The organism is Nocardia brasiliensis NBRC 14402, assembly GCF_000308475.2.
Taxonomy (GTDB): domain Bacteria; phylum Actinomycetota; class Actinomycetes; order Mycobacteriales; family Mycobacteriaceae; genus Nocardia; species Nocardia brasiliensis.
This window is the reverse complement of record NZ_BAFT02000021.1, coordinates 1-41,209: the sequence shown is the minus strand read 5'-3', so window position 1 is coordinate 41,209 and position 41,209 is coordinate 1. Positions and strand designations below refer to the sequence as shown.

The following is a 41,209-nucleotide window of genomic DNA, read 5'->3' as shown; positions in this document are numbered from 1 at the left end:
ACATGCCGTGGCCTTTGGCGCCGCCACCCAGGGGCAAGCCCGCGGGGGCGCCGCGGTTGCTCGCATCCGCGGTGGCGGGGACGCTCACACCGATGGTGGGCATGAAGGTATTGGTCTGGCTTGCCTCGGACTCGAAACTCTCCGCCGTGACCTCCATGCCGTCGAGCGTGATTGTCCCGCTGGTTCGGTCGATCTCTGGCGAGTAGAGCGTCACCTCGGCGGTGATGTCGGTGACCCGCCGACCACGCGGGTGTGCCGTCGGGATCGGCAGAATTCGGTCCGATGCGTCGACATTGTCCAGGAATGCGGCGATGGACCCGGGGCCGAGCACGGTCGGCAGACCGGTCCAGGCGAGCGTGTTCAAGACCTGGAGCGCGCTCTCGACGGACCGGGTCCGGTGGTTGGCCTCGACCGAGGGGGCAACGGCACGCAGCGCTCGGTCGAGCTGATCGATCGCGTCGAACCAGTAGACCTGAATCGGTCTGCTCGGCACCCACGGCTGCGCGAGCAACGGGCCGAGCCCGGCCGGCCTCTCCATCTCGATCGCCATACTTCCCGCGGCGGGGGAGGGCGGGGGACCGACGGATCGGTTTTATAGATGTCGGGCCTGACGCGGCGCAGGACGGTGTCGCTGTCGCCGGCGGTTCTCGCGTCGTCGACATGGAACTGGATGTGGTTGACGGAATTGACGGACTTCGAGACGGAGCTGTTCGGTCGGCCCCATTGCGAGGTATCCAGTCCCAGCAGGATTCCCGCCGTCGATGCGGCGAGGCGCGTCAGGTAGGTCGCATGCGCACCTTCGAGGAGCCACCATCTGACCGTGACCGTGTACACGTAGGGCACCGGGAATCGCGCGGTGTGGTCGCCGCGCAGCCACGTACTCAGCACTCGGCTGGAATCCCTGGTGCCACTCGCGCTTCCGGTGCCTTTGACGGCGAAGCTGAAGGTGGGGCGTACGCCGCCTTCCACTTGGAAGCTGGGGTTGAGGCTCCACTGATCGTCACCGCTTCGGCCGGCGCCGACCGCCGTATCCTTGCCGCCCAGCGCGTTGCCGTTGGCGGTCGTGTGCAGGAAATTGGTCTCCAGCGCAACACCATTGGGCAGGCGCCGACCGCGGATCCGGTCGAGATCGGCTTTGGGATGTGGCCGCGCTTCGAAGGCCACCTCGACCAGACGCGGCACGAACGGGTAGCTGCGGTCGACGAACGCGAACGACTTGGTGCCCGGTCCGTTGGCGAGGGTGCGGGTGCCGAAAATCGAGGTGTGCTTGTTGATTTGCGCCACCACGCCGCGGAAGTGATTGGCCGAGCTGGGATCGAGCACACCTGGCGCCACCGACTCCACCAATTTCTTGGTAGCCACTTTGAAGTCGTCGTGTCCGCCTTCGATGTTCGCTTTGACGACGTTGCCGTAGGTGAGGGCGCCGTTGCTCAGGACGTAGCCGATCGGCAGGAACAGATCGGCCCGCTGCTGCTTGACGATCTTGTGCACGCCGCTCTCCCGGACCAGGCGGGCGAGGTGCGGATGCAGGTGTAAATCCTTGTCGTACAACAGGAATTCGGTCCCGCCGGGGTCGTCGACGACGAGGGTGTTGTCGCCGTAGGCAGTAGGCTCCGCTGCTCCAACGAGGATTCGCGCCATGTCGGTCAGATATCTCGCCACTCTGGAGCGGCGGTGCACCATGGCGGCGAGATCTTTCCCAGTACCTGTGATGAGGTTGCGGGTACCGGTCTCGACGGTGACCACGTGCACGACCCGCGCGGTGAACCGATAGGCCTCGCCGCGCGGCCCCGCCGGGCTCGTTCCGGCTGCGTTGGCGGCGATCGTCGTAATCCGATTGGTGCCGATGGTTTCGGCGGCCGTGGCATGCCGCGGGCGGGAGAACGCGTGCTGGTAGGTTCCGCCGGGAATGGTGCTGTGGTCGGCTTCGGCGCCGAAGCGCTGTGCTGCGCTGAGGCCGAACTGGTCGCTGTGCACAGTTTCCGACTTCTCGTCCGCATGGTCTTGGGATGGCGACCAGTTCTCGGTGTTGATCTTCGCCGACTTCGGCAGCACCACAATGTCGGTGAGGTACGACTCGAGTCGAACGATGTAGTCGGTGCCCGCGACGACGCCCGCGGTGCCGATGCCCTCGATCTCGTCGGACCCATGGGAGGTCTGCACCAGCGACGCCAGCTGAGCTTGCGGAGAGAAGGCGGTGTGAATGATTTGGTACGGCGCTGACTCCGGGTTGGCGGTGCGTCCGCCGAAAGTTTGTTCCCAGACCCAGTTACCGCCGACGGCGATCTTGTTGATCCCCCATTCGACCCAGCCTGGGCGTATGTCGGGTTCCGATTCGGGGTCGCTGAGCGCCCGCGACGCATCGTGCAGCGCGCCCGCGGGATCGGTGACGATGATCGCCGGCACGTCGGATGGCAGCGTGTCGGTCCGGCGAGGCGTGGTCTGCTCGGGTGACTCGACGGGGAATGCACCGGGTATCTGTGTGGGTGGAGGCGCGGTCTCGGTACCGGGTACCGGGAGAACGGTGTGCAGCGCGCCGGATGGATCGGTGACGACAACCGTGGGAATTTCCGAGGACGGGAGGTCGGAGGTCGGCGGGCTGGTCTGCTCTGGTTCGGCTGCCGGTTGCGGATTCCAACGCGGAAGGACCGCATCCTCTTCGGCATCGACTGGGAATGCTCCCGATACGGTCTGCTCGACCTGCTCGACCTGCTCGACCTGCTCGGTATCGAGGCTCGTTCCGTTGATGAGAGCGAAAACGGCCTGGCGGATTTTCGTGCTGGAGCCGGCGTCTAGGACGACCGCCTGCTCGGGAAGGCTTCGAGTCGGTGCAGCGAGGTGGTCGATGTCCTCGTCCGTGATCTTGCGAATGGTCGCGGTCGGAGGCGGGGACGGGTCGGCCGGCTCTTGGTCCTCCGTGCGATAGGTGGGCACATTGAGGTGGACCACGCCCGCGCTGCGCATCAAGTCCGGGTCCTCGCCATCGCTGTAGGAGATCTCCATCCAATGCATGACGGGTACGGTGAAGTTCTGTGTGCCGTCGTCGGCGGGGCTGATGATCATATTCGTGGCGCCGGTGTCGAAGCCATATGTCGCACCCGCCGAGGAGTGGTACGCGTGGACATAGCTCGGCGTCACGCTGGCAAGGATTTGATTGCTCGGCACATCGAACGGGTTGGTGATCGCCACATTTCCGCCGCCGTTCCAATTCGCCTGCAGCGAGGTGGCGTCGGACTGCGTGCTGCCGGGCAGGTTGATCCCTGCCCGGTTCTGTGTTTGGAATTTGGGCAACGCCAGGTCATGGCTGACGCCGTCGTTCGGACGGTCCGGGGAAGCGTAGTAGCGCTTCGTGACAATCCTGATCGAAATGCTCTCTGTGCCGAATCGGCCGGGCTTTTTGAACCACTGGATGGCACCGCCGTCGAGCGTGAGATTCGTTTCGTCTACTTCGCCGTCGATCATCTCCGGGAAAGCGGCGACCAGGTCGGACTGTGCCTTCATCCGCTCGAATGCGGCGATATTGTTTTCGCGGGCGGTCGCGAGTGCCTTCTGTTCGACCAGGTCCAGCACACCCGGGTCATCGTGTTCGCTTGAGAAAAAGCCGGTCTCGGACAGGAACTTTTCGGCACCGGCGAACAAGGGAGCGGTGCCGGTGACCCTGAACGGGGTGGTATCGAGGCTCAGTTGACGCAAATGCAACAGCTTCGGTGACAGGTACCGAATGGGCGGCGGCTTTTTATCCGGGGTTTCCTTTGGTTCCGGAGAGCGGGTTCCGGTCGGTTGCTCGGCCGGAGGTTCCTTCGAGGGCGGAGGCGGCGTCGCGGTCGGCTTCGTGCCCAGCGCTCCCTTCGACGGCACCAGCATGTTGGTCGGGTACGTTTTCCCGTTGGCCAGTGGTGTTCCCGCAGTGGGCCCGAAACGCTTGCCGTCCCGGACCAGAACGAGATGGACGCGCATGCGGGGCGTCGTGTGCAGCATATCGTCGTGCAGACGCAACGAACGAGAGGTGTGCGCCTTCCTGCCGTAGCTGAGGGAATGACTGGAGTGGTCGGCTACGCCACCTCGGGGGAAAGTGATCTGGCCGCCGCGCCTGGGGTATTTGGTCTCAGGGAAGGGAGGGCCCTCACCGAGGGTCGTGGTGAATGCCGGGTGCGTACCGGACTCGTTGCTGATCGTCGACTTGCCCGTAACGCCCAGCTCGCGGAGAGTATAGACTTCCAGGCCGAATTTCTCATGGGTAGGTCCGGTGAGTTCGGTGCCGCCTTCGAAATCGACCTGCATCAAGAAGAAGCCAAGCGATTTGTTCTCCGAGTCCAGCCAGGAGGGGAAGGCAGCCACCCGTCCAGCATCAATGGAATATTGCCCAGAATGTTCTCTTCCTTGAAGAAATCCATCAGGTCGCCGAGGGAATTGTCGGAGATGCCTACGAGTCGTTCGCGGAAACCCCGGAATACGTCGATAAGCAGTTCGTCGTGGTTCGGCATGCTGTGTGCCGAGTAGAAAGGGAACTTCGACAACGACGGCGCGGTTTCCTGGGTTTGCTCGGGATGGAAGACCGCCGGAGCCGTTTCCAAATTATTGGGATCGACGCGTGGCAGTTCGGTATTGTCGACCAGGAATTTCGGAATCCAGATCAACAGTAGGTCGGGCGCCGCCCCGGCGATATCATGCCACACTTTCGCTGTGCTATCGGTCGGCAGGATATCGTCGATACCCTGGTTCAGGCTGAACTGCCATTCCTGTTCGTAGGTGTGCGGAATGGTCGGGCCCTTGCTCAACTTCTTGACCGTCGACTCGACCGTCGCGCCGGCCTCGATGCGCGTGGCGTACTGGTTCAGGATGACCGAAGCTTGCGGTGTGACATCGAGACTGCGCAAGCCCCGTTCGTGCATCGGCCATTTCGCACCGTAGGAACCCGAGAGCGATCGCAGATCGTGCTCACTGGCGCTGTTGCTGATCGAGCTCCACCCACGCGCGTAATGCCACAGCACGACCGGCGGACCATTGCCCGGGGCGTCGCGGTCGCCGACCGGCGGGAGCTGCTCCGCGGCCGGCCGCGCGTTGCGCAGACGCAGGCGGATCGAAACGGGAAAGAGGCGGCCACGGTAGGTCACGCGCAGCGGCAAGCCCGACTTGGTGAGCAGCCGCGACCATTCGCTGCTGATCAGACGGGGGGTGAGTACCCGGCCCAGCTCGGCCCGGAACTTCTTGTCCTCGCCGTTGATTCCGACCACCTGCCGGTACAGCTGCTCGCGCAGCCACTGGGCGGTCGTATCCGGCACCGGGACGATCTCGACGATTTCCTTCAGGCCGTCGCGCTGCGAACCCAGATCCCGGACAATGTGATTCACCTGCCCGGTGCTCGCCGAAGTGGTCTGGATCAGCGCCGTGGATGTCGAACTCTGCGTCGCAGGGGCAGATTCGGTGTTCGCGTCGGCCTCCGGCGGCGCGAGCGCGGCGACGGGCGGTGCGGCGGATTCGGGCTGCTCGTCTCCAGGGCGCGGCACGGGTGCGGTTTCGTCGGCGGACGACGTCGCCTGGTGGCCGGGCGGACTGTCCGCGAGCTGAGCAGCGGGCTGGTCAGGTGTCGTAGGTGCGGCGGGTGGGCTGGTCTCGGGCGCGGGCGCGTTGCTCGGCGGTAGTTCGGTGGTGTTTCCGAATGCGAAGCGTGTGCCGGTACCGCGGCTGGACAGGCGCGAGAATTTGGTCAGATGTGTGGCATCCAGGATGACGGTGCGGTCCGGGCCGTAGGTCAATCCATCGATCGTCTGCGGCACCGCCGGGTTGTCGGCCCACGGGTTTCGCAGCACGATCTCGATGCGGCCGGTCGCGCTGGAACGCACATCCACCACGTCATAGGTGTGGGTGCCCACCAGCCCTGGATATTTGGTTATGTTCTCCGCGCCCGCGCCGAAGCCGAGAGTGTTCAGCAGAACCTGATCGCCGCGACCGCGCAGGAATCGGACTAGGTCGGAGAAGTGTTGCTGGACAGCAGAACTGGTCATGGCTTGCGCGGGATCGTTGATCTGGCGGAGATAGTCGAGCACGGCGGTGATCTCGGGCTGCCATTGCGCCTGCTCCTCCAGTTGCAGGTGGTAGCCCAGGAAATCCCGGAAGTGTTCGATGTCGAGCTTTCTGGACACGTCAAACCGGTCCCAGATCGGCTCGAGTTGGCCGAGTCGTTGCGCGAACGAGAATGCCGTCTCCGCAACGGCATTCGCACCGAGCTGTTCCATGATCAGGTCATAGATCGTGTCCACACCGAACCGCATCGGGTGCAGGAAGGTGGCCAGGTCGAGGCCGCGGACAGGTTGATGAGCGGTTCCGGTCGCGTTCAGCTCGTACGGCGGCAGCAACTGCCCCATCACGTGCGCGGCGAATCCGCCCTTGATCATGGCGTAGTCGCCGCCGCGCCAGATCGCGTAGGCTTTTTCGATCAAGGCGGGCCACAACGGGTTACGCGCGTCGTTGGCCGCGTAGATCATCCGCCCGTTCGCGTCGGTGTAGAAGTCTCTGGTGACCCGTACCCACTGCGGCACGCCGAGCGCGGTGAAGAACCGCACGGCAACGGTGCCGTCGGGATATTCGACGATCATGTCCCTGATGGCTTGCGGGTTGTTCTCGGCGATATCCATCAGCGGCGCGAGCAGATAGCAGTCCCCGGCCTGGCCTTGGGTCGCATCGGCGGGCACGGGGCCCGCGCTACCGAAGACAGGACCGGACGCGCGCGCTATCGAGCGCCCGAGCTGTTGTAGCGCCGGCGGGGAAACCCGGGTGTTCCCGTCCAGCAGAAGATCACCCCAGCTGCCGACCCGCAGCGACACCAGCCCGCCGACCGGCGCATGGCGTGCAGCGTTGCTCGGCGACAGCCAGCGCAGTCCGGTGACTTCGACTGCCGGCGTAGTCGGCGTCGTCCAGTGGTAGATGCCGTCGCTCGCGGGGGGAAACACCGTCAGCTCACCGAGCAGGTTCCGGTGCACCGAGTGCCGCGCGGCCGTCGGTTCGTCACCGATCCACACCGTGAGCAGATCCGGGCTCGCTGGATCGACCGTGCCGTGCAGCTCGTCACCAGGCCGGACACTGAGCAGCTCACCGTCCTGATCGACGATGCTCAACCGGCCCGCCGGTGCGGTGATCGATGAGCCCGGCATCGGGGCGATCGGCGACGGATGGGCGGGCGCGCCGAACGGGCGGATCGATACCGTGGCAGTGCCATTGATATCAGGCCGCAGTAACGCGAATGCCTTCTGCGCCAACGCCGCCCACATCGGCTCACCATCGGTATGCCCGGCATACATCGGCTCTCCGGACGACTGCGACGTCTCGTGCGGCAGAGTCCGATCGACCCGTACCCACTCCGGCTGACCGTCGATGAAGAACCGCACCGCGACCGTCTGGTCGGGATACTCATGGAACATTTTCAGCAAGGCCTGCGGGTCCCGCTCGGCCTCCCTGCCCAGGTTGTTCATCAGCACCGCATAATCCGCCCGGGCCCCCGCCCGAGCATCCGAAGGCACCGGCTGCGAGTTCCGCGTCGCGAACACCGGGCCGGTATGCGGGACCATCGACGCGGCGGGGGCACCCAAACCCAACGCGTGCACAGCGCTCGACGCCAGCGTGACCCGCCAACTCAGGTTCTTGACGGATACCGCACCGTCGGCCGTCGGCTGGATCCCCAATAGCTCGCCCGCACCCATCTCGACGACTGCATTCTCGTGGTAGAACAACAGCTGCGTCCGCTGCTGGCTATCCACGCGCCGTGGCGTGCCCACCCACGTGCCCGCGGGATCCTCAGTCCAATCCCAGAAGTCGCGTCCGAGTAGTTCGGGATGCACCCGGTATGTCACCTGCGGATCAGAACTCACCCTGATCTGCGCGTTGTCCCGGCTGATTCTGTCCAGCTCGATACTGTCGCCCGGCCCGACCACCACGGCATCTCGACCATTCCGGGTGATCAGCACCGTGTTCGCGGTATCCCCGATCACTCCCACACGCTGCACACCCAGATCCGGCGGCGGCACCGAGAACAACTTGGGCTGTTCGCCAGAATCGACCTTGCCGTTGTCATCCGGGTGCGCCGGGCCGGGAAGTGGTTCCGCCGCTCCGGTTTCGGCCTCGGGCACGGCTTCGGTGGCACCGGCACCGAGGCGCTGGTAGCCTTCGGGCGCCGGCGATTCGGACGGTGCAAGCCGTGACCCGTTCGCAGATCCCCGCAGGTGCTGTCCCGGCTGGGAAGCGGGCAGGTTCAGGTGTACCCGGTAGGGATCGAGTCCACGGCGGAAGTACTGATTGCGGACCTCGCGCTGGAAGTCGTCGAATGTTGCGTGGCGGTGCATTTCCAATGCGGTGTAGATCGCGCCGGCGCGGGTCCTGCCGAAACTGTCGGATCGCGGTTCGGCGGCGAAGCCGACACCGGCCAGCACCTGTTCGGTCCCGGTCGGCGCATCCCAGTGGAACATGCCGATGTGGCGGTTCTGGAACTCGCGTAGCCAATCGCGTACTCGCCCCGCTGCGGCGCGATCCTGAGCGTAGATGACGATGCCGTCCACGCGGAGCTCCTGTGGGCCGAATACTTTCAGCTGGTGGATTCCGGGGAAACGAGCGGGATTGTCGAGGACTTCGTGCACCAGGTGCGCGGTCACCCTCGACCGGGCATTGCCGGTGGCGTTCACATAGAGCTTGTAGTCGTCGTGACCGGTGGGGATTTCGCCGGATGCACTGGTTCGGGTGAAGTGGACAACCGGAATGTCTTCGGGTGCAACGTTTTCGGCGTTGTATGGGGTGAGCGTCCCCCTCTCCTCCATGTCGCCCTCCCGGGCCGGGCCGGGCGGACGTCGCGACAGGATCCGCACCATGTCATCTTTGAAGGCACCGGCGTCCGCCGGCGGGTCTCCGGCCCCCCGCGTCAAATACGCTTCATAGATGTGATTCTCGCTCTCGGCGTAAAGGCGATCGTCCCAGATCAACTGCAGGAACGCGGTCAAGCTCTCCAGCGACACCGTAGGGAGTTCCACTCCGTTGCTTCGGTAGGTGGATGTCCGCAACTCCCGCAGGTCGTCGAACGACAGATCCGGCCACGCCGGTTGCAGCGCGGTATACAACTCGTCCAGCGTGTACGGCTGACGGAAGATGTCCTCGATCTGTGCGGCAGCGTGGTCCAGCACCGAGCCCTGCCGCTGTGTGGCAGGGGGCACGGCCGACCGGCCGGTCGAGACCTCTGTGGTCACTTCTTCGAGGGTTCGATGTGGTTCGGGCAGGTTCAGGTGTGGTTGGTCGGGATCGACGCCGTGGTCACGGAATTGGTTGCGCACCTCGTTTCGGAAGTCGTCGAATGTGCCACGGCGATGCATGTCGAGTGCGGTGAATATCGCGATGGCCCGGGTATCGCCGAAAGTGTGCTGCCGCCCTTCGGCGCCGAAACCGACACCGGCCAGCACCTGCTGGGTGCCGACCGGGGCGTCCCAGTAGAACATGTGGCTGTTCGCGTTCTGGAACTCGCGCAGCCATTCGATGACCCGATTCGTCGCCGCTGTGCCGAAGGTGTAGACGACGACGCCGTCCACGCGGTGTTCCTCCGGGCCGAATGCTTTGACCTCATGGACTCCTGGGAACCGAGCCGGGTTGTCGAGGACTTCGTGCACGAGATGCGCGGTTACCGTGGACCGGGCGTTGCCGGTGGCGTTCACATAGATCTTGAATTTGGCGCCGTCGGTAATGCCGGCCGCGGCTGCGGGTTGCCGCGTGAAGTGCACGACCTGAATATCCTCTGACGCAACATCATCGGCATTGCCCGGCGTGAGCACACCCAGTTCTTCCATCGTGCCGACCTGGGCGGGGCCAGGTGGGCGCCGGGCCAGGATCTGCACCATGTCGTCTTTGAAGGCGTGCACGTCCGCGGGGGGCTCGCCTGCGCCGAGGATCGAATACGCGTTGTAGATGACGTCCGCGTCTGCCGCCCGCTCGCGATCGGGCCAGAGCAACCGCAGGAAGCGATCCATGTTCTCCCACGAAACCGTGGGCAGTTGTATCCCGTTGCGCAGATAGGTGGGCGCCCGCAATCCCTCCAGGTCCGCGAACGACAGATCCGGCCAGATCGGCTGCAACGCGGTGTACAGCTCGTTCAGCGAGCGTGGCTGGTCGAAGAGGTTGTCGAATTGCGCGGCAGCGCGAGCCAGCACTGAATCCGATCGCTGCGCGATGGGCGGCACCGACGGACGCCCGCGCGGAAGCACCGGTTGCGCGGTTTCGTAGTCGATTGTGTCGGGTCCGGTGCTGAGGCCGAGGTTGGCTTCGGGGCGGGTCGGTGTGTGGGTTGCCGGGAGGTTGGTGGGCTGGATGGGCTGGTTGTCGGGGGTGTAGAAGATGGCGCGGGTGCGGGAGAGTTCGCGGGGGAGGACGGGTGGGTAAGGGTGGAAGCGGCGTCGTGCTCGGTCGGCAATGCGGATGGTGCCGTGGACGTTTCGCATGACGTAGACGTGGCCGCCGATGCCGTTGCGGTCGGGTTTGCCTTGGTAGTTGTCGACGACGAGTGCCTTGTGTCCGTGGCCGAGGCGCAGTAGCTGGTCGCGGATGTGGTCGTGGTCGCGGTAATCGTGAAGTGCTGCGGCAGCGTGTTTTTCGAGCTCGGTGCGGGTGCGACCAGCCAGGCCCGCTGCTGTGGTGGGGATGGTGGCGGGGGTGTCGGTGGTGTCGCCGTCGCTGAGGAGTTCGGTGAAGGCCAGGCGGACACAGTCGTTGCTGCGGACCGCGACGGCGGTGGGGTGGGTGAGGCCGAATCGGGTAGGTCCTGCCGGACCGGCCTGTTGCTGGTGTGCGGCGCTGCCGTCGGCGATTTGGGTGGTGGGGCCGGAGGTGTCGAACAGCAACCCCCATTCCCGGGCCACCCGGCCCAGTTCGGCGACGCCCGCACTTTCCGCCACATTCAAGGTGGCGAATACGGTGCTGATGCGTTTTTTGGCAGTCGGGGTGGATATGCCGAGCTCTCGGGCGATTGCGCGCGCATCGAGCGGGCGCGGTCGTACGAGCCGGATGAGCACACTCATGTGCTCATCCGTGAACGACACACGGGTGTTCGATACCGGATCGAAGCCGTGATACTCGAAATCCAGATCCCCTGGCATCGGGAAGGGCGCCAACACGCCCCACGCGCGGGCCGCCCGCACTGCGCCGAGAACGGTCCGGTCATCGCCCACGAGCACTAGTTTCTGGTAAACGTACTGAAGGCGACCTCTGACGGAGTTCTCGGTGACCCGGAGGTCGCCGAGCCCTTTCAGCTCAGCGGCGACGTCGGTGTGTTTCTTGCTCTCCAGGGTCGGTTTCCGCTGTGCATAGCGCTGCAGAAGGTCCACCTGTCCGGGCAAGAACAGTACTTGTTCGCCAGTTGCCGGATTCCGGCCGAATTGTTCATGATCCACGTCGCCGACTTCTGGCACCCGGGCCCGCAAACCCCACGCGCGTGCTGCTCGCGCCATTGCGGCCGGACCGAGGTCGAACGACTCGAACCTCTCGGCCAGCGCCTGAATCCGCTGTTTCACTGTCTTCTCGTCGGCATGCCGGTCGCCGGCCGCACGCAATTCTCGGGCGATATCCGCGTATTCCTTGGGTGTCAGTGCAGGACCGAGTCGCGCTATTCGGGACAGGAGATCGATATCGCTCGAAGCGAATGCCACCGGCGTACCGGTGGTCGGTACCCGACCGAAGAATGTATAGCTCGTATCCCCGGTCGAGGGGTCCTTCCGCGCCGACGCCGAGTCGGTGGGCACCACCTCCACCGCACCCACACCCCGCAGTCGTTCCCGCAGGTCGACCACCGACACGGTCGAATGATTCGGGTAGACATCGAATCCGCCGTCGGGGCGCGATATCGCCGACGCCACTTGCTCGCCGTGCTCCGACGGCTCGCGCCACGACACCCGCGTACCCTCGCCGAAGTCACCCTCGTCCAGTGCGTGCAGGAACCGGGCCGTCTCCCACACCTGATATGCGCCGGGTGCCGGTCCGGGTTGCACGACTCGGACCACACTGCCGCCACTCAATTGCGGCCATCCCGTACGCAAGCCGTCGCGGAAGACGTCGGCGCCGACCACTACCTGCCTGCCGGCGTTCGCGGCATCGCCGGCACCGAGCAGCCGCACCTGCGTGCCCTCTGCCGAATGCTCCACCGACGCCACATAACCGCCGCCGCCTGTGCCGTCGATGAATTCGAACTGTGTGCCCACCGGGAAGTCGACGGTCGCGAACTTGTCGCGGAACGTGCTCCAATCGAACACATCCACGCGGTCCTGCGGGCCCACTTCGGAAAGCTTCTCGGACACAAGGGTTTCGAGAAGTGCGTTGGGGTCGGCCCGGTATTCGCCGGAGCCGAGACCGAGCCGCGGCTCGGCGTCGAACGTCCCGGCCAGGGCGCGGTCGCCGGGGTGCCCGATTGCCAGGCCGTCCGGACCGGCTGCCGAGTAGGAGTCGGCCGCATCGAAGATCTTGCCCAGGCCTGGACCGGAATTCGTTTCGCTGACGGGCGGAGCGAACTCGGGCGCGCCGCGCCCAGACGTATCGGATCGTTTGGGCGACAAGGTATCTGCCGAGCCGTCGAATCGGGGTGGCTGCGCTGGTGGGTTCGGAGTGGTCTTCGGCGGGCTGTCGTCCTGCCGATCCGGGTCGTCGTGTGTCTCCGCATCCTGACGGACGTCGCCTGGATCCTGCGGCAGCGTGACGGCTTCCACCTCGGGCGTTTCCACCTCGGGCGGCGGGGTGGTGAAGTCCATGCCCGGCGGGACGTGCCCGGTGTCGAGCACCGGGGGAGCGTTGGCTCGGTAGCCGCCATGCCGCCCGGACGAGAGCAGTTGTTGCTCTGCCGCACGTTCGACAGCGGGAGCCGTCTGCTCGCGTAGGGTCTGTACGGCTTGCCGTACGGCTTGATCGGTTTCGTCGAGGCGGGCGCGGGTCTCGGGGGTGTCGTCGGCCCGATGATCGGCAATCGCCTGTTCGTGTTCCTCGACCGCTCGGTGGAATCGGACGACCTGTTCGCGCACACCGTGATCGGCCACCGCACCGTAGTAGTCCTCCTCGGACAAGAACCGCTGGAAGGTGCCGGGGAAGCCGCCGTTCTCGTGGTCTTCGCCGACGCCGCCGCGCTGTGCACGGCCGCGGATCTGAATATGGTTGCGTTCTCCGTAGGCCGGACCGCCGCTGGATTTGACTGCGGTGCCACCGATTTCGACCGATTCCGGGGTGGGTTTCGGGCTCGCGCCGCGTCCGTCGGCCTTGTGCCCGATGTGCAAACTGCCGGGTGCGCCCCATTGCTTGGTTTGCTCGTTCGCGAGTACTTCGGCCTTGACGCCATTGCCGTGGAGTTCGTACCACCGCGCGTCGCGCATGGTGTAGTCGAGTTTGATCTTCTCGGCCACCGGCAGTCCGGCGGCCGCAGCCTCGGCGTGGATCTCTTCTTCGGTGATCCTGTTGATCCAGTCGGCGACTCCGTATTCTTCGGGGTTCTTGTCTTTCCAAGAGTTCAGGGGAATTTCCTCGACGACGCGTCCGTCGTCACCGCGCACGATGCGCACATCATCGCCGGCGATATCGCGGTTGTCGGTCATCACCACCCAGTGCGGGCGCCCGCGTTGCTTCGCGCCGACGACCGTACCGTCCTTGACGATGAGCTCGATCTTGCCGTCGGGCCTGACCAGGTCGTCGAAGATCGACAGTCCCATAGCCTCGAGTTTTCCCTCGCGAGTCTTGAATTCCGCGTCGGGGACATCTTCGATCTTGTCTCTGTAGAAGTTCGGAATCTCGGGTACCGGACCGATGCCGTGGCGGTCGTAGAGTGCGTTCTCCACCTGCTTCAACGTCCCCGACACTCCCGATGGTGAGTGCAGGTAGCTGCTGCCGACGAGTTGGTCGAAGCTCATGTACAGCGTGCCTTCGGGGTGATTGGCTCGGACCGGCACCCCGGCCAGGACGTCGAGGTACTGCCCGACGCCTTGGAGGCGGTTCTCGCGGACGTTGGCGCTGCCTTTGGTGCGGTCGACCATCAGTTTGTCGTTGGTGTCGGAGGCGAGCAGACCGGTGCGGCCTGGATCGCTGGAATTGTCGGGGTCGAAGGATTTGATCCAGTCGGTGTTGCGTCGCTTACCCCAATGCGCAAGTGCCGCATTCTTATACGACTCGGCCTGCTGGGGTGTCACCGGTTCGCCGGGGACCCGATTGAGTTTCTCGATCGCGGTCTCGCTCAGCTCCGCACGCCACATCCCCCTGGTGAACTCCGGTCTGCCGAAGTCCTTGGCCGTCAAACCGTGCAGCTTCTCCGCCGCCAGGACCCGATACATCGCCTGCTCGATCCTGCGCGCTTGCGCCGGCAACTCGTCGTGCTGCCCACCGGGGGTGAGCACCCCCTCCTGCCCGTCGAACATCGCGGCGTCGAACTCGTCGCCGGTGTAGGGCCCCTTCGGAAACGGCTCGAACTTCTCGCCGATCTTGTATTTGTCCAGCACCGCGTCCAGCCGCTGCTTCATCTCGTCCAGCTTCGGGCGCTCGTTGTTGAGCCAATCCCGCAGCTCGTTCACCTCTTTCACCGGCGCCCCCGCCGCGCCGATCCGATCCAGCACCGCCTGGGCCTTCCGCAATGCCGCGAATACGAAGTCCTCTTTGGTCCCGATGATCACACCGCCGGAGGGCATCGGCCCCTCATCGGTCATCCGCGACACCGAGATCGGCAGGTCCCCGTACCGAGAGCTGGCGAACGCCTTGACCAGATCCACCATCGAGGACACCAGGTTGTCGCTACTCGTGGTCCCGTAGGCGGTGCCCTGCTCGACGGCGTCGGTGAACAACCGCATCGCCATCAGCATCTCTTTGCCCTGACCGGTACCCAGATTGCCGACGCGCAGCAGATACCCCAGCATCTGATTCTCCCGCGGCTCGAAGCCCTCGGGATGCGTCATCTTCACGAACGCACGCAGGTGCGCCAACCGTTCTTCGGGCGTTCCTTCGGCGATCACCTTGCGCAGTTGCTCACCCGACAGCGGCACCGTCACCGGATCGTCCGGGCGTCCCTTGGACAACAGCTGGTGGTCGTAAGCCGAAATCGCATCCAGCACATCGCGGGCCGCGGCCATCTGCTTGCGCACGATCGCCTCGAAGGCCGGACCTCGTTCGGCCAGCCCGCCATCGAACGCTGCCTTGTCCGCTAGTCCGGCGTTGCGCAGCACCACCGTCCGGTCGCCGATGGCCTGCAGACCGACCTCCGAAAGGTGATCGCGCGCAGCTTGATACGAAGCGGTGCTGTCCGCCAACTGTTGTTTCAGTTCCGACAAGGACGAATCGGCCCGCGCGGCCGAGTCCTTGCTGTCGAACTCGTCCTGCAGCGAGCGCGCCCGAGTCCTGACGTCGGCCTCGAACTGGCGCGGATCACCGATCACCTTCCCGGTCCGGACACCCTCGCCCGACCCCGACTGCAGCCAGTTCAGCAATCTCGTTGCCACGCTCGACTTTTCGTTGGGGTCCAACGCCCACCGCTCGGCTCTGGCCGTGCTCAGTTCGGCATTGTGTTTTGCGGCGGCACGCAGCAACGCTTCCCGCTCGACCAGTTCGGTCCGCAATCCTTGGGTGCGCGCTTCGATGTCAGTTCGTAGCCAGGACAGGCGTTCCGCGCGTGGTTCGGACGCGCGGGCTTCGGCGTTGTATTCCCGGCGAGCCTGCACCAAACCCTGATTCGCGTCTCGGACCCGGTTGTGCGCCTCCGTGATGCTCTTGACCAGTTCGCCGTCCGCGCGCGCCTCGTGGTTGGCCGCCGCGGCGTTGTATTCGTCGCGGCTGTTCTCCCACCGCTGCCGCGCGTCCCGGAAGCTGTCTTGCGCCTCCTGCAGCCGACGCGCGGTGTCGGTGTGTACGGTGTCGGCTTCTCGGTCCGCGGTCAGGATGGCCTGGTCGGCCTCGGCCTGCAACTGTGCGTACCGCTCGTCGACCGCCCGATCGATCGCGGCATCGTGTGCCGTGCGCGCTTGCTCCAGCTGTGTCGCGGCGTCGTCGTGCATTTCGCGCAGCGCGAGCGCGGACGCGCCTTCCTTGGGCGACTGGTCGTGCTCTACCAGGCGGCGAGTGTCCTCGAACTCCGCCTCGGCGGTCTTCAGTCGCTCCCTGGTCGCGGTCACGTCGCGGTGGTCCTGGACCTCGTCGCTGTCCCGCAAGCGGTTTCGCAACTCCGTCACCCGGGTGTCGGTCGGCTCTTCGGCCGCGCGTCGCCCGGGTTGTTCCGGAAGTGCTGGATTGTCCGGGTTTTCGGTCAGGTGCGCCCGGGGTCGCCGAATCGACTGGTCGCCGGTTTCGTCCTGGCCGTTCTTGCGCTCGGGCCCGGTGGTTTCCGGATGTGCACCGCTGTCGTCACCGGATTTCGACCGGGCGAGACCATCCGGTCCCGATTCGTTGTGCGCTGCCAGACTTTCGGGTCGCGCCGCCGGGGGAGCAGGGGTGCGCTCCGGCGAGGCCGCCCGCGACGACGAACCCGACACCGACTGATCTTCTCGCCCAGTCACTGTGCGCGGTCCTGGCGGCCCGGACTCGTTGGGCCCCGCGGAGATACGGGTCTGTGACCCGCCGCCCACCGACGAGGAAGTACTCGGCGCCGCCGACCGAGGGCGTGCCTCGGGATCGGGTGTGCCCGACCGCGACGGTGTTTCGATGCCGCTTCGACTCTCGCCGCCTGACGCTCCCGTCACGGGCCGGACGTCGCGCAGATTCGTCGAGCTGCCGGTGTCGGTGGCGGAGATCCTCGACGCTTGATCCGAGCCTGTCCGAGCGTCCGGGCCTGCGGAGAACTGCGCCGATTCGCGACTCGAATTCCCGGAAACGGATGCACCCGAAAGGCTCTCGGGTCCAGCCGAAATCTTCTCCTGCGGCAGCCCATCGGTCCGGAGGTTGTGCATACCCTGCGGTTCCGGTGAAGACGCGCGCGATACCGGACCGGAGGCCGATTCCGACGCGCCGTCGAACGTATGGGCAGTCCGCGGCGCCGCGTCGCTGCCCTTGGCATCCGAGAACGATGTCATCGAGGTGTGCGAGGACCCGCCCGACACAGACGACGCGCGCGACACAGACCCGTCGCTGGCACTCGAACTGATCGAGTCCGTGCGCGGCCGTAGCACGCTTGCCGCCGAAATGCTGCCGGTGCGCACAGAAGCCGATCGAGTCGACCCGTTGCCGTTGCCGTTGCCGTTGCCGTTGGTATTCGCGCTGCCATTTCCGTTGCCGTGCACCGATGCGGCACGCGAATTGCCTTCCGCACCTACGGATCCCGAGGTCGTGGACCGGCCGTTGCCGTTGCCCGTGTCGCCCGTGTGCGACATCGCCCGGGTCTGCTGCCCGTTGTCCGTGCGGTCGCCGGAACCGCGCGGCGCGCCTGCGCCCCCGCCGTCCTTCTCCGACGCCGAGTAAATGGAGCTACCGTCGGAAAGCGACAGGTCGGATTTGGCGGTCACTGCCTTGACGTTCACCATCGCCCCGGCCCGCGCATGACCGATCGAACCGTGCAGACCACCGAGGATGCCACCACCCACCGCGCCGGCGAGCATGGCCGGGTCGAATTCCCACTCTCCGGTGAGCGCGCCACCGGTGACGAAACCCGCACCCGCGCCGACCAATCCACCAGGGATACCGGCGCCGATCGCGATACCACCGGACTTCCACCAGGTCATCGATTCCTTGCCGACCCAGTTGGCCAGCCCTTTACCGATGACGCTGGCGACCGGCGCCGCTACCGCACCGGACACCGCACCCACGGCGCCCGCGACGAAAATCCGCTTCAGGTCGAAGTCGTCGATGTGCCCCTTGCTCTTCTGGATCGCCTCCACCGCGAACTCGGTGCCCAGGCCGATCACACCCTGCACCCCGCCGCTGATGGCGGCCAGCTTCCACATCGGCATCGCCGCGATCTTGGCGGCATGGTTGACCAGGAATTCCAGCCGAGTGGCCAGTGTGCGACCGATCACCGCCATGATCCCGGCGGTCTCGGCTTGCAGTGCCGGGATCACCACCGCACCGAACCAGGTGGTCAGCGCGTACGCGATCTCGGCGGCCAGGATCGCCAGGGTGATGATGACCTGCAACTTGGTGTGCTCGATCTCGGCGCCCATCGCGCGGCACGACTTGCCGACCTGGCGCATCGTGTCGATGAGCTTCGGGATCGACTGTTCTCCGGCGAAGAATTGGTCGAACTGGCTTTTCATCTTGTCCGCGCCGTCGCCGGAATAACTGGCGGTCGCGGTGTCGCACGCGGAGCGCAAGAGGTCGAGGGCGGCGTCGAGGGTGTCCGCCGCCGACTTGTAGTCGTCGTTGAGGGCGAACATCTTGTCCTCGTCGCCTTCCGGCCACGCGGCACCCGCCAGGTAGCTGAGCCATTGCAGCTCAGCCGGCATCTCGATGCTCATCGATCAGCGCTTTCGGCGCCGCGTGTGCGCGGTCATAGACGACAACCGGCCACCCTCATTCGTGGTCGGTGACCGACCACGGCCCGGCCTGCGCCTCGGCCGCACGCTCCTGCCGCGCGGCGAGCGACTCGAACGACGCCCGTTGCAGCTCCGGCGTTTTCGTCCGGACGTCGGGCAGGCCTTCCACCAGTGACGACAAGCTCGGCAGCCGGGAACGGGTATCGCGGATCGGCGCGATCAGCTCCTCGGCCTTGCGGGCGACCTCGGCGGCGGCATCCTGGGTGGCCTCGGTGACCGCGTCGGCGATCTCGTCATAGTCCAAATCGTCGATGTCGTCGCTGAACTCGGTGTCGATCACGACGCCGTCGGCGTTGACGGTGATCCGTACCCGGCCCTTGCCCGCCGTGGCGGTGGCGGTGAGTTCGACGCGCTTCTGCTGCACCTCGGCGATCGAGCGAATGTGTTGATTGACCGTATCGAGCAGGTCGGCGACGTCGCCCTTGATTCGCTCGTTGTGCACGTCGAGTTCCTCCTGCCGCGAAGAAATGTGAGTCCGCGATGCGTGGGTACGCATCGATTATTGCGTGAACCTATCACGACGTGTTGTCGGAAATACCGCCATTATGTCTTTATGAGGTAATAGTTATGCCCCGGCTGTGCGCTGTTACGCGGATATTATTCCGGACTGACCTTCATGGTGTTGAATCCCAACAGTGGCATATGCTCGACGCGGCGTTGCGGAGAAAGAATTCAGCACATGAACGATCCCCAGCAGCAGAACCAGGCCGGGGAAGGCGACGCTGTCGACGTCGGCTTCCGGCTGGGCGGGGCTGTCCCGCCCAGCGCGCAGGCGGCTGGTGATCCCGTCGTACCAGGGGCCGACGGGCACGAGCCGCCCGCCGATTCCGACGTACCCGAACCGGACCAGGGCGACGCGACGCAGCCGGCGGCTGCGCGGTCGGCCGAAGAAGAGCAGGCCACCGAATCGGCGGCGCTCGCGGAGCGAGCCGTCGAGGAGCAAGCGGTCGAACTCGCGCACCGCATCGCGCGCGAACTCGGCGTGGCGGGCCCGGAAGGGTGGCGCTCGCTGGAAGCGGTCTTCGCGCTCACGGTCGCCGGTGGCGTGGCCTACGTGCTGTATTACGACGACGACGAGCAAGTGTCCCGCGCCGAGCCGCCTGCCGCGGTCACCGAACTCGTTCTGCTGCATCGTGATGTCTCCGCGCAGCTCGGTGACGGGCCCTGGTGGCGGATGGTGGTCCAGCTCGAGGCCACCGGCGAGGTCGAGGTCGACTATGACTATGGTGACGACCCGTTCCCCGACGATCAACTGCTGACCGCCGAGGCGTATCAGGCCGACCTCGCCGCGTTTCCGCGCGAGCGAATCCCGGTGTGGCTGGCCGCCTACGTCTACCATGACGAGCGCCAGTGGCGTTCGCCCGAGCAGGCCGCCGCGCAGGCCCGCGCCGACCGGGACGCGAATATCGCCGCTGTGCTCTCGCGGGACGACCTGCCGCCGCTGCCGGTGCTGTGGGCCCGCTGGGCGACGATCGCCGCGGCCTTCGTCGCCGTCGGCTCCGGGCTCGGCCCGCGAATTCGCCCCTCGCTCGGCATCTTCGAAGGCGCCGCGCGCAGTGGCTCCACCCTGTTCGTGCTGCCCGGCGGGCGGGCGGTGCTCTCCGGCGGGGTGTGGAACGCGCCCGAACTCGACGCGGCGTACAACGACGGCGTGGAACTGCCTGACCTGTATGCGGGCGCGCCGGACTGGGTGGCCAATCAGGTGCTCAATGCCCGTGCGGCGCAAGGCATGCTGTCGTTTTGCTACTGGTGGTCCAATGGCAGTTGGCATCGTGCGGATTCACCGGATGCCGAGCAGATCAGCGCCGCCGTGCCGGGCGTGTGGACGACGCAGACCGTGGCCGACATTGTGTGCGGCGTGGCGGTCAACGAGCCGACCGAGCAGCAGCGGCAGGCGGCGATCACCCTCGTCGCGGCCGCCGAAGCCGGTGTGGTGACCCGGGATACCCTCACCGCCCTGTTCGATGGGTCCGGCGACAATATCGACGGCGCCATGTACCAGCTGTCGCTGGCCGGCCTCACCGCGACGGTGATCGAGCGATTGCCGCAGGACCGGGCGATCTCGCTGGTGCGGACGCACATCCTCGGCCTCGGTGTCGATACCACCGGCTATCCGCTCGATCAGCTCACCGCGGAGCGCCTCGAGGTCGGCTGGATGGTCTTCGTGCCCACCGAACCGGACGAGATCGCCATCGGCCGCGCCCTCTTCTACATCGCCGACGACGGAGTGATCGAACAGTCGTCCTCCTCGATGCCACCGTCGGTCTACTCCGAAGGGTTCGAACAACGCTTCATGGAGCGGCAGACGAGGACGGGCCTGGCTCTCATGAGCTGACAGAAGGCCAGACCCACGACGACGTCGCAACCAAAGGAGCATGATGACCGAACCCGTCAAGATCGAGGTAACAGGGCTGCGCGCTTCCGCTGCGAAATTCGACGACGTCGCCGACAAGACGAAGCACCTGCTGGACACGCTGAAGTCGACCACCGGCAGCAAGGGTGAGGCGTGGGGTAACGACAAGAGCGGTAAAAAATTCGCCGACGGCGAAAAGGGATACAAGAAGAACCGCGACAGCATTTTCGAATCCATCGCCAAGGTCGCCGAGGTTTTCGAAGCGAACGCGAAGAATCTGCGGGATTCGGCGAAACTGTATGAGGAGAACGAGCAGGAAATGGCCGATAACCTGCGGCCGCGGGCCAAACGAATGGTCTCGCTCATGCGGCAGACGCAGCCCGATCGAATGGAACGCGGATAGGCGGACGTGATCCGAAACGATCGAAAGGCTTCTGGTGGCGAATGAGCGGTTGCGGGCCGATGCCGCGATGATGATGGAGGCGATGTCGGAACAGATGCAGGGTCTGGCGAAGCTGCATCGCGACCGTGCCCGGCTCACCGCGACCGTGACCGCGTGCGACAAGCGGATCACGGTGACCGTCAATGCCGATGGCATTCTGATCGAAACCAAGTTCGCCGACGATATCGGCGACCTGACCCACAGCGAGATCGCCGGGGCGATGACCGAGGCCGTGCAGGCCGCCGCCAAGAAGGTGCACGAGCAGGGGCGACTGCTGATGGAGCCGTTGCGCGAGCGCAAGGCCAGGTTGCCGCACCTGTCGGACCTGATCGAGGGCGTCCCGGATACCAGGTCGATGATTCCGACCCCGCCGGTGGTGTCGACCGCACCGCCGAATTCCCCGGAACGCCGTTACGACGACGAGGGCACGGTGTTCGGGGACGTGCAGCCGCGCGGGCGCCGGTCGGTGGTCAGTGATCTCGACGATTGAGGTCGTTGCGGGATGAGTCTGTATCTGCCGCCAGAGTTGAGCTGGTTGGGTTGGATCGCCGGTGGTACGTGGCCCGAGGGTGACGAGGACAAGATCTGGGCGGTCTCGGACGCCTACAAGGACGCCGCCACCGCGCTGCGGACGGTGATTCCGGATATCGAGGACGCCAAACGTACCGCGGTCGCCGCCTACCCCGAAGGCGCGGGCGGGGAGAAGATCGCCGCGATGTTCGACCAGATGCTCGTCGGTGATCAGTCGATGGAGTCGCTGGCGAATTTCATGGATCAAATCTCCGACGCCGCCTTCGATTTCGGTACGCAGATCGAAGCCGCGAAGCTCACCACGATCATCTCGTTGATCGCGTTGGCCATCGAAATCGCTTGGGCGTGGATGTTTCCGCCGACCGCACCCGTGGAGGAGGCGGCCGCGCAAGTGGCCACCCAAACCGCCCTGCGCCGCATGCGGACGCAGTTGCAGAATCGAATTCTGGCGAAGGCGCTGTCGGTCTTCGGCGAGAAGTTCGCCGGTCTCAGCAAGAACTGGATCCTGAAGATCCTCGAGGCCATGCTGATCTCCGGCGGGATGGACGCCGCCGTGCAGCTCGGTCAGATGGCCGCCGGGCATCGCAAGCATTTCGGCTGGGAGCAGTTCGGCGCGGCCGTGGTCTCCGGCGGCGCCGGTGCGCCGTTCGGCCGGATCGCGGCCAACGGCATGAACAAATACACGATCAAGTTCGCGGGGGACAAGATCGGTAACCCGTGGGTGCGGGGCTTGAACGGCGCGGTCGTGGGAATCGGGTCCGGCACCGTGGAATACGGTTTCGGCAGTATCGGTGCCGCGGTGGTCACCGGTGATTGGGCCGGGACGCTCGGCAACCCGGCCGGCTGGGTCGGCGGCGCCGCCCGCGGCGGGATCACGGGCGGCTTCAAGGGTTTCGTCGGCATCAACCGGCTCGACAACCGGAGCTTCGAGATCGACTGGAAGTCCCCGGGCGGGACGAATCACGTACCCGGGCGAGACGGTTCCTCGTTCGACCACGGCAGGTTCGAAAACAACGGTGTCCGTGATGGTTTCGGCGGCGACGGTACCTCGTCCCAGCCGCCGCCCGGCGGGAACGGATCGCGCTACGACGAGCCGCCCGCGACCTTCCCCGCGGGGTCGACCGACAACCGGGCCGGGGGACCGCTGGATCCGTCTCCCGACGGTGGCCAGCGCAGGGACTCGAACGGCAACTCGTGGACCAACGGGCAGGGATACCCGGCGAATACCCACAACGGTAGCCAGCCGGGTGGTTTCGGCGATTCCGGTCGGAACGGCTCGACGTCCTCCGGCAACGGATCCCAGGGCGGCCGCACCGGTGACGGGCAGTCGTCGGGTTCGTCGACGAACCGGTCGTTCGGCTCCGGCGACGGCCGCGGTGCGTTCCCTGCATCCTCGACTCCGTTGTTGCACAACGGTAATTCGTCCGTCTCGAACGGCTCGTCGCCCTCGGGTTCGTTGTCCGGCGACAGCCGCAATTCGTCGGTGAGCGGCCCGCCGAGCGAACGGTCCGTGGGCAGTTCCGGAAACAGTGGCGGTGGCCAATTCGGTGCACGTCCGGTGCTCGGTGGCGATGGTTCGTCGCAGTGGCAACGCCTGCCGTCGGAGGACGGCACCCGGTCTTCGTCGGGGGCGTCCTCGCAAACGGGCAGTGTTTCGGGACAACCGCCGCGCCCGCCCGCTTCGGTGTCGGATGTGAGTTCGGTGGGCTCCGGACAGCCGCCGCGGTCTTCCGCTGTGTCAGACGTGAGTTCGGTGGGTTCGGGTCAGCCGCCGCGGTCGTCCGCGGTGTCGGATGTGAGTTCGACCGGGTCGGGTCAACCGCCGCGTCCGCCTGCTTCGGTGTCGGATGTGAGTTCGGTGGGTTCGGGTCAGCCGCCGCGGTCCTCTGCCGGTTCGGAGGCGAGTTCGAGTGGTACGGGGCAGCCGCCGCGCTCGTCTGTCGCTGCGGAAGCGGGCTCGACCAATACGCCGCCACGTTCACCTGTTGCCGCAGAATCGGGTTCGGGTGGTTCGAGTCAGTCGCCGCGGACGTCCGCCGGCTCGGAGACCTCGAGCGGGTCGGATCAGCCGCCACGGCGCACTGTGGGCGCGAACCCCGAAGGGCAACAACATCGTCCGCCCGCCTCGGAGCCGAATTCGAACATCCCGAAGCAGCCGCGTCCCGCACTGCCGCACCCTGGCCCCGGCGATCAGTCGCCGCCGGTGCGGCGTGGGCCGGAGCCGAACGTGAGCGCGGGTGTGTCGCCTCGATCGCATGATGCCGATTCGTCGGCGAGCGGTCCGGCGCAGCGGCCGAGCGAGCGCCCGACTCCGGCACCCGAGGGCGATCGTCCCGCACCGCGGCCCTCCGTTCGACCGGACCAGCTTTCGGACCCGGGTGGACCGCGCGGGCACGACACCGATGTCCCGGATGGCCGTGGTGACCGGGTCTTCGAAGGCGATGGGGAACACCCCAATTGGGTGCGCGAAGGGGACGAGGTGCGGATCACCTCGCCCGACGGCACTGAACACCGAGTGGACGCGCAGGGGAACATCGTCATCGGGCGTCCAGACGACCCAACCCTGGTCAAGATCGGCCCGGACAATTCGGTCGAGTTCCTGCCCAACAACGGCAATCACGCTGTGGCGGAACCCGGTCCACGGGCCGATGCGCCGAAGGGTCCGTCCCGCAGCGAGTTCGGCTTCGGCCGCAGTGACGGCACCCAGCACACGGTGTTGCCCGACGGCTCGGTGCGCACGACCTCGCCGGACGGGTCTACGACGATCGTCAAACGCGACGCGAGCGCGGAGTTCCGTTCACCGTGGGACGACCGGACCCATTTCGATCCGGACGGCACCAGCGTCCAGACGCGGCCGGACGGCCCGACGGTGGTCACCAAGCCCGACGACAGCGTGCACATCGTGCCGAACGACCAGGCCGGTCGGGAACGGGATGGGGACGGCAACGTCGTCGTCACCTCGCCGGACGGCACCCGGCATGTCATCGGCGAGGACGGGTCGATCCTGGTGGGTCGCCCCGACGATCCGCAGCTGATGAAGATCGGTGCCGAGTACGGGATCGTGTTCGTCGGCCCGGATGGCACCGGCCCGGCGGACCGCACCGGCGGCAAGGCAGGGGAGCGCGGCGGCATCCAATCGCCGACCTTCACCCGGCCGGATCGGGTCTCGCACACCGTGTTCGAGGACGGCTCGGTGCGGACGAAGTCGCCGGACGGCTGGACCACAACCGTGAAGCCGGACGGTACAACGGAATTCCTCTCGCCCACCGGTGAGAAGACCGTGTACAAGGTGGACGGCACCGTGGTCGAGTCCGGGCCCGGCAGGCCCACCGTGATCACCGGCCCGGACGGGACCAAGCAGACCGTCGAACCCAATGGCGCCGTCACGGTCGAACTGCCCGACAACACCAAGCATGTGGTGTTCGACGGCACGGACGTGCAGGGTGGCGGGCGCACCGAGCATCCCGACGGGACCGTGCTCCACTACGACCACAACGACACCCTGAACATCGGGCTGCGTGATCGGCTCGGCGGGTTCGACCAGGACGGTCCACGCAAGCAGGGCACCATCCAGATGGATCGGCCCGACGGCACCGGCTTCGAGTCTTCACCCAAGGGCACCAAGGTGTTCGACAGCGACGGCACCGTGTACGAGCGTGGACCGCGCGGCTCGGTGCGCGTCACCGCGCCGAATGGGCAGACCGAGTCGCGGCAGCTGAACGAACCGATCGAACTGTCCAACGGCGCGCAGTTGGAACGCACGCCGCAGGGTCTGCGGGTCGTGCACGAAGACGGGTCGGTCTCCGAGGTCGGGCCCCGTGGCGTCAGTTTTACCGATGGTGACGGCACCGTGCGTGGGATTCGCAGGGACGGAACCGCTTTCGTCGACGGTACCGAGGTACGCGAGATTCGCGGGGACGGAGCGGTCCGGATCACGGAGAACCAGACCGCGTGGGGCAGCAGGCCGGACGGCACCACCTGGACGGTCGACGACAAGAACAAGGTGCACGTCGCCGACCCGGACGGCGCCGTCGCGCCACCGGCCGATCCGCAGAGCGGTTACGTCCAGGGCCAGGACCTCACTGCCAAACCACGACCGCCTCGCACCACCGAGAACGATCCGATGCCTGATCCCTATAACGCGCCGACCGCGCCGGACACCGAAGACTGGATTCCGCAGGAGTACAAGGACGAGCTGAAGTACAAGGGCATGCAGGTGCCGCCGGACGACCCGCCTTGGGATCCGGCGCAGCAGTTCTACTGGGGTTCGCCGGATCAGGATTATTGGGGTCCGTCGGACGAGTACTACTGGGGGCCGCAGGATCAGAATGAGTCGGGGCCGCCGAACACGGAGGTGCAGGGGCCGTCGGGTGCCGACGGGGCGGTGAATCCTGGTCCGGAGGAGCACGTTCGGAGTTCTGGACCGGGCAGGAACGACGAGCGCCGGCAGTCGGGGGATGGCGGTGGTTCCGGCAGGTCGGGCGCCGGAGGCGGTTCCAGCGCCGACGGTCCGCGCGATTCCGGTGACGGCGAGGTATCCGGCGACGATGGCGCCGCCGGTGCCGATCGCGACTCGTCGGGCAGCGACCAGACGCCGCCGGAGGAGCAGCAACCTCCGCAACTGGACCCGGAGATGTTGTCGCGGATGCTGCAGAACCTGCACGGCGCGGACGGGATGCTGCCGCCGGGCGGGGAGGGCTCGCTCGGGCCGTCGGAGCAGACCGGATCGGGCGAGGAGACGACGGGGCAGGACGGGCCGTCGCCGGACTTCTGGCGGTTGGGGTCCGGAACAGGCATGCAATCGCCCTCCGGTGGTTCCCAAGGCGATTCGGGTTCGCCATCCGCCGGCGGCGCGAACGGCCCGGTCCGGCCTGACCCGTCCGCACTGCGCGCCGCTCTCGACCGCCTGAACGGTGCGGTTACCGGCGGGACAGGTGCGGGTACCGGCGGCGCGGGCACCGACGGGACAGGCCAGCAGCGAGGAGCGAATCAGTCGGGCTACTCGAACCGCCCCGGCACGGGAAACAACTCAGGCCAACAGCACGATTCGACCGGGGCCGACCGGACGGGTGCGTCGGAGCGATCGGGCACGACCGACGGCGGCAAGACGTCGGATCGCACCGGTGCGCAGCATGGTTCGGATCGGCAACAGCCCGGTGATTCGAGAAATACTGGTGGCGAAAGCAATTCGAATGCGCCCGGCAAGCACTCCGGTGTCGGCGACAACGCGGACGCTTCCGGTGCAGACAATCGCACCACGAAGGATGGCGCGGACTCGTCCGGGCGCACCGGGAACGGCGATCAGTCGAACACACCGGGCTCGGGTGAGCGATCGGGCGCGCACGGAACCGATGCGGGCGGGGCGCGGAACTCGGATCAAACGTCTGGACCCGAGCATTCGAAAATCCCGGAGCAGCACGGAGAGTCCGCATCGGACCGGGACGGAACGCCCGGGACGACACCGCTGCGCCCGCCCGCGTCCCCGCTGCAAGACGGCCATGCGCAGTCGGGATCGTCTTCGCCCACCGGGACTCCGGCGTCTCCAGGCATGGCGTCGCCCGGCATGACGCCACCGGGGGCGACGTCGCCTGGCTCGGCATCTTCCGGCAATGCCGCCGGATCGCCGCCGAAACAGTCCCGCCGGCCGCGCAAGAAGGACAAACAGCGCAAAGCACCGAAACCGTTTCTGCTGCCCTCGCCATTCGAGGCACCCGAGCAGCGTGCCGGACCCGACGAAACCGCCGATGTCCCCTTCACTTTGGGGGCTTCGGCCGCGGTAACCGAACCGGTGATCGACACGCGAACGACCACGAAGACCACAAGGAGCACCACAGATGGCTGACGAAAAAAAGGGCTCGACGATCGACGACAACAGCAAGACAAGTCGTCAGGACTGGAAGGACTTGCGCGCGAAGGCGGACGCGGGCGGGTTGAAGGCCAACACGGTGGGGCTCGACCCCAAAGTCTTCGCCCTGTGCGCGCAGGCCTGCCACGACATGATCGGAAAGCTCGACTGGTACAAGCAGTACATCCATGACTCGTACATGGACAAGATGCGGGACTTTTCCGATGAAACCGGTGGTAAGTCGCTGACGCGACGTTTCGAACAGAAGGCCACCGATGTCATCGAAGCCATGGATCTCATGAAATGGACCATGGAGGATATGGGTGACACGTTCATCCGTTCGTGCAAGTTCTACTTGTCGACCGAGGACACCAACAAGGCCGGGTTCGACAAGATCGGTGACCTGCAGAAGGTCGAGAAGATACCGCCGAGGGCGGCCCCGCCGACCAACCTGAGCCCTCCCGGACGCGGCGAGCATCCCACGGCGCCGGCGCCACCGCCGAGCGCGGACAGCGGCACTCCGATTGCGATCGAAGCAGGTGAAGGCTGGAGTTGGAATCGCTTCTACGATTTCCGGCAAGCGCTGGAGGGCAGTGACCATACGGCATACAACGCCGGTTTCCGGTATAGCTGGCTGGCGGAGAAACTAGGCGGTGACCTGGAGGAGCTGAACGGCTACCTGAAGCAGGTCAAGGCTGAGATGTGGACCGGTGACGGTGCCGACCTCGCCATGAAGGCGGTGACGCGTTTCACCGAAGGTTCGAAGGCCCTGGTCGACACGATGACGAATCTGAGCACGAATCTGGTGTATTGCTCGAAGTGGATCTTCGCCATGTACAACGACACTCCCGGTCAGAAGTGGGAGTACACCAACCCGGAATGCAAGCGGGAGGGCTGGCTCGACGGCTATCGCGCGACCTACGCGGCCGTCTACCGGCCGGGCATCGAAGGTGCGGTGAAGGCGATGCCGCCGGTGGTCGGGGTCGGCAAGGTCAAGGAGCCGCCGCCGGAGGAGAAGAAGCCGGAGGAGAAGAAGAACGAAGGTGGCGGTAACGGGAACAACAACGGTAACAACAACGGGAATGGAAACAACAACGGCAGCGGCAACAACAACGGCAACAACAACGGCGGCGGAAACAACAACGGAAATATCGACAAGAACAGCCCCGAGTACAAGGCCGGCTACCAGGACGGTTACAAGCAGGGGCTGGAGGATGCCAAAGCCAAGGCCAACGGGAACGGCAACGGCAGTGGCAGTGGCAGTGGCGGTAGTGGAAACAGCGGCGGTAGTGGAAACAGCGGGGGTAGCGGCAACAGCGGTGGTAGCGGTGGCCCCGGCAACATCGACAAGAACAGCCCCAACTACAAGGGCGGCTACGAAGACGGTCACAAGCAGGGGCTAGGCGACAGCGCGGGCCAGAACAGCGGTGGGTCGAGCGGGCCGGGTCCGGAGAACAAGAAGGTCAACCCCTCCGGTTACGGTGGCGGCGATGGCAGCAAGGACAGCTCGGGCAACAATTCCGGTGGTGGCAGCGGCAACTCGGGCCAGAGCGGCAGCAGCGGACCCGGACCCACGAACCACAACATCCCGAATATCCCGGAGCCGCAGCAGAAGATCCCGGAACAACGAAAGCCCGAGTATCCGCCGACGAAGCAGCCGAACGGTGGCCAGCCGCCCAAGGGCTCGCCCCAGGACCTGTTGAACAAGCTGCTCCGGGGCGAGAATCCGCTGAAGGATCTGAGTCCGGAGGCGTTGCAGAAGATCGGCGCGGGCCTGCTCGGTGGCCTGAGCCCGGAATTGCTCAAGCAGATGACGCCGGAGGGTTTGCAGAAGCTGGGTTCCGATCTGCTGAAGGGGATGAGTCCGGAGGACCTCAAGCGGTTCGGGGCCGACATCATGAACGGTCTCAGCCCAGAGGGCTTGAAGCAGCTGAATCCGGAAACCTTGAAGAACCTGGATCCGGAGACCTTGCGGAACCTGAGCCCGGAAACGTTGCGCGATCTCGGCCGGGTGCTGCCGCAGACCCCGGGCGGCGCGGACCTGATCAAGGCGCTGGCCGACGGATTGAGCGGAATCACGAAGACGATCGGCGACGTCGTGAAGACCGGCACCGAGATGATCGCCGGACTGGCGTCCAACGGCATGCTCGGCATCCCGGGTCTCGGCGAACTGCAACCGATGAATATGGCGTCCTACAGCGACGCGGTCCCGAGCGATCTGTCGACCTTGCTGAAGAACGGTGCCGGCCTCGCCGGCGGTGGCGGCCCGGGGCCCGGCCCCGGTGGCGACATCAATACGCCGCTCAACGCGCACACCCAAGCCAACCCGGCCGAGTCGTCGAAGTTGTTCCCGCGGGCGGCGATCAACCCCAGCGTGAACATGGCGCAAACCGGGCCAGGACCCCGGTGCCTCCTCTGCGGGCATGCCCATGGGCCCTGGGCCCGGGCCCGGCGGTCAGGGCGCGGGCGGGGAGTACAAGCGGGGCAAGTTCCTCGATTCGGTGAACAACCTGGATGACGCCCTCGGGCCGGACATCGCGCGGTCGAAGCCGGTGATCGAGCCGTGACGCAGCAGTGGAAGTTCACCGCGCTCGAATTCCTGGTGCTGTGCGACCAGTATCGCGGCGGGTCGATGCCGCGGCCGCTGCTTTTCCAGAGCGACGAAACCATGATGACCGACGAGTTGGAGCGCCGTAAACGCGTGGTGTGGCAAGAGCTGCAGCGCCGGTTGGACGGCTCGTTCAACGGCGTGGTCCAGGTGCTGAGCGCGCCCGAACTGTATGTGCTGGCGCGTAGTTGGGACGAGCACGACGCCAACGACACGAGCAAGCGGCTGCGCGTGCACGCCGGGCGGGCAGGTCTGCACGGGTTCGTGTTCGAGCAGGCTCTGGGTGATCTCACCTACGATTCGCCGATGGTCGTGGTCACCGAATGTGATCCGCAAAGCTTGGGCGTCGCGGTGGTGCGTTCGCTGCCGAACGTGGAAGCCGGTCGCCTGCCGGACATTCCGATCATCACCGACCCGCAGGAGCACATCGCACCGAGCTGGGGGCGCAGCTTCGTGCAGGACGATATCGAGGATCGGCCGGTGTACCGCACCCAGCAATTCTTCGAACAGCGGGCCGACCTGACCGGTGTGATCACAGTGGCGCAGGGCCGTTCGAAGTACGGTCCGCGCGGAATTCAAGAGACGACGTTGATGTGGCGCGACGTGGCCGGCGATGGGCGGTACGTGATGTCGCTGGACGAGAACCCGGTCGCGCACGCCATCAGCCGACGGCTACTGGCGTGGCGGATCCAGCAGGATATCGACAACCTGATGGAACGCGTCGAATCACATTGGGAAACAGGACGTCCCGAGGACCGGTACTGAGTTCGGAGCAGTAGGGCAGGAGAGCATCATGACCGAGAATCGCAGAATCCGCGTGGACACCGCGCTGTTACGGCAGGCCGCAACCAAAATGGACGGGGTCGGCGGCAAGACCGGCGACATCATCGCCACCCTGCGGAACAACCTGAACGCCCAAGGCGAACCGTGGGGCGACGACGACTACGGCGACAAATTCGTCAAGGGCGACAAGGGTTACGGCACATCCTCGAAGAACCTGCTGACCGGCGGCGACAACATGGCCGACTCCGCGAAGAAGTTCAGCAAGGGCATGCGCGACGCCGCGACCAAGATGGACGACATGGACGGCGGGAAGTGATCGCGCCTCGGCTCGCGCACGAGCGCTGACGGGTCGCGCTGTCCGGATGCCGAGATCCACGGTGTGATCAGGCATCCGGACGGCGCGTCCGGGGGAGTCTCAGCCTGCGGCCGGTGTCTCCCTGATCTGCACGATCGGAAGGACAAGTGCGGCAGGGGCGTTCGCGGGCACGATGGGCTTGGCGGGAGCGACCGGCGGGATCTGCTGGTAGCCGGCGCCGAGTGGCGGCCTGGTGTCGAGCTCGCCCTTGTTCGGCCAGTAGGCGGCGGCGCGTTCGGCCTGGGCGGTGATGGTGAGCGACGGGTTGACGCCGAGGTTCGCCGATACCGCCGCACCGTCGACGACGCTCAGGGTCGGGTAGCCGTAGACGCGGTGGTAGCCGTCGATCACGCCGTGCTCGGCGTCGGCGCCGATCACCGCGCCGCCCAGGAAGTGTGCGGTGAGCGGGATATTGAAGATCTCGCCCCAGCTGCCGCCCGCGATGCCGCCGATCTTCTCGGCCACTCGCCGGGTCACGTTGTTGCCCATCGGAATCCAGGTCGGATTCGGTTCGCCATGACCCTGCTTGCTGGTCATCTTGCGGCCGAACAACCCGCGCTTGGTGTAGGTCGTGATCGAATTGTCCAAGTGCTGCATGACGAGCGAGATGATCGTCCGCTCACTCCAGTTCTTGGTGCTCAGGAAGCTCAGCAGGTTCATCGGATGCCGCAGCACCAGGCCGAGGAAGCGCAGCCAGCGCGGAATTCGGCCGCCGCCGTCGACCATCAGCGTCTGCAACAGGCCCATGGCGTTGGAGCCCTTGCCGTAGCGGACCGGCTCGATATGGGTGTCCGGCGTGGGATGGATGGACGACGTGATCGCCACACCCTTGGTGAAATCGACACCGGGCGTGACCTTTTTGGTCGCGGCGCCGACGATCGATTCGGAGTTGGTGCGGGTGAGCTGGCCGAGGCGCGGCGACAGCTCGGTGAGCGCGCCCTTGTCCTGCATCTCGAACAGCAGCTTCTGCGTGCCCCGCGTGCCCGCCGCGAGTACCACGTTGGCGGCGGTGTAGGTCTTGGGCTGCTTGCGCAGCCAGGCGCCGGTGCGGGCGGTGGAGACATCCCAGGTGCCGTCCGGATGCGGCCGCAGATCGGTCACCGTGGTCATCGGAATGACCTGTGCGCCCGCCTTTTCCGCGAGGTAGAGGTAGTTCTTCACGAGGGTGTTCTTCGCGCCGTACTTGCAGCCCACCATGCAGTCGCCGCACTCGATGCAGCCGGTGCGCTCCGGGCCGACGCCGCCGAAATACGGGTCGGCGACGGTCTTTCCGGGCTCACCGAAGAACACGCCGACCGGCGTCTGCACGAAGGTGTCGCCGACCCCGAGGTCCTCGGCGACCTGTTTGAACACTTCGTCGGCCGGTGTCATGTGCGGGTTGCGCACCACGCCGAGCATCTTCTGTGCCTGCTCGTAGTACGGCGCGAGCTCGGCCTGCCAGTCGGTGATGTCGCGCCACTGCGCGTCCTGGAAGAACGGCGCGGGTGGCACGTAGAGCGTGTTGGCATAGTTCAGCGAGCCGCCGCCGACGCCCGCGCCGCCGAGGATCAGGACATCGCGCAGCAGGTGGATGCGCTGGATGCCGTAGCAGCCGAGCTTGGGCGCCCAGAGGAACTTCTTCAGTTCCCAGCTGGTCTTGGGCAGTTCGTCGTCGGCGAACCGCTGGCCCGCCTCCAGTACGCCGACCTTGTAGCCCTTCTCGACCAGCCGCAGTGCGGTGACGCTGCCACCGAAACCGGAGCCGACGATGAGGACGTCGAAATCCGTCGTCCGCTGGTCCATGGTGAACTCCTCGATAGTGTCGCCAGTGACTCGGCTAACACTACTACCGAGTAGCTTGTGCGCCGAACCAGGGCGGCTCGGGCCGATTCGTCCCCGCGCCCGGTACTTCACAGAGCGGCGCTCGCTGTTGTTGACAGTGCTCTCTGAATATTGCACGGTGGGGTATGCCGACGACTCCGCGTGCGCGCGCCAGAGCGCAGACCATGAACGACATAGTCCGTATCGGCCGCGAGCATCTCGCTTCGGAAGGGGCCGCGGCCTTGTCGCTGCGGGCCGTCGCGCGTGACCTGGGTGTGGTGTCCTCGGCGGTCTACCGCTACGTACGCAGCCGCGACGAGCTGCTCACGCTGCTGGTGATCGACGGCTACAACGCGCTCGGCGACGCCGTGGACGCCGATCTGGCGACGGCGCCCGACGACCCGATCGCACAGATCCGCATCCTGTGCCGCTCGGTGCGTCGCTGGGCGCAGGCCGAACCCGCTCGCTACGGGCTGCTCTTCGGCACGCCCGTGCCCGGCTACGACGCACCCGCCGAGCAGACGATGACGCCCGGCACCCGGGTGATCACCACCTTGCAGGGTCTGTTCGCCCGCGCCTACCTGGCCGGTCAGCTGACCACCCCGCGGCCCGAGCCCGCCGTATCGGCCACCCTCGCAGCCGATTTCGACCGGATCCGCGGTGAATTCGAACTGCCCCTGCCGGATTGGCTGTTCGCCCGTGGCATCACGTTCTGGGCGAGCCTCTTCGGTGCCGTGAGCGCCGATGTCTTCGACATGTACGGCACGGATACCTTCACCGACCGCACCGACCTGTTCGACCAGCAGGTGGACGCGTTGCTCGACATGCTCGGCCACCGGCGCTGAGCGAGGTCAGTCTTCGCTGCTCCAACGATCGCCGAGGAAGCGCAGCAGAGCAGGATCGGTGGAGGTGATGCGGTCGACTTCTTGGCCACCGGTGCACTCGAAGAGGCCGACGGTCACCCGTGTGGTGGTGCGCGCGAGCACCCGCCAGATCGCGCCGGAATCTGCCCAGCGGCGCAGAGTCGCAGTGGGATCCGGGGTTTCGGTCATCGGGGGAGGGTGACCGGGTCGGTGCAGCTGGCCAGGGCGTCGACGAACGAGCAGGGTCTGGGTGCTCGGGTGGGCCGGTAGTCCGGTGGCACTCCGCCGTCCCCGGTGATGGCGGTATAGGCGGCGACCGCGTCGGTCGGCTTGCGCGTGAGCGTGGGATCGGTGCGGACATCGACCGTATAGAGGCCGAATCGCGGTGTGTAGGAGCCCCATTCGTAGTTATCGGTGAGGCTCCAGTAGTTGTAGCCGATGAGATTCATGCCGTCGGCTTTCGCGCGTTGCAGCCAGTAGACGGTGTCGCGGAGATTGTCGGCCCGGGTGTACCCGTCGGCGCGCGGGGCGCCGTTCTCGGTCGGCATGCCGTTCTCGACGATGTAGAGCGGCTTTCCCGGGAATTGCCGAGCGTAGTGCTGCAAGGCGTAGTAGATGCCCTCCGGCTGCAGCGGCTGCGTCCAGAGTCGCTCGAAGTCGGGCGGACCCGCCAGCAGCGTTTCCGGGGACAGGCCGTAGTAGTAATCGATGCCGATGTAATCCAGGCGTGCGCCGATGCGATCGATGAGCGGCTTGTTGATCAGGTCCTCGCCGGTGGGGATGTACGCGACGTTGCTGGTGACCAGCGCGCCCGGCTGCACCTGATGGATGTAGTCGTAGATACCGTTGTGTGCCTGCGCGATTCGATCGTGCATCGCGGGCACGTCGAGCGGCGACAGGCCGCCTTTGCGCAGCTCGTTGACAATGTAGAAGGTCGGCTCGTTGAAGGTGACCCACAGCGGGTCGCGCGCCGCGTAGCGATCGACCAGGGCGCGCGCATTGGTCAGCCAGTCCTCGACGATGCCCGCATTGCGCCAGCCGCCGCGATCGACCGCCCACCCCGGATACACCCAGTGATCGATCGTCAGCATCGGCCGCATACCGGCCTGGACGATGGCGGCCACGACCTCGTCGTAGAAACGCAGACCCGCGGGATCCCAAGTGCCGGGCCGCGGTTGGACGCGCGCCCACTCGAGGCCGATCCGATACACCTTGACGCCGAGCTGGGCCGCCAACGCGATATCCGACCGATACCGCGTGTAGAAGTCGATCGAATCACCGTACGGGTCAGCGGTTTTGCCCTCCGCGACGTAGCGGGACCAATTGCTGTCGGGAGCATGACCTTCCGCCTGATAGCCGGATGCGGCGACGCCCCACAGGAACTCGGCGCTCAGCGGATCGATCCGTGCCGGTGGTTCCGGCCGGGCGCCTGCGGTGGCCGTGCCCACGACGAGCACGGCGACGGCGGCAATGATCAGGCCGGCCGAGAAGCGACGACGCTGTGCTCGCATCAGAACTCCTGTTCAACGCGATGGGGGCGCTGGGAACCTTGGGGGACAGCGTAACTGGTCGAATGTCCGTTTCGGGGTGATCGCCGTCGTAAGCCGTGGTGGGGGAGTGCGGGCAGCAGTCGGGCCGGTCGGCGGGCCAGGGGAGGAAGGTTGTTCCTTGGGCGGAAGACGCGTGTTGGGGCGGCGATCCTTCGAATGACGAGTGAGCGAGCACCTCTGGTTATAGACCTGAAAAAAACATCTACTTACGTAGATATGCGCATCTAAACATGTAAAGCCACTTATTCAACCGACGCCACACACCGCGTACCAGCGCACCGCACCTCCCACAGAACCTCACCAGCACAGAAGAGGGAGGTGCGGCCGCCTGCTAACTTGCCGTCGCGGCGAGCGCCGCCAACAGCTGTGCACCAGCCTCTCGTGCGGGCGCACGCATCACGAATCGGTCGAAACCCCAACGCTGCTGATGGCCACGTAGCTCGGTGACCAGCTCGTCCACCGTGCCGATCAGCACGTACGGGGCACTCAGCAGTTCGGCGGCCGTCGTGGTCGGTATCTCGGCGGCCAAGCGCGCGCAGGCGGCCTCGGCGTCGTCGGTGATCTCGACGTGTTGTACGAGGGCTTCGAGGGCGGGTGTGCGCCCGTTCGCGGCCGTGGTCTCGTGCACCTTCGCGACCTGGGCGTCGATCTCGGCTCGGCTCCAGCGGGTTTCGTGCCGGTGCCCGTCGGGCAGGGTGCGGCCGAGCCCGGAGAAGCCGACGATATCGGCGATGTCGGCGGCGTAGCGCAGGACGCGGTCCCCGTTGCCGCCCACGAGGACCGGGATCGGCGTCTGGATAGGGCGCGGTCGGTCGAGCACCGCGTCCTGGAGCCGCACGTGGTCACCGGCGAAGGTGACCGTTTCACCGGCGAGTAGCCGCCGGGTCGTGTCGCCGACCTCGATCATCCGCGCGACTCGCGCTGCCGCGGAAGGGTGTTCGCGGCCTTGCATCGTCCATTCCGCCGGGGTGTGCCCGGCGCCGATCCCGAAGACCGCGCGCCCACCGGAGACGAGGTCGAGCGTGGCGAGCTCGCCGGCCAGCAGGAACGGTTCCCACATGCCCGCGTTGACGACGTTGGTACCGAGCTTGATCGTCGCGGTGGCGGTCGCTGCGGCGGCGAGTGCGACGAACGGTGCGGCGAACGCGCCAGGATGATCGGGGACCATCAACGCGTCGAAACCGTCGGCTTCGCAGCCGCGGGCGAAGTCCGGCAGCGAGCCGATGCTGATCACGTCGGCGGCCATGGAAAACTTGATCGGTGTGGGCATGCTCGACCTCCCTTTTCGAAGGGTGCCCACGCTAGTTCGCCGCGCGTCCGAGCCGAACGTCGGTCTGCTGACAGCAGATTCGGGTCGTCAGCGCCGGACCTTGTCGGACTCTACGACGGGGAGCCGGACCGTGACCGGGTCGGTCACCGGTGTGGTCTCGACCAGGTCGGTCATGCCGCGGGTGGTGGGATGTTCGTCGTCGAGGACGGGTTCGCCGAGGCCGACGCGTTGCTGGAGGCGTTTCATCCAGGCCGGTGCCCACCAGCAGTCGTCGCCGAGCAGTTTCATGACCGCGGGCACCAGGAGCATGCGCAGGATGGTGGCGTCGATGAAGAGCGCGGCGATCATGCCGTAGGCGATGTACTGCATCATCACCAGGTCGGAGAAGGCGAAGGCGCCCGTGACGACGAGCAGGATGAGCGCGGCGGCGGTGATGATGCCGCCGGTGTGCGCGGTGCCGATCCGGATGGCCTCGGTGGTCGTGGCGCCCTTCGCGCGCGCTTCGACCATGCGGGACAACAGGAATACCTCGTAGTCGGTGGAGAGCCCGTAGATGATCGCGATGATCAGGATGAGCACGTTGGCTTGGATCGGCTGCGGGGTGAAATTGAGCAGGCTCGCGCCGTGGCCGTCGATGAAGATGAGGGTGAGGATGCCGAGGGTGGAGCCGAGGCCGAGCACGCTCATGAGTGCGGCTTTGATCGGCAGCACCAGGGAGCCGAAGGTCAGGAACATGAGCAGGGTGGTGAGCAGCAGCACCACGACGACCATGAACGGGATGCGGCCGAGCATGCCGTCGATGGTGTCCTTCTTGATCGCGGGCTGGCCGCCGACGAGCACGGTGATGTCGTCGGGTACATCCATCGCGCGCAGGTAGTCGATGGTGGCGTTGGCCGCGTCGGTGTCGGTGGAGTCGGCCAGGGTGGCTTCGCTGCGGTAGACGCCGGGTTGGCTGGTTGAGGCTTTCGGTGTGGCGAATTGGCCTGGCACGCCTGGTCTTTGCTCGGCGAGGCCGGGTGCCTGGTTCGCCTGTTTGAGCACCGCGCCGATGGCGTTGCGGTGTGCTTGACGGTTCTCGTCGGTCTCCTCGGTGACGAAGACGAGTTGTACGGGGTCGGATTTGCGCAGCGGGAAGGTGGTGTCGAAGTCGTGCTGGGCTATGCGGGTGGTGTGGTCGGGCGGTAGGTAGGTTTCGCTGAAGGTGCCGAAGGCGATGTTCTTGACCGGGATGATCAGGATGAGCAGGCCGATGCTGATCGGGATGGCGATCTTGGTCGGGTGCTGCATGACCCAGCGGGTGGTGCGGCCCCAGAGTCCGTTCTCGACTTCGTCGGCGGTTTTGCTGCGGCTGAAGCGTTTGACGCCGAGCAGGTCGACGCGCGGGCCGAGGATGCTCAGGATCGCGGGCAGGATGGTGATCGCGGAGAGCGCGGCGAGGGACACCGTCGCGATGGAGCCGTAGGCGAGCGAGCGCAGGAAGCCTTGGGGGAAGAAGAGCATGCCGCCGAGGCTGGTGACGATCATGGTGGCGGAGAAGACGACGGTGCGGCCCGCGGTCATGACGGTGCGGCGGACGGCGGTGGGGGTGTCGTAGCCTTCGGCGATCTCTTCGCGGAAGCGGCTGACGATGAACAGGCCGTAGTCGATGGCCAGGCCGAGGCCGATCATCGTGACGACGCTGGAGACGAACGAGTTGACCTGGGTGAATTCGGTGATGAAGCGGACGATGCCGTTGGCGCTGATGATGGTGAGGCCGCCCAGCACCAGCGGCAGCGCGGCGGCGACGAGGCCGCCGAAGACGAAGAAGAGCAGGATCGCGACGGCGGGCAGGGCGAGCAGTTCCATGCGGTGCAGGTCATCGGCGAGGGTGTCGGTGAGTGCGCCCGCGACCGGTTGCAGCCCGGCGACCTGGACGTCGACGCCGGGGATGTAGAAGGCGTCTTTGACGGCGCGGAAGTTGTTGACGATGTCGGTGTCGTTGTCGCCTTTGATGGCGATGGAGGCGAAGGCGCGGTGCTTTTCGGGCTTGCCGAAGAAGCTCGGCTGGGCGGGGGCGTTCTCGGTTTGCCAGTAGGCGCCGTTGACCCGGTCGATCTGCGGGTGTTCGCGGGGGAGCCGGTTGAGGTTGTCGATGATCTGGGTGCTGAAGTCCGGATCGTCGAGTGATACGCCGGGTGGCGCGGTGTAGAGCACGATGACGTCGGCGGTGTGGTCGCGGCCGAATGCCGCGTCGGCGGTGCGGGCGGCGTGCGCGGATTCCGAGGTCGGGTCGTCGAAGCCGCTGGCGCCGAGATGATTGCCGAGGTCGTAGCCGTATCCACCGAGGGCGAGCATGCCCGCGCCGACGACGGCGATGACGATGAACCGGAATCGATGGACGAGGTCCCCCCAGCGTGCGAACATCAGCAGCCCCTCCGGCGGTGCCGGCCGGACGGGTGGGTGGTGTGCGGCCTCGAGGCACCGATCGTCAAGTGTCTGGGTCCTTTCCGGTGGGTCGCGCCCGATGTGCGCGCTCTCCAAAGTACCGGCGGTGTGGGACTGCTCGCCGGAAAGTGGTTGCCAGGTAATAGCTCTGCGGTTTCTCCTGCGTTTTCGTCTCCGGGTTGCGCTTCGTGTACCTAGTGGTGCTAGATTGATTAGCAACGCTAGATCTACAGACGGAGTCCAGTCATGTTCAGCACAGTCGCTCAGGTCGTCGCCATCGTCGCGGTGCTCGCGAACGGGGTCGTCTACGGCACCGACGCGTGCTACGCCCTCATCACGCGCGCGGTGTACGCGCGGATGGACGACAGCACGCTGACGTCGTCGGCGGGTTGGGGGCACTACTACGGTGACCGGCGGATGCCGGTGTTCGGTGCGGGCGGTGTGATCGCCGCGGTGCTCACGGTCGTGCTGGCGGCCATCGGCGGTCAGTTCGCCGCGGCGGTCGCCGCGGGAATCGCGGTGGCCGCCTTGGTGATCTGGTTGCTCATCTACGTGCGCATCGCCAAGCCGGTCAACACGGTGCAGACCGCGGCCGCGCAGGCGGGCATCACTCCGCCGAATGCGCGTGCGCTGCAGGACAAGTGGGACAGCGTCATCCCCGCTCGGGTCGCGCTGCAAACGATCGCTCTGGCCGGTCTGACCGCCGCGATCGCCCTGATCTGACCATGACGGCTCAGGGCTGCAGTTCGATGACGATCGGGTTGCCGGTGTCGAACCAGTATCGGTGCAGCTCTTGGATTTTGGCGCGGGAGGGCAGGCCGCGCCGGTGCACGGCGCATTCGCCGTAATCGGTGGGGGTGACCGGTTCGCACAGGATGGTGCGGGCGATGACTCGCTCGGTGGGGTCGGTGATGTCGCGGGCGGTGCCGTCGAAGACGCCGTCGGGCAGGCGAAGTCGGCATCGCGGGTCGGCGCGCAGATTGAGCAGCCAGCCGCTGGCGGCCGCAGGGCGGTCGACGGCCAGATGCGGCGGCACCAGTTGCACCAGATAGGCCCGATTGTCGTGGCGGAACACGCGCACGCATTTGGCCCGCCGCTTGCCGCTCTTGCGGCCGGTGGTGGTCAGGACGCCGTAGCCGCGCGGCGGACGCAGCCGGAACCACGGCATCATCATGGCGCTGAGGATGCGGCCGGAGCGCTGGGTGCGGATGAGCACGGTGTGCTTGCCGGCTTCGGCCGTTGCGGCGCGCCGGATGTCGCGGCGGCGCGCGCTGTCCGCCGCGGTGGGACCGGTGGCGGAGTCGTCCATGGCTTCCATCGTCCGCTCCGGGCCGGGGATTCGGGCCGGATTCGGTGATCGGCGTGTGGTGTTGGCGGTCAACGACTTTGCGGCCGGGCGGGCCTGGGCGCATGTGAGATCGCCCTCGTCCCGGCCTGCCGGGGCGGGTGCCGGACGAAGACGTGTGAGGATTCGAGGATGGTGTCGAATCCGTTGCCGTCGTTCGCTCGACAGCTGGCCCGCCAACGCTGGGTGATGCGGGGCGCGCCGGTCGTGCTGCCGGTGGAGCGGACGATTCGGCGCTGGACCGGCGGACGCAAGGGCGTGCTGGACCTGGCCGGGTTGCCCTCGATCGAGATCACTGTCGCGGGTCGCAAGACCGGTACCCCGCGCACGACGTCGCTGCTGTATGTGCCGCGGGGCGAGGACTTCCTGGTCATCGGTTCGAATTGGGGCAGTGCGAAACATCCTGCCTGGTCGGCGAATCTGCGGGCCGCGACGACGGCCACGGTCCGGCACGGCGGTGCGCAGTTCGAGGTGACGGTCACCGAGCTCACCGGCGTCGAGCGCAAACCCGCGTGGGATCTGGCGGTGGAGTTCTGGCCCGGATAT

At 66.2% G+C, this 41,209-nt stretch carries 20 protein-coding genes; 10 read left to right on the top strand and 10 right to left on the bottom strand.

Features of this window, described 5'->3' with window-relative positions; translation table 11 throughout:
* The 4 genes from TY25_RS04955 to TY25_RS04940 form a co-directional block, all read right to left on the bottom strand.
* Positions 1-364: hypothetical protein (locus TY25_RS04955; protein ID WP_042254413.1), on the bottom strand; the 364-nt coding region annotated here is incomplete at its 3' end.
* Positions 361-4,338, bottom strand: a complete 3,978-nt coding sequence (locus tag TY25_RS04950) for a hypothetical protein (RefSeq protein WP_156055047.1) — start codon at positions 4,336-4,338, stop codon at positions 361-363. The genes TY25_RS04955 and TY25_RS04950, both read right to left, overlap by 4 nt.
* Complete coding sequence (locus tag TY25_RS04945) at positions 4,281-18,416, bottom strand: WXG100-like domain-containing protein (protein WP_042254410.1); 14,136 nt, start codon at positions 18,414-18,416, stop codon at positions 4,281-4,283. The genes TY25_RS04950 and TY25_RS04945 overlap by 58 nt, the downstream gene beginning before the upstream one ends.
* A 55-nt stretch (positions 18,417-18,471) precedes the next feature.
* Positions 18,472-18,936, bottom strand: coding sequence for a YbaB/EbfC family nucleoid-associated protein (locus TY25_RS04940; protein ID WP_042254419.1), 465 nt, complete (start codon positions 18,934-18,936; stop codon positions 18,472-18,474).
* 237 nt (positions 18,937-19,173) lie between these two features.
* Between TY25_RS04940 and TY25_RS04935 the strand changes: the two genes are divergently transcribed.
* The 7 genes from TY25_RS04935 to TY25_RS04905 are packed head-to-tail and all read left to right on the top strand — an operon-like array spanning position 19,174 to position 31,372.
* On the top strand, positions 19,174-20,829 hold the full coding sequence (locus tag TY25_RS04935) for a hypothetical protein (RefSeq protein ID WP_042254408.1): 1,656 nt from the start codon (positions 19,174-19,176) through the stop codon (positions 20,827-20,829).
* Positions 20,830-20,872: 43 nt separating this feature from the next.
* A complete protein-coding gene (locus TY25_RS04930) occupies positions 20,873-21,250 on the top strand; it encodes a WXG100 family type VII secretion target (protein ID WP_162184181.1) in 378 nt (125 codons plus the stop codon).
* A gap of 34 nt (positions 21,251-21,284) precedes the next feature.
* Positions 21,285-21,779: a YbaB/EbfC family nucleoid-associated protein gene (locus tag TY25_RS04925; RefSeq protein ID WP_052382806.1), complete on the top strand. Its 495-nt coding sequence runs from the start codon at positions 21,285-21,287 to the stop codon at positions 21,777-21,779.
* Positions 21,780-21,791: 12 nt separating this feature from the next.
* Complete coding sequence (locus tag TY25_RS04920) at positions 21,792-27,662, top strand: WXG100-like domain-containing protein (RefSeq protein ID WP_042254406.1); 5,871 nt, start codon at positions 21,792-21,794, stop codon at positions 27,660-27,662.
* Complete coding sequence (locus TY25_RS40340; protein ID WP_052382805.1) at positions 27,655-30,183, top strand: hypothetical protein; 2,529 nt, start codon at positions 27,655-27,657, stop codon at positions 30,181-30,183. The genes TY25_RS04920 and TY25_RS40340 overlap by 8 nt, the downstream gene beginning before the upstream one ends.
* A 45-nt stretch (positions 30,184-30,228) precedes the next feature.
* Entirely contained in the window at positions 30,229-31,038 is an 810-nt protein-coding gene (locus TY25_RS04910) for an ESX secretion-associated protein EspG (RefSeq protein ID WP_042254405.1), read from the top strand.
* 28 nt (positions 31,039-31,066) lie between these two features.
* The gene (locus TY25_RS04905) at positions 31,067-31,372 is read left to right on the top strand and encodes a WXG100 family type VII secretion target (RefSeq protein ID WP_042254404.1); all 306 of its coding nucleotides are present in this window, start codon (positions 31,067-31,069) and stop codon (positions 31,370-31,372) included.
* 99 nt (positions 31,373-31,471) lie between these two features.
* Here TY25_RS04905 and TY25_RS04900 read toward each other — a convergent pair whose 3' ends face one another.
* Positions 31,472-33,193, bottom strand: coding sequence for an FAD-dependent oxidoreductase (locus tag TY25_RS04900; RefSeq protein WP_042254403.1), 1,722 nt, complete (start codon positions 33,191-33,193; stop codon positions 31,472-31,474).
* A 164-nt stretch (positions 33,194-33,357) separates the two neighbouring features.
* Between TY25_RS04900 and TY25_RS04895 the strand changes: the two genes are divergently transcribed.
* Positions 33,358-34,056 (top strand): TetR/AcrR family transcriptional regulator, encoded by a 699-nt coding sequence (locus TY25_RS04895; RefSeq protein ID WP_042254401.1) that lies wholly within the window; start codon positions 33,358-33,360, stop codon positions 34,054-34,056.
* A 6-nt stretch (positions 34,057-34,062) separates the two neighbouring features.
* On the opposite strand, the gene TY25_RS04890 is transcribed toward TY25_RS04895, so the two are convergent.
* The 4 genes from TY25_RS04890 to TY25_RS04875 form a co-directional block, all read right to left on the bottom strand.
* On the bottom strand, positions 34,063-34,263 hold the full coding sequence (locus tag TY25_RS04890; protein WP_042254400.1) for a hypothetical protein: 201 nt from the start codon (positions 34,261-34,263) through the stop codon (positions 34,063-34,065).
* Positions 34,260-35,585, bottom strand: coding sequence for a family 1 glycosylhydrolase (locus tag TY25_RS04885; protein WP_042254399.1), 1,326 nt, complete (start codon positions 35,583-35,585; stop codon positions 34,260-34,262). Before TY25_RS04885 ends, TY25_RS04890 begins: the two co-directional genes overlap by 4 nt.
* A gap of 370 nt (positions 35,586-35,955) precedes the next feature.
* Positions 35,956-36,894, bottom strand: a complete 939-nt coding sequence (locus TY25_RS04880; RefSeq protein ID WP_081868671.1) for a TIGR03621 family F420-dependent LLM class oxidoreductase — start codon at positions 36,892-36,894, stop codon at positions 35,956-35,958.
* An 87-nt stretch (positions 36,895-36,981) separates the two neighbouring features.
* Positions 36,982-39,297, bottom strand: coding sequence for an MMPL family transporter (locus TY25_RS04875; RefSeq protein ID WP_042254398.1), 2,316 nt, complete (start codon positions 39,295-39,297; stop codon positions 36,982-36,984).
* A 267-nt stretch (positions 39,298-39,564) separates the two neighbouring features.
* On the opposite strand from TY25_RS04875, the gene TY25_RS04870 reads away from it, so the two are divergent.
* The gene (locus TY25_RS04870) at positions 39,565-40,041 is read left to right on the top strand and encodes a hypothetical protein (protein ID WP_042254397.1); all 477 of its coding nucleotides are present in this window, start codon (positions 39,565-39,567) and stop codon (positions 40,039-40,041) included.
* Between the two features lie 10 nt (positions 40,042-40,051).
* Here TY25_RS04870 and TY25_RS41445 read toward each other — a convergent pair whose 3' ends face one another.
* Positions 40,052-40,627 carry a nitroreductase/quinone reductase family protein gene (locus TY25_RS41445; protein ID WP_081868672.1) on the bottom strand — a complete coding sequence of 192 codons (576 nt, stop codon included), beginning with the start codon at positions 40,625-40,627 and terminating at the stop codon, positions 40,052-40,054.
* A gap of 168 nt (positions 40,628-40,795) precedes the next feature.
* On the opposite strand from TY25_RS41445, the gene TY25_RS04860 reads away from it, so the two are divergent.
* A partial coding sequence (locus TY25_RS04860) for a nitroreductase family deazaflavin-dependent oxidoreductase (protein WP_042254414.1) occupies positions 40,796-41,209 on the top strand: 414 nt, incomplete at its 3' end.

Coding starts and splice junctions, on each gene's coding strand:
- TY25_RS04945 (WP_042254410.1), bottom strand. CDS start 18,416: ATGAGCATCGAGATGCCGGCTGAGCTGCAATGGCTCAGCTACCTGGCG.
- TY25_RS04935 (WP_042254408.1), top strand. CDS start 19,174: ATGAACGATCCCCAGCAGCAGAACCAGGCCGGGGAAGGCGACGCTGTC.
- TY25_RS04930 (WP_162184181.1), top strand. CDS start 20,873: ATGACCGAACCCGTCAAGATCGAGGTAACAGGGCTGCGCGCTTCCGCT.
- TY25_RS04920 (WP_042254406.1), top strand. CDS start 21,792: ATGAGTCTGTATCTGCCGCCAGAGTTGAGCTGGTTGGGTTGGATCGCC.
- TY25_RS40340 (WP_052382805.1), top strand. CDS start 27,655: ATGGCTGACGAAAAAAAGGGCTCGACGATCGACGACAACAGCAAGACA.
- TY25_RS04905 (WP_042254404.1), top strand. CDS start 31,067: ATGACCGAGAATCGCAGAATCCGCGTGGACACCGCGCTGTTACGGCAG.
- TY25_RS04900 (WP_042254403.1), bottom strand. CDS start 33,193: ATGGACCAGCGGACGACGGATTTCGACGTCCTCATCGTCGGCTCCGGT.
- TY25_RS04895 (WP_042254401.1), top strand. CDS start 33,358: ATGCCGACGACTCCGCGTGCGCGCGCCAGAGCGCAGACCATGAACGAC.
- TY25_RS04890 (WP_042254400.1), bottom strand. CDS start 34,263: ATGACCGAAACCCCGGATCCCACTGCGACTCTGCGCCGCTGGGCAGAT.
- TY25_RS04885 (WP_042254399.1), bottom strand. CDS start 35,585: ATGCGAGCACAGCGTCGTCGCTTCTCGGCCGGCCTGATCATTGCCGCC.
- TY25_RS04880 (WP_081868671.1), bottom strand. CDS start 36,894: ATGCCCACACCGATCAAGTTTTCCATGGCCGCCGACGTGATCAGCATC.
- TY25_RS04875 (WP_042254398.1), bottom strand. CDS start 39,297: ATGTTCGCACGCTGGGGGGACCTCGTCCATCGATTCCGGTTCATCGTC.
- TY25_RS04870 (WP_042254397.1), top strand. CDS start 39,565: ATGTTCAGCACAGTCGCTCAGGTCGTCGCCATCGTCGCGGTGCTCGCG.
- TY25_RS41445 (WP_081868672.1), bottom strand. CDS start 40,627: ATGGACGACTCCGCCACCGGTCCCACCGCGGCGGACAGCGCGCGCCGC.